Origin of the sequence: Halomonas caseinilytica, assembly GCF_001662285.1 — a bacterium.
GTDB lineage: Bacteria > Pseudomonadota > Gammaproteobacteria > Pseudomonadales > Halomonadaceae > Halomonas > Halomonas caseinilytica.
The window spans coordinates 54,530-110,320 of sequence record NZ_BDEO01000010.1; the positions used below are offsets into that span (position 1 = coordinate 54,530).

Annotated in this window: 48 protein-coding genes and 1 tRNA gene (1 of these 49 running past the window's edge); 31 read left to right on the forward strand and 18 right to left on the reverse strand. The window is 64.1% G+C overall.

Features of this window, described 5'->3' with window-relative positions; genetic code table 11:
* From HSDC_RS11905 to HSDC_RS11915, 3 genes are all read right to left on the reverse strand, one after another.
* On the reverse strand, positions 1–794 hold the 5' portion of the coding sequence (locus tag HSDC_RS11905; protein WP_082920024.1) for an AraC family transcriptional regulator. The gene continues 37 nt to the left of window position 1, outside the view; only the first 794 of its 831 coding nucleotides appear in the window; the start codon lies at positions 792–794; its stop codon lies off the left edge, out of view.
* 142 nt (positions 795–936) lie between these two features.
* Positions 937–1,752: a 2,5-didehydrogluconate reductase DkgB gene (gene dkgB / locus HSDC_RS11910; RefSeq protein WP_064700170.1), complete on the reverse strand. Its 816-nt coding sequence runs from the start codon at positions 1,750–1,752 to the stop codon at positions 937–939.
* Between the two features lie 226 nt (positions 1,753–1,978).
* Positions 1,979–2,923: a LysR family transcriptional regulator gene (locus HSDC_RS11915; protein WP_064700171.1), complete on the reverse strand. Its 945-nt coding sequence runs from the start codon at positions 2,921–2,923 to the stop codon at positions 1,979–1,981.
* Between the two features lie 167 nt (positions 2,924–3,090).
* Here HSDC_RS11915 and aptA point away from each other — a divergent pair, with 167 nt between their 5' ends.
* The 5 genes from aptA (at position 3,091) to HSDC_RS11935 (ending at position 8,516) form a co-directional block, all read left to right on the forward strand.
* On the forward strand, positions 3,091–4,434 hold the full coding sequence (aptA, locus tag HSDC_RS11920) for an omega-aminotransferase AptA (protein WP_064700172.1): 1,344 nt from the start codon (positions 3,091–3,093) through the stop codon (positions 4,432–4,434).
* A gap of 266 nt (positions 4,435–4,700) precedes the next feature.
* On the forward strand, positions 4,701–6,191 hold the full coding sequence (locus HSDC_RS11925) for a CoA-acylating methylmalonate-semialdehyde dehydrogenase (protein WP_064700173.1): 1,491 nt from the start codon (positions 4,701–4,703) through the stop codon (positions 6,189–6,191).
* Positions 6,192–6,267: 76 nt separating this feature from the next.
* On the forward strand, positions 6,268–6,399 hold the full coding sequence (locus HSDC_RS17035) for a hypothetical protein (RefSeq protein WP_258027406.1): 132 nt from the start codon (positions 6,268–6,270) through the stop codon (positions 6,397–6,399).
* A gap of 45 nt (positions 6,400–6,444) precedes the next feature.
* Entirely contained in the window at positions 6,445–8,007 is a 1,563-nt protein-coding gene (locus HSDC_RS11930) for a sodium/proline symporter (protein ID WP_211612821.1), read from the forward strand.
* A complete protein-coding gene (locus HSDC_RS11935) occupies positions 8,004–8,516 on the forward strand; it encodes a hypothetical protein (protein ID WP_064700174.1) in 513 nt (170 codons plus the stop codon). Before HSDC_RS11930 ends, HSDC_RS11935 begins: the two co-directional genes overlap by 4 nt.
* Before the next feature lie 31 nt (positions 8,517–8,547).
* On the opposite strand, the gene HSDC_RS11940 is transcribed toward HSDC_RS11935, so the two are convergent.
* The 5 genes from HSDC_RS11940 to speB form a co-directional block, all read right to left on the reverse strand.
* The gene (locus HSDC_RS11940; RefSeq protein ID WP_064700175.1) at positions 8,548–9,993 is read right to left on the reverse strand and encodes an aldehyde dehydrogenase family protein; all 1,446 of its coding nucleotides are present in this window, start codon (positions 9,991–9,993) and stop codon (positions 8,548–8,550) included.
* Between the two features lie 120 nt (positions 9,994–10,113).
* A complete protein-coding gene (locus HSDC_RS11945) occupies positions 10,114–11,430 on the reverse strand; it encodes a purine-cytosine permease family protein (protein ID WP_064700176.1) in 1,317 nt (438 codons plus the stop codon).
* A gap of 88 nt (positions 11,431–11,518) precedes the next feature.
* Positions 11,519–13,150, reverse strand: coding sequence for a 5-guanidino-2-oxopentanoate decarboxylase (locus tag HSDC_RS11950; protein ID WP_082920025.1), 1,632 nt, complete (start codon positions 13,148–13,150; stop codon positions 11,519–11,521).
* Positions 13,151–13,161: 11 nt separating this feature from the next.
* Complete coding sequence (locus HSDC_RS11955) at positions 13,162–14,541, reverse strand: YjiH family protein (RefSeq protein WP_064700177.1); 1,380 nt, start codon at positions 14,539–14,541, stop codon at positions 13,162–13,164.
* A 66-nt stretch (positions 14,542–14,607) separates the two neighbouring features.
* Positions 14,608–15,558 carry an agmatinase gene (gene speB / locus HSDC_RS11960; RefSeq protein ID WP_064700178.1) on the reverse strand — a complete coding sequence of 317 codons (951 nt, stop codon included), beginning with the start codon at positions 15,556–15,558 and terminating at the stop codon, positions 14,608–14,610.
* 172 nt (positions 15,559–15,730) lie between these two features.
* On the opposite strand from speB, the gene HSDC_RS11965 reads away from it, so the two are divergent.
* Positions 15,731–17,149, forward strand: coding sequence for a sigma-54 interaction domain-containing protein (locus HSDC_RS11965; RefSeq protein WP_064700179.1), 1,419 nt, complete (start codon positions 15,731–15,733; stop codon positions 17,147–17,149).
* Positions 17,150–17,329: 180 nt separating this feature from the next.
* Here HSDC_RS11965 and HSDC_RS11970 read toward each other — a convergent pair whose 3' ends face one another.
* From HSDC_RS11970 to HSDC_RS11980, 3 genes are all read right to left on the reverse strand, one after another.
* Complete coding sequence (locus HSDC_RS11970) at positions 17,330–18,907, reverse strand: sigma 54-interacting transcriptional regulator (RefSeq protein ID WP_244534498.1); 1,578 nt, start codon at positions 18,905–18,907, stop codon at positions 17,330–17,332.
* A 76-nt stretch (positions 18,908–18,983) separates the two neighbouring features.
* Entirely contained in the window at positions 18,984–20,432 is a 1,449-nt protein-coding gene (locus HSDC_RS11975; RefSeq protein WP_064700180.1) for a hypothetical protein, read from the reverse strand.
* Between the two features lie 43 nt (positions 20,433–20,475).
* A complete protein-coding gene (locus tag HSDC_RS11980; protein ID WP_064700181.1) occupies positions 20,476–21,624 on the reverse strand; it encodes an iron-containing alcohol dehydrogenase in 1,149 nt (382 codons plus the stop codon).
* Positions 21,625–22,043: 419 nt separating this feature from the next.
* On the opposite strand from HSDC_RS11980, the gene HSDC_RS11990 reads away from it, so the two are divergent.
* Positions 22,044–23,444, forward strand: a complete 1,401-nt coding sequence (locus HSDC_RS11990) for a sugar porter family MFS transporter (RefSeq protein ID WP_244534497.1) — start codon at positions 22,044–22,046, stop codon at positions 23,442–23,444.
* Between the two features lie 187 nt (positions 23,445–23,631).
* Here the strand turns inward: HSDC_RS11990 and HSDC_RS11995 are convergent.
* Both HSDC_RS11995 and ispB read right to left on the reverse strand, forming a co-directional pair.
* Positions 23,632–23,708, reverse strand: a tRNA-Pro gene (locus HSDC_RS11995).
* A gap of 93 nt (positions 23,709–23,801) precedes the next feature.
* Positions 23,802–24,803 carry an octaprenyl diphosphate synthase gene (gene ispB / locus HSDC_RS12000; protein ID WP_064700184.1) on the reverse strand — a complete coding sequence of 334 codons (1,002 nt, stop codon included), beginning with the start codon at positions 24,801–24,803 and terminating at the stop codon, positions 23,802–23,804.
* A gap of 272 nt (positions 24,804–25,075) precedes the next feature.
* On the opposite strand from ispB, the gene rplU reads away from it, so the two are divergent.
* From rplU to HSDC_RS12075, 15 genes are all read left to right on the forward strand, one after another.
* Positions 25,076–25,387, forward strand: a complete 312-nt coding sequence (rplU, locus tag HSDC_RS12005) for a 50S ribosomal protein L21 (protein ID WP_064700185.1) — start codon at positions 25,076–25,078, stop codon at positions 25,385–25,387.
* A 34-nt stretch (positions 25,388–25,421) separates the two neighbouring features.
* Positions 25,422–25,679, forward strand: a complete 258-nt coding sequence (rpmA, locus tag HSDC_RS12010) for a 50S ribosomal protein L27 (protein WP_064700186.1) — start codon at positions 25,422–25,424, stop codon at positions 25,677–25,679.
* An 85-nt stretch (positions 25,680–25,764) separates the two neighbouring features.
* Positions 25,765–26,952: an Obg family GTPase CgtA gene (gene cgtA / locus HSDC_RS12015; RefSeq protein WP_064700187.1), complete on the forward strand. Its 1,188-nt coding sequence runs from the start codon at positions 25,765–25,767 to the stop codon at positions 26,950–26,952.
* A 210-nt stretch (positions 26,953–27,162) separates the two neighbouring features.
* Entirely contained in the window at positions 27,163–28,302 is a 1,140-nt protein-coding gene (gene proB / locus HSDC_RS12020; RefSeq protein WP_064700188.1) for a glutamate 5-kinase, read from the forward strand.
* Between the two features lie 213 nt (positions 28,303–28,515).
* Positions 28,516–28,782 carry a 30S ribosomal protein S20 gene (rpsT, locus tag HSDC_RS12025; protein WP_064700189.1) on the forward strand — a complete coding sequence of 89 codons (267 nt, stop codon included), beginning with the start codon at positions 28,516–28,518 and terminating at the stop codon, positions 28,780–28,782.
* Positions 28,783–29,125: 343 nt separating this feature from the next.
* Entirely contained in the window at positions 29,126–30,649 is a 1,524-nt protein-coding gene (gene murJ, locus HSDC_RS12030) for a murein biosynthesis integral membrane protein MurJ (RefSeq protein WP_064700216.1), read from the forward strand.
* 82 nt (positions 30,650–30,731) lie between these two features.
* Positions 30,732–31,763, forward strand: a complete 1,032-nt coding sequence (gene ribF / locus HSDC_RS12035; RefSeq protein ID WP_064700190.1) for a bifunctional riboflavin kinase/FAD synthetase — start codon at positions 30,732–30,734, stop codon at positions 31,761–31,763.
* A 10-nt stretch (positions 31,764–31,773) separates the two neighbouring features.
* The gene (ileS, locus tag HSDC_RS12040; RefSeq protein WP_170862799.1) at positions 31,774–34,608 is read left to right on the forward strand and encodes an isoleucine--tRNA ligase; all 2,835 of its coding nucleotides are present in this window, start codon (positions 31,774–31,776) and stop codon (positions 34,606–34,608) included.
* Between the two features lie 10 nt (positions 34,609–34,618).
* Positions 34,619–35,149, forward strand: coding sequence for a signal peptidase II (gene lspA, locus HSDC_RS12045; RefSeq protein ID WP_064700217.1), 531 nt, complete (start codon positions 34,619–34,621; stop codon positions 35,147–35,149).
* 23 nt (positions 35,150–35,172) lie between these two features.
* On the forward strand, positions 35,173–35,634 hold the full coding sequence (gene fkpB / locus HSDC_RS12050) for an FKBP-type peptidyl-prolyl cis-trans isomerase (RefSeq protein WP_064700192.1): 462 nt from the start codon (positions 35,173–35,175) through the stop codon (positions 35,632–35,634).
* Positions 35,635–35,657: 23 nt separating this feature from the next.
* Positions 35,658–36,611, forward strand: a complete 954-nt coding sequence (gene ispH, locus HSDC_RS12055; protein ID WP_064700193.1) for a 4-hydroxy-3-methylbut-2-enyl diphosphate reductase — start codon at positions 35,658–35,660, stop codon at positions 36,609–36,611.
* A gap of 143 nt (positions 36,612–36,754) precedes the next feature.
* The gene (locus HSDC_RS17040; protein WP_064700194.1) at positions 36,755–37,162 is read left to right on the forward strand and encodes a type IV pilin protein; all 408 of its coding nucleotides are present in this window, start codon (positions 36,755–36,757) and stop codon (positions 37,160–37,162) included.
* Positions 37,163–37,189: 27 nt separating this feature from the next.
* Positions 37,190–37,591 carry a prepilin-type N-terminal cleavage/methylation domain-containing protein gene (locus HSDC_RS12065; protein ID WP_064700195.1) on the forward strand — a complete coding sequence of 134 codons (402 nt, stop codon included), beginning with the start codon at positions 37,190–37,192 and terminating at the stop codon, positions 37,589–37,591.
* Positions 37,588–38,076 (forward strand): PilW family protein, encoded by a 489-nt coding sequence (locus HSDC_RS16880; protein WP_064700196.1) that lies wholly within the window; start codon positions 37,588–37,590, stop codon positions 38,074–38,076. Before HSDC_RS12065 ends, HSDC_RS16880 begins: the two co-directional genes overlap by 4 nt.
* Positions 38,073–39,107 (forward strand): pilus assembly PilX family protein, encoded by a 1,035-nt coding sequence (locus HSDC_RS12075; RefSeq protein WP_170862798.1) that lies wholly within the window; start codon positions 38,073–38,075, stop codon positions 39,105–39,107. Before HSDC_RS16880 ends, HSDC_RS12075 begins: the two co-directional genes overlap by 4 nt.
* An 18-nt stretch (positions 39,108–39,125) precedes the next feature.
* Here the strand turns inward: HSDC_RS12075 and HSDC_RS12080 are convergent, their stop codons facing one another.
* Positions 39,126–39,680, reverse strand: a complete 555-nt coding sequence (locus tag HSDC_RS12080; RefSeq protein ID WP_064700198.1) for a GspH/FimT family pseudopilin — start codon at positions 39,678–39,680, stop codon at positions 39,126–39,128.
* A 97-nt stretch (positions 39,681–39,777) separates the two neighbouring features.
* On the opposite strand from HSDC_RS12080, the gene thiO reads away from it, so the two are divergent.
* Positions 39,778–40,902: a glycine oxidase ThiO gene (thiO, locus tag HSDC_RS12085; protein ID WP_064700199.1), complete on the forward strand. Its 1,125-nt coding sequence runs from the start codon at positions 39,778–39,780 to the stop codon at positions 40,900–40,902.
* Position 40,903: 1 nt separating this feature from the next.
* Here the strand turns inward: thiO and HSDC_RS12090 are convergent, their stop codons facing one another.
* Positions 40,904–41,161, reverse strand: coding sequence for a PP0621 family protein (locus HSDC_RS12090; protein WP_064700200.1), 258 nt, complete (start codon positions 41,159–41,161; stop codon positions 40,904–40,906).
* A 110-nt stretch (positions 41,162–41,271) separates the two neighbouring features.
* On the opposite strand from HSDC_RS12090, the gene HSDC_RS12095 reads away from it, so the two are divergent.
* A complete protein-coding gene (locus HSDC_RS12095; RefSeq protein ID WP_064700201.1) occupies positions 41,272–42,903 on the forward strand; it encodes an NAD+ synthase in 1,632 nt (543 codons plus the stop codon).
* A 140-nt stretch (positions 42,904–43,043) separates the two neighbouring features.
* Here HSDC_RS12095 and HSDC_RS12100 read toward each other — a convergent pair whose 3' ends face one another.
* Positions 43,044–43,856: an outer membrane protein assembly factor BamD gene (locus tag HSDC_RS12100; protein ID WP_064700202.1), complete on the reverse strand. Its 813-nt coding sequence runs from the start codon at positions 43,854–43,856 to the stop codon at positions 43,044–43,046.
* A gap of 161 nt (positions 43,857–44,017) precedes the next feature.
* On the opposite strand from HSDC_RS12100, the gene rluD reads away from it, so the two are divergent.
* The 5 genes from rluD (at position 44,018) to ilvN (ending at position 51,292) form a co-directional block, all read left to right on the forward strand.
* A complete protein-coding gene (rluD, locus tag HSDC_RS12105) occupies positions 44,018–44,977 on the forward strand; it encodes a 23S rRNA pseudouridine(1911/1915/1917) synthase RluD (protein WP_064700203.1) in 960 nt (319 codons plus the stop codon).
* Complete coding sequence (pgeF, locus tag HSDC_RS12110) at positions 44,974–45,729, forward strand: peptidoglycan editing factor PgeF (protein ID WP_064700204.1); 756 nt, start codon at positions 44,974–44,976, stop codon at positions 45,727–45,729. The genes rluD and pgeF overlap by 4 nt, the downstream gene beginning before the upstream one ends.
* A gap of 231 nt (positions 45,730–45,960) precedes the next feature.
* Positions 45,961–48,543, forward strand: a complete 2,583-nt coding sequence (gene clpB, locus HSDC_RS12115; RefSeq protein ID WP_064700205.1) for an ATP-dependent chaperone ClpB — start codon at positions 45,961–45,963, stop codon at positions 48,541–48,543.
* A gap of 533 nt (positions 48,544–49,076) precedes the next feature.
* The gene (locus tag HSDC_RS12120; RefSeq protein WP_064700206.1) at positions 49,077–50,801 is read left to right on the forward strand and encodes an acetolactate synthase 3 large subunit; all 1,725 of its coding nucleotides are present in this window, start codon (positions 49,077–49,079) and stop codon (positions 50,799–50,801) included.
* Entirely contained in the window at positions 50,801–51,292 is a 492-nt protein-coding gene (gene ilvN / locus HSDC_RS12125) for an acetolactate synthase small subunit (RefSeq protein WP_064700207.1), read from the forward strand. Before HSDC_RS12120 ends, ilvN begins: the two co-directional genes overlap by 1 nt.
* 79 nt (positions 51,293–51,371) lie before the next feature.
* Here the strand turns inward: ilvN and HSDC_RS12130 are convergent, their stop codons facing one another.
* Together HSDC_RS12130 and ilvY are read right to left on the reverse strand one after the other, a co-directional pair.
* Entirely contained in the window at positions 51,372–52,379 is a 1,008-nt protein-coding gene (locus HSDC_RS12130) for a zinc-dependent alcohol dehydrogenase family protein (RefSeq protein ID WP_064700208.1), read from the reverse strand.
* Between the two features lie 87 nt (positions 52,380–52,466).
* Complete coding sequence (gene ilvY / locus HSDC_RS12135) at positions 52,467–53,357, reverse strand: HTH-type transcriptional activator IlvY (protein ID WP_064700209.1); 891 nt, start codon at positions 53,355–53,357, stop codon at positions 52,467–52,469.
* 190 nt (positions 53,358–53,547) lie between these two features.
* On the opposite strand from ilvY, the gene ilvC reads away from it, so the two are divergent.
* Together ilvC and pssA are read left to right on the forward strand one after the other, a co-directional pair.
* Positions 53,548–54,564 carry a ketol-acid reductoisomerase gene (gene ilvC / locus HSDC_RS12140; protein ID WP_064700210.1) on the forward strand — a complete coding sequence of 339 codons (1,017 nt, stop codon included), beginning with the start codon at positions 53,548–53,550 and terminating at the stop codon, positions 54,562–54,564.
* A gap of 138 nt (positions 54,565–54,702) precedes the next feature.
* Positions 54,703–55,539, forward strand: a complete 837-nt coding sequence (gene pssA / locus HSDC_RS12145; RefSeq protein ID WP_064700211.1) for a CDP-diacylglycerol--serine O-phosphatidyltransferase — start codon at positions 54,703–54,705, stop codon at positions 55,537–55,539.
* Positions 55,540–55,791 lie beyond the last annotated feature (252 nt).

Genomic DNA, 55,791 nt, shown 5'->3' on the forward strand with positions numbered 1-55,791 from the left:
ATGCCGTAGATGCGCTTGAAGCGGCGGTTGAAGTGACTCAGGTCGGCGAAACCGTAGCGGCCGACCACGTCGTTGAGCTCTTGGCCCGCATCAAGGGCCGAGCGGGCGGCGTTGATGCGGCAGTTGAGCACGTACTGGTGCGGGGTGATGCCGAACTGGCGACGGAACAACCGCAGGAAGTGATACTTGGAGAGATGGGCCGCCTGACTGATCTCCTCGAGGGAAAGGTCGTGCTCGGCGTGGGCATGGATGAATGCCTTTGCCCGCTCCAGCAGCTTGTCGGTGCGCCCCGTCGACACTTCCTCATCCAGGTTGCCGCTCCGTTGGATCAGCCGAGCGGCGATCCGATAGAGCGCGTACTCCTGATCGATGCGGCTGCCCGTGTCGGTATCGATTCGCCGCGCGAGGTCGAGGATCTCGCCACGCAGGGTGTCGTCGTGGAGCAATGTCTCGGTGGCGCGAAACTGGCTGGCGCTCTCCCGGCCTGCCGCACTGGCGAACAGCGGCGCGAGCTGCGCCGGGTCCACATAGAGCATCACATAGTCGAGGGTAGCGTCGCTGCCTGCCTGGCCGTCATGGACCTCGTCCGGATTGAGCTCGATGACGGTGCCGGGGCGGCTGCAGTGGTATTCGCCGCTGCTGAAGAAGTCCTGGCGTCCGGCCAGGGTCACGCCGAAGGCATACTCCTCGTGGGCGTGGCGATCATAGCGGAAGTCGCTCATGGCGGCGCGCAGCATGGTGAGCCCCGGCACATGCCGGCTTCTGGTGAAGCGAAACTGGCTCTGTTGCATCACGGTCGCACCTCCTCGGGCGGCGTCTGTGCCCTGTACGCCACCACTGTAGCGTCACTCGGCCGCCGGGGCTTGGACAGAATTGCGCAGTTCACCGGGCAGCTCCGCTGTCGGAAGCTGCCGAGTCGAGGAGGTGCAGGCCGGTTTATTGGTCCCAGTCGGGGGCGATCTCGGGGTTGGCGATGCGTTCGCCGCGATCGAGGGTGGCGATCTCGGCCATTTCCTCGTCGCTCAGGGTGATGTCCAGGGCCTCGATATTGCGCTTGAGGTTGGTCTCCTTGGTGGAGGACGGGAAGGTGACGATGTCCAGCTGGTTCAGCCAGGCGATGGCCACCTGTGCCGGCGTGGCGTCATGGGCCTCGGCGATGCGCTGCAGGGTGGCATCCTCCATCACCTTGCCCACCGCTAGCGGCATGAAGGCGGTCACGGTGATGTCGTGGCTCTTGCAATGGGCGACCAGATCCCGGTTCTGCAGGAAGGGGTGGACTTCGATCTGGTTGGTCAGCAAGGCTCCGGGGCCGAGGATGTCCATGGCCTGGTCGATCTGCGCCCGGGTGAAGTTGGAAACACCGATATGGCGGGTCTTGCCGGCCTGCTGCACTTCGCTCAGGGCCGTCAGGTAGTCGGCCATCGGGACCTCGTCGCCGGGCGAGGGCCAGTGGATCAGCAGTAGGTCGACATACTCGGTGCCGAGCTTCTCTAGGCTCTCGTCGACGCTGGCCTTGAGGTCGGCCGGTTGCAATCGGTCGAACCAGACCTTGGTGGTCAGAAAGATTTCCTCGCGGGGGACCTCGCTGGCAGCGATGGCGGCGCCGACATCGGCCTCGTTGTCGTAGAACTGCGCCGTGTCGATATGGCGATAACCCAGCTTCAGGGCAGTATCGATGACGCGCCTCACCGTGTCGCCTTCCAGGCGATAGGTGCCGAGACCGGGGTTGGGCAGGGTCTGTTGGGTGCTCATGTTCGCTCCGTGTCGTGGGATGTCGCCTTGGGCGGTGGGCCCGCGCCAGGATTGATCGGTTAAAAGATTAGAAGATTCATGATGTGTTTGCGTACTTTTACCTATATGGGGCGGGGTCCCGGCACATCAAGGGGCGAAAGACGTAGTTTTCATACATTGAGGGGCATGTCCTTCGCGCTCGTGTCTCCAGCATGCCCGATCCGCGTTCAGACTCAGGAGGACGTCATCATGTCTCGTTTGACCTCGTCGTTGCAGGGCGCGACAGGCGCTCCAGTTCTTCGAGGTAGCTTTCCAGTACCAGGTTGGGCGGTGCCCCCTTCCGGGTGATGGCACTGTAGTGTGTGAGGTAGTGGCAATCGCTGGGATTCAGGGCACGCATTCGGCCGTCGCGTACCCAGCGCTCGGCATAGTGGGTCGGCAGGTAGCCGAGGTAACGACCGGAGAGGATCAGAAAGGCGATGCCTTCCCGGTCGGTGGCCGAGGCGGCGGCCTTGAGCGGTTCGTGAAGCGCCTTGATCTCCGGTGTCTGCGCATAGGCAGGCACGACGGCATCGCACTGTGCCAACTGCTGCCCGGTCACGCGCTCGGCATCGAAGAGAGGGTGTCCCGGGGCGCAGTAAAGCTGCGAGGCTTCCTGGTATAGCGCACGATACTGCAGCCCGGGCAGGGGCTTGAGTGTCGGAATCACGCCGGTATGCAGGCGCCCGTCCAGCACGGCCAGCTCGATGTCGTTGGGCGGTATCATGCGGATGTTGATGCGCACATCCGGGCCGCGCTCCTTGAGCGCGCTCAGGGCATCGGTGATCAGCATCTCGGGCATGGTCACCAGGTTATCGGTGATGCCGATGTTGAGCTCGCCCTTGAGCCGGGCATGCAGGCCATTGACCCGGGTGCGGAAACCTTCCACCGAGGCCAGCAGTTGCAGGGCGGCATCGAACACTTCGGTGCCTTCGTCGGTCAGGGCAAAGCCGCTGCGCCCGCGCTGGCACAGGCGCAGGCCGAGGCGCGTTTCCAGGTCGTTCATGGCCATGCTGATGGCGGCCCGGCTGATGTTCAGCTCCACCTCCGCCGCGGAAAATCCGCCACACTCCACGACCTTGCGATAGATTCTCAGCAGGCGAAGGTCGGCATCGCTGACCTGGCCGCCCAGGGCCTCTTTTCGGCGTGACATCGCACCGCACTCCTCGATGGCATCCCATGGCCAGGCTATCACGGAGGTGTTGAAAGTTAACCCATGGCTTACAGAAGAATAAATATATCGATATTTAATTGAACATGGGGCAGGGCTAGCTTTCTTGTCAGAACCTCCATCACGGTGACTCACGAGAGGGTGCTGCCATGTCAGTTCGAAATGCGTCCCCGGCCGCCGGGTTGAGCCCCGAGCAGCTGGATGCCTATTGGATGCCCTATACGGGCAATCGCCAGTTCAAGCGCGATCCACGCATCATCGTCGGCGCCGAGGGTAGTTATCTGACGGATGCCGAGGGGCGACGCATCTTCGATGGCCTCTCCGGCCTCTGGACCTGCGGTGCCGGCCACTGTCGCCCGGAAATCACCGAGGCGGTCAGCCGCCAGCTCGGCGAGCTGGACTATTCGCCAGCCTTCCAGTTCGGTCATCCCAAGGCCTTCGAGCTGGCCCATCGTCTTCGTGAGCTGATGCCCGAGGGGCTGGATTACGCCTTCTTCACCGGCTCCGGTTCCGAGAGCGCGGACACCTCCCTGAAGATCGCACGGGCCTACTGGCGCAAGAAGGGCAAACCGGCCAAGACCAAGTTGATCGGTCGCTCCAAGAGCTATCATGGCGTCAACTTCGGCGGTATCAGCCTGGGCGGCATCGGAGCCAACCGCGTGCTCTTCGGCCAAGGGGTCGATGCTGACCATCTTCCTCATACGCTGCTGAAGGAAAACGCCTTCACGCGGGGTATGCCCGAGCGCGGTGCTGAAAAGGCTGATGAATTGCTGGAGCTGATCGCCCTGCACGATGCCTCCAACATCGCGGCGGTGATCGTCGAGCCGCTGGCCGGCTCGGCCGGGGTGATCCCGCCACCCAAGGGCTATCTCAAGCGCCTGCGCGAGATCTGCGACCAGCACGACATCCTGTTGATCTTCGACGAGGTCATCACCGGGTTCGGCCGCATGGGAGCGATGACCGGCGCCGACGCGTTCGGCGTGGTGCCGGATATGCTCAATGTTGCCAAGCAGTTGACCAATGGTGCCGTGCCCATGGGCGGGGTCATCGTGCGTGACGAGATCTACCAGACCTTCATGGAGCAGGGCGGCCCCGACTACATGCTCGAGCTGCCCCATGGTTACACCTATTCGGGCCATCCGGTGGCCTGTGCTGCGGCCCTGGCCGCGCTGGATGTGCTCGAGAACGATCGCCTGATCGAGCGCGTTCGCGAGATGAGCCCGGTCTTCGAGGAAGCCCTGCACGGTCTCAAGGGGGCGCGTCATGTCAGCGACATCCGCAACTACGGTCTTGCCGGCGCCCTGCAGATCGAGCCCTATCCCGGCGAACCGGCACGACGCCCCTTCGAGATCGCCATGAAGTGCTGGGAGAAAGGCTTCTATGTGCGCTATGGCGGCGACACCATCCAGCTCGGCCTGCCGTTCATCGTCGAGCGCGAGGAAATCGACCGGCTCATCAACGCATTGGGCGACGCGCTCGGTGAGCTGGAATAAATCAGGCGACGCCTGTCGAGATGCGCGCCGGGGACAGGGCGAAGCGAGGGTCATCCGCCATGGGTGAGGCGCATGCCACCGAACGGGCTGGCTATGGAAGGCCAGCCCAGGTCCTGCAAGCGGAGCAGGAGGCGAGAGCGCCGCAGGGCGGATGTAGCGCCCAGGGAAGGGTTTACAGCGCCCTCGCGGAGGCTTGTCGACGGAACAGCGCATCGGACCGTCAGCACCAAGTTATTCTCCTAGCAGCTGCATTAAAGAGGTAATACATGACCACACTCGGCCATCTGATCAACGGCTCACGCGTCGCCGGTGAAGGGCGCACCCAGGACATCTTCAACCCTTCCTCCGGCGAGGTCGGCGGACAGGTGAGTCTGGCCAGCAAGGCTACCGTCGAGGATGCCATCGCCGCCGCCGAGGCCGCCTATCCGGCCTGGAGCAGTACGCCGCCCGCCAAGCGCGCTCGCGTGATGTTCAACTTCAAACAGCTGCTGGAGCAGAACGCCGACGAGATCGCCCGGCTGATCGGCCAGGAGCACGGCAAGATCGTCCACGATGCCAAGGGTGAATTGCAGCGCGGCATCGAGAACGTGGAGTACGCTTGCGGCGCACCGGAGCTGCTCAAGGGCGAGCACAGCAAGAACACCGGCCCGGGCATCGATTCCTGGAGCGAGTTTCAGCCGCTGGGTGTGGTCGCCGGCATCACGCCGTTCAACTTCCCGGCCATGGTGCCGCTGTGGATGTATCCGATGGCCATCGCCTGCGGCAACACCTTCGTGCTCAAGCCCTCCGAGCGCGACCCGACCTCGGCGCTCTATATCGCCGAGCTGGCGCTGGAGGCGGGACTGCCTGCCGGCGTGCTCAATGTCGTCAACGGTGACAAGGAAGCCGTCGACACCCTGCTCGACGATGCCCGCGTGCAGGCCGTCAGCTTCGTCGGCTCCACGCCGATCGCCGAAACCATCTACCAGCGTGCCAGCGCCAACGGCAAGCGCTGCCAGGCCCTGGGCGGTGCCAAGAACCATGCCATCGTGATGCCCGATGCCGACATGGACAATGTGGTCGACTCCCTGACCGGGGCCGCCTTCGGTTCTTCCGGCGAGCGTTGCATGGCGCTTTCCGTGGCGGTCGCGGTAGGCGACGAGGCGGCCGACGCCATGATCGACAAGATGCAGGGGCGGATGAAGACTCTCAAGGTCGGCCCCTTCCATGACCCCGAGAACGACTTCGGTCCGGTGATCACCAAGGCCCACCAGGAGAAGGTCTGCGGCTATATCGACAGCGCCGAGCAGCAAGGGGCCAGAGTCGTAGTCGATGGCCGCGGCGTACAGGTGCCGGGCCACGAGAACGGCTTCTATGTCGGCGGCACCCTGATCGACCGCGTGACGCCCGACATGACTTGTTATCTCGAGGAGATCTTCGGCCCGGTGCTGCTGGTGGTGCGCGTCAACTCCATGGAAGAGGCCATGCAGCTGATCGACGATCACGAGTACGGCAACGGCACCTGTATCTATACCCGCGACGGCGAGGCGGCGCGTTACTTCAGCGACCGTATCCAGGTGGGGATGGTCGGCATCAACGTGCCGCTGCCGGTGCCGGTTGCCTACCACAGTTTCGGTGGCTGGAAGCGCTCGCTGTTCGGCGACCTGGCTGCCTACGGCCCGGATGCCGTGCGCTTCTACACCAAGCGCAAGACTGTCACCCAACGCTGGCCATCGGCCGGGGTGCGCGAGGGCGCACAGTTCTCGTTTCCGTCCTGAAACACGTGCCCGTCCCCGTCTTTGGGGGCGGTGCTGTTATCAGTGGCAGTTTGTTCCACAGCAACCAGGAGGCGCGATGTTCGGATTACCTGCTTCGACCACCTGGCTCGTCATTGGCGTGCCGGTGTTCTGGATTCTCTACACCCTGGGGTTCTTGTGGGTGACGCGAGGCTGGCCGGGACTCAAGCAGTCGGGGCGCGAGGAGTAGCCCCATCCGGCGAATGAACGACATGACAATAACAAGGAGGCATGAGTGAATTCGACGGTACTACTTTTTCTCGCGCTGTACTTTCTGGCCATGCTGGCCGTGGGCATCGTTGCCATGCGCCGGGGTGGGTCGAGCAGCATGGAAGGCTATTACCTGAGTGGTCGCAATGTCGGTCCTCTGGTGACGGCGATGACCATGCAGTCGACGTCGATGAGCGGTTACATGTTCCTCGGCGCCGGCTCGCTGGGTTACACCCAAGGCTACTATGGCTTCTGGTATGCAGCAGGCGACATCGGTGGCGGTGTCGTCAACCTCTCCGTGCTGGGCAGGCGCATGCGCAAGCTGTCCCAGATCATGGGTGCCCTGACCTCGATCGAATATCTCGAGAAACGCTATCCCAGCAAGTGGGTGCGCCTCATCTCGGCCGTGCTTTCTGTCTTTCTGCTGGGGGCCTATGTGCTGGCGCAGTTCATCGCGGGCGGCAAAGGTCTGGAAATGGTAACGGGCTTGCCCTACGAGGCTTCCTTGCTGATCGCCGTGGCCGTGATTCTCGCCTATACCCTGATGGGCGGGTACGGTGCGGTGGCCTATACGGACTTGCTGCAGAGCCTGGTCATGCTGGTCGGCATCGTCTGGATTCTGTTCGCCACACTCCAGGAAGTGGGCGGACTGACGGCCGCCAACGAGGCCCTTGCCGCCCTTGATCCGACGTTGCTCAGCGTCTGGGGGCGGGATCTTGCCTACGAGGGGCAGTGGGGCATCGTGCTTGGCGCATTGCTGATCTTCTCGATCGGTTACATGGGCTGGCCCCATGTGGTGACGCGCCACATGGCGATGCGCAACCCTTTCCATGCCCGGCGTGCCGGGGTCTATTCGACGCTCTGGAACCTGGTGTTCGTGAGCGCCCCCTATATTCTGGGCACGCTGGCGATTCTGGTGCTGCCGGATCTCGATGACCCAGAACAGGCCATCTTCGCCCTGGCACAGAACCTGCTGCCAGCGGCCGTCGTCGGCATCGTGATGGCGGCGATCATGGCGGCCATCATGTCCACGGCGGACTCCATCCTGCTGCAGACGGGCAGTATCGCGGCGCGTGACCTCTATGAGCGCTTCATCAATCCGCGGATGGAAGAGAAGCAGATGGTGCGGGTATCGCAGCTTATCGTGCTGCTGCTCGGCATGGCGTGTGCCGTGATTGCCCTGTTCGAGCCGCCTGCCGTGTTCTCGATCGTGGTCTTCACCACCTCGGTGCTGGGGAGCGCTTTCCTGCCGGCCTATGTGGCAGCGGTGTGGTGGAAGAAGGCCAACACGCCGGGGGCTCTGGCATCGATCATCGTCGGTGCTGTCGTGGCCTTCCTGTGGAAGTACCTCGGCCTGGAGGCGGCGACCGAGATCCATCCCATGCTGGCCGGCCTGGTGCTGTCGAGCGTCACCATGGTCGCCGTCAGCCTGGCGACACAGCGGCAATACCCCGTGCCGGAGCACATCCTGAGGGCCATGCAGGAAACGGAAGAGCTGCGTCCCCTGCCGAGGTCGTTGGCCTCTCGGCAGAGCTTCGAAATGGCCCATGAGGCCTTGACGCTCAAATCCGCCGAGCGACCGACATGAAGGAGGAAGCGCTGAACGCGGTCGTCGATACAGAGGAGGCCTGGCTGTCTGCCCGGCTTTCTCTGGACGACGTGGCGAGACGGATCGCGGGAATCGATACTGCCCTGGAGGCTCGGGACGTCCAGGCCGTGGGATTTCCTTACCTGCTGTTCACCTTCCGGTGGGAATCTCGGCGCTGGGGGCGAACGCGCCAGGAACTGATGAGCTGCCTGGTCGATCGCTGCCAGGGCGTCAGCACGACGCTGGAGCGCATCGAGTTCGGCTCGCCTCCGGCTTCGCCGGTGTTGCTACAGCCCGAACTCGACACTCCACCCCTCGAGCGCAAGGCACGCCAGCACGTGATGCAGGTGCGACGCCATCGCTTGAAAAGACGCGCGGCCTCGGGACTGGAACGGGTCGAGCGGCAGTGGGTGCGAAAGCCCTTGTGGCGGGTTGCGGCCCGCCACAAGCGGTATGGCGACATCGAGTTGTTGCTGGATGGCGTGACGGGTGGTTACTACGTGATGTAATGGGCACCGCGCCTACTCGCTGCCGTGGCGTTCATTCCGGCCCGATCAGGTGTTTCACCTCCAGGTAGGCAGCCAGCCCCCAGGGGCCGAGTTCGCGGCCGATGCCGCTGTGCTTGAAACCGCCCCAGCCGGCCTCTGGCATCACCAACTGTTCGCTGTTGACCCAGATGCTGCCGGCGCGCAGGGCTCGGCCAACACGTCGGGCGCGTTCGGTGTCGCCGGAAATCACGGTGGCGGCAAGGCCGAAATCGGAGTCGTTGGCCAGCTCGATGGCTTCTGCTTCGCTTGCGACGCTGCGCGCGCAGAGCACCGGGCCGAAGATCTCCTCGCGCCACAGCCGGCTGCTGGTAGGCACGTCCCGGAACAACGTCGGCGCGATGAACTCGCCCTGCTTCGGCAGAGTGCGATGTCGGGCGTCGCGTACCGCGACCAACCCCTCTTCAGCGGCAATGGCCAGATAGTCTTCGACGCTCTGGCGCTGGCGTGCGCTGGTCATGGGCCCCATGTCGGTGTCGTCGGCCAGCGGGTCACCCAGGCGAATGGCGTCGATGCGCCGACCCAGAGCATCGTAGAGGGCGTCAGCCAGCGAGTGGTGGACGAGCAGGCGCGAGGTGGCCGAGCAGATCTGGCCGCTGTTGAAGTAGATCCCGGCCATCACCCAGTCGGCGGCCTGTTCCACCTCGGCGTCGTCGAGCACCAGGATCGGCGACTTGCCGCCGAGCTCCAGGGAAACGCCGCGAATGCCCTCGGCGGCGGCACGCATCACTTTCGCGCCTACCGCATTGCTGCCAGTGAACGAAAGCTTGTCGATACCAGGATGCGCGGTGAGCGGGGCGCCGATGCCCTCACCGTCGCCGTGCACCAGGTTGAGCACGCCGGCGGGCAGGTCGATGGCCTCGGCGATCTCGGCCAGGGCCTGTTCCGGCAGCGGGGTGACTTCCGAGGGCTTGAAGACCACCGTGCAGCCGGCGGCCAGTGCCGGGGCGATCTTCCAGGCGCTGGTCACCAGCGGAAAATTCCAGGGCGTGATCAGCCCGACCACACCGGCCGGGTCCTCGTAGGTACGTGCCGAGACACCCTCCATGCCATGTTCCACCAGGCGCCCCTGGCGGGCCTCCAGGGCTCGGGCCTGACCGGCATAGTAACGATAGCAGGCGATGGCGTCGTCGAGGTCGATCGCGGCCTCGGCCAGCGCCTTGCCGTTATTGGTGGACGAGAGCCGCATCAGCGACTCGCGGCGTTGCTCGAGGTGCGTGGCAAAGGCCTCGAGATAGGGCGCTCGGCCATCGCCGCCGAGTGCCTGCCAGGCTGGCTGGGACCGCCGGGCAGCGGTCACCGCGGCGTCGACGTCGGCCGGATCACCGGTGGTGACCTTGGCGATCTGCCGTTGGTGATAAGGATCGGTCACCGCCAGGCGGCGTTGGCCCTGGCTCTCGACCCAATGATTGTCGATGAACTGCTTGGTCAGGTGTTGCATATCAGGCTCCGGGGAAGAAGGAGATTCGGTCGGCGCAGCCCGTCGTTGCTCAGGGTGATGTCATCGCTCGGAAGACGCATACGGTACCAGTGATGCGCTGTCGTGCGTTCGGGCTCTGTCTCATGTTCGGACCTTTCGCTGGCATCCGGCCATCTGGCTGGTGACGTAGTAGAGCGCGCCGGTGAGCACGAAGACCGGGAGCGATGCACCGAAACTCAGCGGGGCGACCCAGTTCCAGTAGTAGGCCAGTAGCGCGCCGACCAAGTAGCAGCCGAGGGCTCGCAGGTTGACCGCTGGAAGATGCTCGGCACGCGCGATCAGCCGTTGGGGGGTGTAGCCTTCGCGCCCGATGAGGAAGTAGTCGACGATCATCAGCGAGAAGGCCGGAATGAAGATGCTGCCGATGATCAACAAGAAGTTTTGGAAGCTGTCGAGAATGCCCGGAATCAGGGACCCCAGCACGGAGGCTATACCGATGATCAGGGCGGGTTTCCAGAACGTCGTGCGTGGACGAATGCTCATGTAGGAGAGCGTGGCGCTGTAGACGCACATCACGTTGGTGGTCAGCACGGAGAAGAAGATCACCAGCGAGGCGGGCAGTCCGAAGCCGAATCCGCTGAGCAGTTCGGTGGGATCGTAGGTTTGCGGGAATCCGATCGACACCGACAGTGCCGAGACGGTGGCGCCGAGTCCCATGGCGATCAGGGTGGCGGTGACATAGCCGCTCCAGGTGCCGAGTACGGCGGCTCGCGATGAACGGCAGTGCCGGTTGTAGTCGGCGGCCAGTGGAATCCAGGAAAAGGCGGTGGTGATGACGATATCGAAGGCTACGCCGGCACCCAGGGCACCGGTGGCATCCAGCTCGGTGATGCCGGGCAGGTCATAGTTGTGGGCCAGGGCGAACACCACCACCCCGGACAGGCCCAACATCAAGACGGCGGCGAGTTTTTCCGCTTTCTCGATGCCCAGGTGGCCGCGCAGGGCAATCAACACGACCAGGCTTTCGCAGAGGACCGTGAACAGGGCCACGTTGGAATAACCAGTCAGGGTGGACACGGCATGATCGAGGCTCATGCCGGCCAGCAAGGCCTGGATCCAGCTCCAGGCCACCAGTGCCAGCAGGTTGACCCAGGCGGGGAACATCGCACCCCGGCGCCCGAAGGTGCCGCGAGCCAGGACCATGGTGGTCATGCCGGTCTGTTGGCCCATCAGACCTATGAGCACCAGCGGCATGATACCGATGGCCGAGCCGACGAACACCAGTAGCATGGCGTGACCGAAGGTCAGGCTGGGCACCAGCAGCATTCCCGTCAGAATGGTGGTGACGACCACGTTGGCGCCCAGCCAGAGGGCGAAAGTGCCGGGCAAGCCCAGGCTATGTTCGACGTGCTCTGTAGCCAGGGTGTCCTGGCCCAGGAAGGGGGATGTATCGTTCATCTTCGCGTCCTTGATTGTTTTACGTAGAGACGGACTGGCGTTTTTGGTATCTCGTTGTTATGTGTGGAACGGCAGGGTGGTCACGCCCTCAAGCGCGAGCGACGGCATCGGCCCAGGCGGCGGCGTCGATCTCGATCAACATCGGCCCGCCGGAGGGGCGATGCGTCAGTGCGCGTATCAGGCCGTCGCGGTCGCCGACTCGCGTGGCGGCGCAGCCGAAGCCCGCTGCCAGTGCCTGGAAGTCCGGCGCTCGAATGTCCACGCCCAGCCGCTCGACGCCGGCAGCGTCCATGAAGCGGCGAATCTCCTCGTAGCCCTGGTTATGCCAGAGCAGGATCACCAGCGGCAGTCGCTCCTCGACGGCACAGGCCAGCTCGGGAAGGGTGAACATGATGCCGCCGTCGCCGACCAGCGAGACGACCGGCAGGTCGGGACGGGCGATCTGCGCGCCCATCGCCGCCGGCAGGCCGTAGCCGAGGGTGCCGTAGCCGGTGGAGGCGTTGAAGAAGCGCCGGGGCGCGGGCTGTGAAACCAGATGGTTGGCGGCATAGGTCGTGGCGCAGGAGTCTCCGACCAGGATGGCCTCGGGCAGTACCTCGGCCAATGTCGCGAACAGCGGCACATACTCGGTGAAGGCGGGGTCCTGCTTCAGGCCGAGAGCATCCAGAGCGGCGCGGGTGCGTTCGGCGCCTCGGCGCTCGCGCTTCTCGGGGAAGTGAGCCATCAGGGCGTTCAAGGCCTGGCTGGCATCGGCGCAGATGGCCAGGGCTGCATGATGGTTGCGGGCCAGTTGCTCGGGGTCGATGTCGATGCGGATCAAGCGGCCGGTGAGTGCGAAGCCGCCGTCGAAGACCACGTCGTAGTCGGTTTCACCGAGTTCGGTGCCGACGGCGAGGATCACATCGGCCTCGTTGGCCAGGCGGCGTACCGCCGGCAGCGAGGCATTGGCGCCGAGGTCCAGAGGATGATCGCGGCCCAGCAGTCCCTTGGCGTTGATGGTGGTGACGGTGGGCGCATCGAGGCCCTCGACCAGGCGACGGGCCGCGACGGGAGCGTCTACGCAGCCGCCACCCAGCAGTACCAGCGGGCGCTCGGCCGTGCGCAGCCAGGTGGCGGCTTCCTGGATGGCGGTGGCATCGGGCGCCGGAGGCGTCAAGCGCGGACGCTGCCAATGCGTGGGTGGCGCAACCGGAGCATCGAACAGGTCGATGGGAATCTCGATGTGCACCGGTCCGGGCCGACGGCTTTCGAACACCGCGAAGGCCCGTGCCAGGGCTTCCGGCAGCCCAGCGGGGTCGAGCAGGGTATGGCTGAAGCGCGAGACACCGGCCAGCAGCTGTTGCTGGCTGGGCAGCTCATGGAGCCGCCCCTGGCCACGCCCCAGGGTGTCGCGGCGATTGACGCTGGAGATCACCAGCATGGGCACGGAGTCGGCCAGCGCCTGGCCCATGGCGGTGGCAATGTTGGTCATGCCCGGCCCGGTGATGATGAAGCAGACGCCGGGCCGGCCGGTGGCCCGGGCATAGCCGTCGGCCATGAAACCGGCGCCCTGCTCGTGGCGCGGCGTGATGTGGCGCAGGCCGCTGTCGTGCAGGCCACGATAGAGCTCCACGGTGTGCACGCCCGGGATGCCGAAGATGGTGTCCACCTGGTAGGTATCGCGCAGCAGGCGGATCAGCAGGTCGGCGCAGGTCATGTCGGGATGGTTGGTGTCACGCATGTCGAGCCTCCTCAGCCGACCAGCCAGTGGCCCATGATCACGATGATCGGCAGGGTGATGGCGGTGCGCAGCAGGAAGATGACCACCAGCTCCCAGAGCTTGAGCGGAATCTTGGACTTCAGCAGCAGAGCACCGATCTCGGACATGTAGATCAACTGGGTCAGCGACAGGCAGGCGATGACGAAGCGCGTCAGTTCGCTCTCGATGTCGCTGGCCAGCACCGCCGGCAAAAACATGTCGGCAAAACCCACCAGGGTGGCCGGCGCGGCGGCCGCGGCCTCGGGCACACGCATCCACTCGAGGATCGGCACCATGGGGTACGACAGCCAGGTGAACAGCGGCGTGAACTCGGCGAACACCAGGGCGATCGTGCCGATGGCAATCACCAGCGGTAGCAGGCCGAAGAAGATGTCGGCGACGTTGAACAGGGCCCGGCGCAGCAGTTCGTGGGGGCCCGGTGCCTTCTCGGCCCGCGCCACGGCCATGCCGAGGCTGTAGCGCAACAGGCCGGTGGAGCCGGTGCGTTCCTCGGCGATGCGGCAGCCGACGGGTTCATAGTAGGTATTCGGCTTGCGCGACAGCGGCGGCAGGCGCGGCACGATCACCGCGGCGATGAGCCCCGCCACCACGACCGTCAGGTAGAAGGGAATGAAGAGGTGGTTGATGCCGATGAAGCTGGTCACCAGCAGGGCGAAGGCGATGGAGACGATTGAGAAGTTGGTGGCAATGGCCGAGGCTTCACGACGGTTGTAGTAGCCCTGTTCGTATTGCTGGGTGGTGATCAGCACGCCCACGGTGCCCGAGCCCATCCAGGAGGCAGTGGCATCGATGGCGCTGCGTCCCGGCAGACCGAAGATCCGTCGGAAGGGCGTGCGCACCAGACTGCCGATGAACTCCATGAAGCCGAAATCGACCAGGAAAGGCAGCAGGAGGGCGGCGAAGAAGAAGAAGGTCAACAGCACCGGCGCCAGGTCATTGAGCATCACCCCGCCGGTGAAGGAGGCGGTGATCACGTCCGGCCCGACCTGGAAGAAGGTCATCAGGGCAAAGGCGGCGCCCAGCAGGCGCATCACCAGCCACAGTGGCGCGACGCCGAACAGCTCGCCCAGGGCATTGTCGCGGGCCCAGGCGGGGTTGGTGAACTTGACGAGCAGGGTCAGCAGTACCGAGAGGCACAGCACGACCACGGCAATGGCCGGCAGGGCGTCGCCGAGCAGGGCCTTGAGGCCATCGGCGAGCAATCCCATGCCGATGTTGATGGTGTCGCCCGTCGAGAAGGGCACCAGGAACATGCCGATACCGATCAAGGACGGCACGATGAACTTGAGCAGCCCGGATTTTCCCAAGGGGCCGCCGGTCGCGGTAGATGTTGTGGAGTCGAGGGAGGACATGATGAAACCCTGTTTGGCGTTGTAATGGGGATGCCCGACCGATGGGCCGGGACAGCTATTCGGGTGTCAGTCGCGGTATTGGACGCCGGGCAGCACGCACAGCATCTCGTAGAGCAGGGTGGCGCCCATCAGGGCGGTGTTGCCGCTGGTGTCGTAGGGCGGAGCGACCTCGACGAGATCACCGCCGACCACGTTGAGTCCCCGGGCGCCACGCACGATCTCGAGCCCCTGTTGGGCGGTCAGGCCGCCCATCTCCACGGTGCCGGTGCCCGGTGCCACCGAGGGGTCCAGGCCGTCGATGTCGAAGGAGATGTAGACCGGGCCGGCGCCCATCTGCTCGCGGACCTCGGCCATCAGGGGCGCCAGCGACTTGTACCAGCATTCCTCGGCGGTGACGACGCGAAAGCCTTGCTTCCGGCACCAGTCGAAGTCGTCGGCCGCATAGCCGGTGCCGCGCAGGCCGATCTGAACGACGCGCTGGCTGTCCAGCAGGCCTTCTTCTTGGGCGCGGCGGAAGGGGCAGCCATGGGCGACCTCTTCGCCGAACATCTGGTCGTTTATGTCGGCGTGGGCGTCGATATGAATCAACCCGACCGGGCCGTGCTTCTTGGCGATGGCGCGCAGCACGGGCCAGGTCAGGGTGTGGTCGCCGCCCAGGGTCAGCGGCACGCAATCCTGCGCAAGCACGGCATCATAGTGGCGCGTGATGATGTCGAGGTTCTTGGGCAGGTTGAAGGTGTTGATCGGCACATCGCCGATGTCGGCCACCTGCAGGCTGTCGAAGGGCGCGGCGCGGGTGGCCATGTTGTAGGGGCGCAGCATGCGCGACTCATCGCGGATCTGGCGCGGCCCGAGGCGAGTGCCCGGACGGTTCGAGGTGCCGATGTCCATGGGGATGCCAAGGAAGGCGGCATCGAGGCCGGTGGCGTCGTCCTGGGTGGGCAGGCGCATCATGGTGGAGGGGCCGCCGAAACGGGGCATCTCGTTACCGCCGAGGGGCTGGTTGAAATCGCTCATGGTGGGCTTCCCGAGTCGTGGTGATTGTCTCTCTGGTTCTAGCAGGAAATGTGCCAGGATTTTATTTTCTTGTTTTTCAGTAAGTTATCGGGATGAGTGATCCATTTTTGAATCGCCTGACAGGCTTGGATGATACACTTGTGGATCAATGATCCATGAATGAATCGATGCCATGAGCGATCTCGACTCCCTGACCCTGCGCACCATTATCGAAACCGCCCACGACCACTTCTTCGTGGTCGAGGCCGATGGACGAATACGCGATGTCAGCCCGGCAGCGGCGGCGGTGTACGGCATGTCCCGTGAGGCTCTGTGTCGTACCACGGTTCAGGCGCTGGAAGCCGAGGGGGTGCTGCGACCCTCGGTCAGCCTGGAAGTGATGCGTACCGGCGAGCCGGCTCAGGTGGCCCAGGTGACCAGCACGGGGCGTCGTGTCATCGCCCAGGCACATCCGGTGTTCGATGCCGGCAAGCTGGTTGCCGTGGTCAGCCGCTCGATGGATCTCACCGATCTGCAGTTGCTGCAGGAGGAATACGCCCTGCTGCAGCGGCGCTTCAACGAGCATTTGAGACGGGGTGGCGGCGAAGAGGCCGGCAGCGAGATCGAACTGGCGGACCTGGAGGCTCGCAGCGGGTTGATGCGCGAGGTCGCGCTGCTGCTCAAGCGAGTGGCACCGACGGATGCCACGGTGTTGATGCTCGGTGAGTCGGGGGTCGGCAAGACCGCCTTCGCCCGACAGTTGCACCGCTGGAGTCCTCGGCACAAGGGCCCCTTCGTCGACGTCAATTGCGGGGCGATTCCCGAGAGCCTGTTCGAATCCGAGATGTTCGGCTATCGGCAGGGGGCCTTCAGTGGCGCCGCGCCGGGCGGCAAGGCGGGGCTGATGGAGCAGGCCGAGGGTGGCACGCTGTTTCTGGACGAGGTCGGCGAGCTGCCGCTGCCGATGCAGGCCAAGCTGCTCAAGGTGATCCAGGATGGCTGCATCACGCGGCTCGGCGATACCCGCGCGAGGCGTGTCGATTTCCGCCTGGTGGTGGCCACCAACCAGGACCTGGCGCGCAGTGTCGAGGCCGGTCGCTTCCGGTTGGATCTCTATTATCGTCTCAACGTCATCCCCGTGACCCTGCCGCCGCTGCGGGAGCGCCGCGAGGATATTCCCGGCCTGGTCGAGCGCCACCTGCAGCGTCTCAACACGCGTTATGGTCGCGACAAGATCATCGCCCGCGATGCCTGGCAGACGCTGATGGGCTGGGAGTGGCCCGGCAACGTGCGCGAGCTCGAGAACTGGCTGGAGCGTGCCTGGCTCTCGGCGAGCGAAGACGTGATTCGGCCCCGGCAGGTGCCCGGGCAGCCGGAAGGTCCCGAGCGAGCCGCGACCACGACGCGGGAGGCGGCGCCGTCCGGATGCCGCGGCCTGGCCGAAGGCGAGACGCTCCAGAGCGCGCTGGCCCGCACCGAACGCGACATCCTGGCCGCGCTGTGTCGCGAAGCGAACTCGACCTACGCCATCGCCGAGCGCCTCGGCATCAGCCAGCCCAGCGTGGTGAGGAAGTTGCGACGACACGGGTTGCGTATCGAGCGCTCGCGTTAGGAGATCGTGCCGGACGACATCGGTGGTAGCGGTCAGCACTTGGTGTAGGGATGTTCCACGGCCCCGAAAGAGTGGGTTCTTGGCCATGACATCACAAACTTCGTCATCGAGACGGAGTGATATGTCGGGTCCATCAAGCTGGGAGACATGGTGTCGAATCTGCCTGACACGAAGCCGGGCTCAGGCAGAGCGTGAGCAGCGCCAGCGCCGGGTCTTCTTGACCAGCGTCGACTGGTCGATGCCGAGGGCTGCGGCAGCCGCACGAGTCGTGCCATGGGTGGCTAGCGCCGTCTCGATCAACTGGCGTTCCAGTTCTGTGACCTGTTCTCGCAGGGAACCGCCGCCGATGGCCGGTGAATCGGGTCTCTCGCGCGAAGCGGGAACATGGGGCAAGCCGTGCGGCGTGATTTCCTGCTCGGTGGCGCTGACCACCAGGCGTTCCGTGAGATTGATCAACTCTCTGATATTGCCGGGCCAGTCATGGCCGGCGAGAAGTTCGAGGCTCTCGGGGTGCCAGCATCGATCTTGATGGTGGCGCTGGTTGAAGTGCTCCAGGTAATGATTGAGCAGGGGAATGATTTCTTCTCGGCGTTCGCGCAAGGGAGGTAGTGTCAGGGGCACGACGCTGAGACGATAATAGAGGTCCTCGCGGAACTGGCCCAGATGGACCTGTTGTTGCAGGTCGCGGTGGGTCGCACAGATCAGTCGGATGTTGGCATGGCGAAATTCGGTGCCGCCGACCGGCAGGAAGCGGTTTTCCTCGACGACCTTGAGCAACTTGGCCTGCAAGGCCAGGGGGAGGTCGCCGATCTCGTCGAGCAGCAGGGTGCCGCCGTGGGCAACATCCAATAGGCCCTGCTTGCCGCGAGGCGCGGCCCCGGTGAAGGCGCCCGGGCTATAGCCGAAGAGCTCGGCTTCGAGCAGCCCCTCTGGCATGGCAGTGCAGTTAAGCTCGAGAAACGGTCCCTCGGCACGTTCGCTATGCTGATGGATATAGCGAGCCAGTAGTGTCTTGCCCGTGCCCGTTTCTCCCTGGATCAATACCTTGACCTGCGTGGGGGCGATACGCCTGGCCAGTGCATAGCACGCTCGGGATTGGGGGCTGACGATCAACCACGGTGGCTGGTCGTCGATCCTGACATCCACATCATAGGCCTCGCGCATGCGGCGAATCTGTGCGAGCTGTTCCTGGGCATGCTTGGCGCGCAGTAGTTCGGTGACGTCGCGGACGCTGGTGATCACATAGCGTAGTGCCCCCTCGTTATCGAGCAAGGGCATGCCACTGACGAGGATCTTGTCGTGGTCGCGGATACTCTGCACCAGGGTGATGGGGCGACGTTCCCGAATCACTTCCAGCGACACGGATTTCGAGATGTAGCCGGCCTTGACCAGGTCGGCCATGTGTCGGCCCACCACGTCATCGCGCCGAATTCCGGTGAGACGCTCATAGGCCGTGTTGACGGTGACCGTGATCCCTCGAGCGTCGGTGATGTAGACCCCGTCGTGCAAGGCATTCAGCACCGAGCGCAATGGTTCGTGATCGAAGCCGTGGCTCGAGACATCGGCGATGTCGAGCGAGGGGGAATCGCCGGTAACGCGATAGCGCAGGCATTCACCAACCTGGTTCTCGAGCCTGGCCTCCCGAACGGCGGCGTCGACATCGGTCTGGGTCAGCACGCCAATGGCCTGGCCGACGTCGTCGAATACTTCGACAGCGCCGACGTCCTGCTGCTCGAAGAGTGGCCGGACTTCCGCCATGCTCTGAGTTTCCCTGATGTGCCGCATGTCCTGCCTCCGGTAAAGGCGCCCGTCGGGAGGGCCGACGGGCGTTGCCTCAATGTACGTCAAGCGAGGCATCGGACTCATGTAGACTCTTGGTTGAGTCGGAGACGGGACGTTGGGGCGTGGTGTCTCTGGTCAGATCCTTGGCGAAGGTGCCATCGTTTTCTCCCGAGAAGAAACGGCGACCGTAGATCAGCAGGCACAGCAATACGCCAACCGCAAAGGCCCAGGTGGCTCCCTTGATGACCAGCACGGCGGCAATCACGCCGGCGATCCCCAGGTCGCGTTGGCTGCGCGCTTCCATGATGCCGATGCGCACGCTGACATAGCCCTGGATCAACAGGGTAAGTGCCAGCGCAATGCCGAGAATCGGCTGTACCAGGCTGACGATGGGGAGCAGCAGCAGGCCGGTATTGGTGCCCCAGCGGAACGAGCCCGAACCGCCGAAGATCGAGTCCATGGCGGCCTTGCCCTCCTTGTAGCGTTCGGTGACCACTACCTGCATGGCAGCCCAGAGCGGGCCACACATCACCACATCAGGGCCAAGCACGCTCATGCCGAGATTGCGTCCACCGAAGATCATGTGAGCGCGGTCGGGGTTGTAATCGACTTTCTCATCGCGTCGCATGTCGTCGGCTTCGTCGAGTAGGGCCTTGCTTTGCAGTACATCGCCGAACAGTACGATATAGGCAGCAAGAACAGTGGGAATGGCAGTGACGTACATCGACAGCGGCGGGAGTCCGACACCGAAGACGGTGTACTCGCTGAACATCAGCGCGAAGTCGGGTTGGCTGAACCCCCACTCCACGTTGGGCCAGGGCGCTTCACCGAAGAGTGGTGCGATGATGATGGCCAGGACGATGATGGGGAAAATGCCGAGCTTGCCGAGCGTGGCCCAAACTCCGCCACTTGCTTTCAGTTGGGCGAAGTGGCGAGAGAAGATCAGGTAGAAGGCCAGGCCTACGGCGATGCTGATGGTGAAGGGATATTGCGAGAAACGCCCTCCCTCGTCGAAGACCACCACGATGGCGGCCAGACCGGCGCCCATGATCACACCGGCCTTGATGGCGGAGGGGATGAGACTCACTACCCTGGCTGCCAGTCCTGTTCGCCCGAGGAAAAGGGCCAGGATCCCCAGCATCATCTGGAAGGCGATCAATGCATGGACCCGGGCTTCACCTTCGGGAAACGTCGATACGTAAGCCATCAGCAAAGGGATGGCTGGCGTGATCCAGCCGGGGACGACAGGATCGCCAAACAGGTGGTGCAGGAGATATAGCACCCCGTTCAGCATCACGATGGCAAGTGCCGCCTCGAAGGGCATGCCCAGCAGTTCCGTCATCAAGGGGATGGCAGCCAGGTCCACCGCACACATCAATAGCCCCTGAAGATAGTCGGGCAACTCGAAGCGATAATGAAGGAAGGGAAGGCGGAGCTTGAAAGGCCCCAGAGCGATATAAGGGGTTTCCGCGCCTTCGGCACGCTGTTTCCATTGATTCATGGCGTATCTCCACTATTGGTGTTGTTATCAAGGCAGGAAATGCCTAATAGGCAGCGCGGTAGATCTGCTCGATATCGTCACGACTCAGGACGCGAGGATTGTTGCGCAGAAGGCGCTCGACCTGGCTGGCTGCTTCGGCCAGTTCGGGAAGGGCGGATTCAGGGATATCGAATGCCCGCAGTTGTGCTGGAATCTCGACGTCACGGCACAATCGGTGCAATCGCGCGATGACGTTATCGGCGATCTGGGTGGCAGACAGGCCTCGGCACGGTTCGTCGAAGGCATGAGCGATATCGTGGAAGCGTTCGACGCAGGCCAGCTTGTTCCAGGCCATGACATGCGGCAATAGCAAGGCGTTACTCACGCCGTGGGCCAGGTGGTAACGGCCACCCAGGGGGTAGGCCAGGGCATGTACGGCACCGACGCCGGCATTGCCGAAGGCCAGCCCTGCCATCAGACTGCCGGTGGCCATGTCTTCGCGTGCGGCGAGGTTGTTCGGGTTGGCGAATGCCTTGGGCAGGGCCCTGACGATCAGCGTCATGGCCTTGAGCGCCAATGCATCGGTCAAGGGGCTGGCGAAGTTCGAAAGATAAGCCTCGATGGCGTGAACGAGGGCGTCTACACCACTGGCGGCGGTCACCGAGCGCGGGCAGCTCACTGTCATTTCCGGGGCCACCAGGGCAACGTCGGGCAGCAAGTCGTCGCTGACGATACCGCGCTTCGTGCCTTGCTGGTTGTCGGCGAGGATGGCGATGTTGGTGACTTCGGAGCCCGTGCCGGCAGTTGTAGGAAGGGCGATCAGAGGCACTCGCGATGATTCGACCTTGTCCTCGCCGAACAAGGTTTCCAGGGCATTGTTGTGCCGGGCATAAACGGACACGCTTTTTGCGATATCCATGGCGCTTCCGCCACCGACGGCGATCAAGCCGTCATGTCCCCCATGTCGAAAGACCTGGGTGCATTCCTCGACGATCTCGATTTCCGGTTCAGGCGGCACGCGATCGTAGATGGCGTAATCCAGATCCTTCATTCGGGACGTCACGAGATCCAGGGTGCCCGACTCGCGTACGCCACGGTCGGTGACGAGCAGTGGCTTTTGCATGCCAAGCTTGCTGGCCTGAGAGGGAAGTTCGTGCAAGGCCTGTTGGCCGGTAATCAGGCGATGGGCGGTCTTGAAGCTACTGACGTGCATGGGCGCTATCTCTTGTTGGTATCGAAGGCCAGTTTCCGGCGCATTGATAAGCGCCAGTCCCTGGAGCGATGTAGCAAGAGATGTGCCACTTCGGTGTGTTTTATAACTTGTTGAAACTTAGTGTTAATGTCGCCTATTGGTGGTTGATGGCGGAACTGTTGATGAATTTCGTCATCGTTTTGCTGGTTGTTGATGCCAAATATCATCAGAGCTGTATCCAGCCGCCTGGCGACAGGCGGCGTTCATGTTCCTGCATGCTTCTCATACCAAAGTTCGAGCGCACTTCGCGGCCGGGGCTGCTGTAATGGCCTTCAGCTGACACGATTCACCTATTGGCTTGGTTCAATGCCTGTTGGATTTTTCAGTTATTAGATGAATCGATTCACTTAGATCGCCAATGCCTTGAGAAGAAGAGGACAATGACAATGACGCGTATCGTGCAATGGTCGATCACCGTGGCCCTGGCCGGTTTCCTGTTCGGCTTCGACACGGCGGTGATCTCGGGCGCCGACAAGCCCATCCAGGCGCTCTGGGGACTCAGTGATCTCCAGCATGGCCTGCTGATCATGTCCATGGCCCTGTGGGGCACCGTGCTGGGCGCCATCTTCGGCAACTGGCCCACCGACACCTTTGGCCGTCGCGCCACCCTGCTCATCATCGGTGTGTTCTACCTGGTCTCCGCCGTGGGCTCCGCGGTAGTGTCGGATCCGGTGCTGTTCGCCCTATTCCGACTGCTCGGCGGCATCGGTGTGGGTATCTCCTCGGTGGCTGCCCCCACCTACATCTCCGAGATCGCTCCACCGAAGCATCGCGGCCTGCTGGTCGCCATGTATCAGTTCAATATCGTCTTCGGCATCCTGATGGCGTTCATCTCGAACTACATTATCGGCAGTCTGGTCGCCGAGGATGCCTGGCGCTGGATGCTTGGCATCGAGGCAGTGCCGGCCCTGCTCTATACGTTGATGATCACGCGAGTGCCGCGTAGCCCGCGCTGGCTGATTCTCAAGCGCAACGATGTCGCGGAGGCGACTCGCGTGCTGCGCCTGATCAATCCCGAGGCGGATACTGACGCGGAGATTGCCACGATTCGTGCTGCCGAGGACGAGGAGCGCAGCGCGCATGCCAGGTTCTTCTCGCGCCGTTATCGCTTGCCGATCCTGCTGGCTTTCCTGATTGCCTTCTTCAATCAACTCTCCGGCATCAACTTCATCATCTATTATGCGCCTCGAGTGCTCGAGGCCGCTGAGCTGGAGAGTCAGGCGGCGCTGCTGTCGACGGCCGGTATTGGTCTGGTCAACCTGGTCTTCACCATGGTCGGCATGTCCTTGATCGACAGGTTCGGGCGGCGCACCCTGCTTTTCATCGGCTCTGCCGGTTATTTGCTGTCCCTGGTACTGATTTCGAGAGCCTTCTTCACCGATGCGCTGGGTGGCATCGAAGTACCGCTGTTGCTCGGCCTGTTCATTGCCGCTCATGCCATCAGCCAGGGCGCGGTGATCTGGGTGTTCATTGCCGAGGTCTTCCCCAACCATGTGCGTGCTCGTGGTCAATCCTTCGGCAGCTCGATTCACTGGATCTTTGCGGCCCTGATCACGCTGGTCATGCCCTGGGTGCTGGGTACCTTCAGCGGCGGCCCGGTGTTCGCCTTCTTCGCCGTCATGATGCTGCTGCAGCTGGTGTTCGTGCTGTTCCTGATGCCGGAAACGCGCAATGTCTCGCTTGAGGAGCTGCAGCGACACCTGGTCGGTGACAACGTCAAGCTGCGCCGTGTGCATCTTTCCAGTGCTCGGGCACATGCGGCGCCAGTTGCCGGTAAGTGAGCGTGCGGGGAGGTGAGCGATTTCGGGCTTGCCTCCCTGTCCCTGTCATGAGGAGGCATAGAACGACGCCAGGCACTTCGAGGCGCCTTTGGGGAGAGTAAAGCAGGGGGCGTGAGTGAGAAAACAGCGAGCAATAAAAAACGGCCACCGCTCTGATGAGGCAAGTGGCCGTTTTTACGGATGTTCTTGGTCGGAGTAGCAGGATTCGAACCTACGACCTCTGCCTCCCGAAGGCAGCGCTCTACCAAGCTGAGCTATACTCCGATGTCGAGCCCTGCGGGCGACAACGGATGCGTATTATACGTAAACGAGCGGGGCGTGCAAGCCCCATGAGCATGCCAGCTGTCGTGCCGATGGTCAGGTACGGCGGTCCACAGCGCGGTGTGCCAGTTGCTCCATGCTGTCGCGGAAGACGGAGGGCGGCAGGGCCGCGAGCTGGGCCAGGGCCTTGGTCGACATTTCCTCCGCGCGGCGTTGGGTGTAGTCCAGCGCGCCGGTGTCGTGGACGATGGCCAGAACCTCGTCGAGCCGTTCGAGGCCACCTTGGCGAATGGCCTGGCGGATCACCTTGGCCTGTTCGGTTGTGCCGACGGCCATGGCCTGGATCAGCGGCAGGGTGGGTTTGCCCTCGGCCAGGTCGTCACCGACGTTCTTGCCCATGGTGTCGGCGTCGCCCTGGTAGTCGAGAAGGTCGTCGACTAGTTGAAAGGCAAGGCCGAGATAGCGGCCGTAGGCCTGCAGGGCGGCTTCCTGCTCCGGGGTGGCGTCGGCGACGATGGCGCCGCAGTGCGAGGCCGCCTCGAACAGCATGGCGGTCTTGCCCTGGATGGTCTCGAAGTAGGCCGCTTCATCGACATCCGGGTTGCCGACGTTGGTCAACTGCTGGACTTCGCCTTCGGCGATGGTGCAGGTGGCCGCCGAGAGAACTTCCATGATGCGCATGGAGCCGACCCCGACCATCATCTGGAAGGAGCGCGAATAGAGGAAGTCGCCCACCAGTACCGAGGGGGCGTTGCCCCAGGCGTCGTTGGCGGTGGCCCGGCCTCGGCGCATGTGCGATTCGTCGACCACGTCGTCATGCAGCAGCGTCGAGGTGTGCATGAACTCGATCAGGGTGGCCAGCGTAACGTGCTGGTTGCCCTCGTAGCCCAGGGAGCGCGCGGCCAGTAGCACCAGCAGAGGGCGCATGCGCTTGCCGCCACTGTCGACGATGTACTGGCCGATGGCTTCCACCAGTGGGATGCGCGAGGCAAGCTGGGTCTGGATGGTGCGGTTGACGGCGGCAAAGTCTTCGGCCACCACCGCGTGGATCGGCGTGTCGGGGGTGGTGAGCTGTGTCGGCGCGGTGGTGGCTGGCATGAAGGCGATATCGATGAGACGTAGTGGGTGGTCGAGGTTTGACCGAATTGTCGGCCATGCTATGGGCCCCCCTGAGGGGCGTCAAGCGTGCCAGCGCCTCTTTGGGCCGGGGCGTGGCGATGGCGAGGCGCAGGTGTTGTTGAATGTTGGCAGCTTCGCCGCTATAATCCGCGACCCACTCATCTCGCTCCCTGTCAGATGGTGCCAAGAGGGGTGCCACTCGAAGCAGGTCGACGAAGAGCCAACTCCCGATGAGTCCTGGAGAGAGAAACATGTACGCAGTTATCAAGAGCGGTGGCAAGCAATACCGCGTTCAGGAAGGCCAGACGCTCAAGCTCGAGAAGCTGGAAGTGCCGACCGGCGACACCGTCGAGTTCGACGAAGTGCTGCTGGTGGGCAACGATGACGACGTCACGGTTGGCGCGCCGAACGTCGAGGGTGCCAAGGTGTCTGCCGAGGTCGTGTCTCACGGCCGTGGCGAGAAGGTGAAGATCATCAAGTTCCGTCGCCGCAAGCACAGCATGACGCGCAAGGGCCACCGTCAGTGGTTCACCGAAGTCAAGATCACCGGGATCTCCGCGTAAGCGGTCAGTCCCCTGAACGAGCGAGGTATTTGCAATGGCTCACAAGAAGGCAGCGGGCTCTACCCGTAACGGTCGCGACAGCGAATCCAAGCGCCTCGGCGTCAAGCTGTTCGGCGGCCAGGCCGTTTCCCCGGGTAACATCATCGTCCGTCAGCGTGGCACCAAGTTCCATGCCGGCGCCGGTGTCGGGATCGGCAAGGACTACACCCTGTTCGCTCTGGACGAGGGCGTGGTCAAGTTCGAGACCAAGGGTCCGAAGAATCGCAAGTTCGTGAGCGTCGTCTCCGCCTGAGACCGCCCCGAACTGTCGCGAGAAGGCCCCGCCATGGCGGGGCCTTCTTGTATCATGGCGATATGGATCGCCGGGAGAATGACCAATGCAGTTCGTCGACGAAGCCTCGATCATCGTGGAAGCCGGCAAGGGCGGCAATGGCTGTCTGAGCTTTCGCCGCGAGAAGTATGTGCCCAAGGGCGGCCCCGATGGCGGCGATGGTGGCCATGGTGGCAGTGTCTACCTGATCGGTGACGACGCCCTGAATACCCTCATCGACTTCAAGTACCAGCGCTTCTACAAGGCTCAGAACGGCCAGCCGGGGCAGGGCCGGCAGATGAGCGGGCGCGCCGGCGAGGACCTGCACGTCAAGGTGCCGGTGGGCACCACGGTGATCGACGAGGACACCCTCGAGGTGATTGCCGATGTGACCGAGGCTGGGCAGGTGGTGCTCGTCGCCCAGGGCGGTCGTCGCGGGCTCGGCAACATTCACTTCAAGTCCTCGACCAACCGGGCGCCGCGGCGTACCACGCCGGGTACCGAGGGCGAGCGTCGCAACCTGCGCTTCGAGATGAAGGTGATGGCGGATGTCGGTCTGCTGGGCATGCCCAATGCCGGCAAGTCGACCCTGATCCGCTCGGTCTCGGCGGCCAAGCCCAAGGTGGCCAATTACCCGTTCACCACCCTGGTGCCCAACCTCGGTGTGGTGAAGCTCGGCCAGCATGAGCATTTCGTCATGGCCGACGTGCCGGGCCTGATCGAGGGGGCGTCGGATGGCGCGGGCCTGGGGTTGCGTTTCCTCAAGCACCTGACGCGCACGCGACTGCTGCTGCATGTGGTCGATGTCGCGCCCTTCGATGAGAGCGATCCGGTGGCGGCCGCCCAGGCCATTGCTCACGAACTGGGGCAGTTCTCGCCGGCGCTCGCCGAACGTCCGCGCTGGCTGGTCCTCAACAAGCTCGACCTGCTGCCGGCGGAAGAGCGCGATGCCGCGGTCGACGACATCGTGACGCGCCTGGCGTGGCAGGGGCCTGTCTTCCGGCTGTCAGCGATCAGCGGCGAGGGGACCGATGCCCTGGTGCAGGCCGTGCATCGTTGGCTCACCGAGCAGCGTCGGCTGGAGAACGAGGACGAGGAGGCCGCCGAGCACGAACGCGAGATGCGCCGTCGCATGGACGACGAGGCCGTGGCGCGTGCCGAGTCTCGTCTGGGTCGTAAGCGCAAGCGAGCCGACGAGGACGACGATGACTTCGATGATGATGATTATGATGTCGAGGTCGAATACGCGCCCTGAGGGGTAAGGAACTGGCTGCGCTCGACCATGTGGGGTTAAAGGCAGGCTCAAGATGCTCATGTGCAATAGCGGACTCCGCTCTTCGAGCGGCAGAGCAGCCCAAATCGGCTCCTGCCGGTTTGTCGCCAGCTTTTGCCTCGTCTGGTCGTTGCTTGCTCAGTTTTCCAGCTCGAGGGGGAAAGAAGGTTGAGCCGAGGAGCCAAGGAGCCGATGGACGATCTCGAACAAGTACCCGGTCGCGAGGCGCTGAAGCGCATGCGACGTGTGGTGGTGAAGATCGGCAGCGCCCTGTTGACCAACGACGGGCGGGGGCTCGACGAGCCGGCCATCGGCGGCTGGGTCGACGAGATCGCCGAGCTGCATCGTCGTGGTATCGAAGTGGTGCTGGTGTCTTCCGGCGCCGTGGCGGCAGGCATGGTGCGCCTCGGTTGGCAGGTCCGTCCCTCCGAGGTGCACGCCCTGCAGGCCGCCGCCGCTGTGGGGCAGAACGGCCTGACCGAGTGCTACGAGGGCCATTTCGCCCGCCACGGGCTGACCACCGCCCAGGTCCTGCTGACTCATGACGACCTTTCCAATCGCAAGCGTTACCTCAATGCGCGCTCCGCGCTGCGCACCCTGGTCGAGCTGGGGGTGGTGCCGGTGGTCAACGAGAACGATACCGTTGTCACCGACGAGATCCGCTTCGGTGACAACGACACCCTAGGGGCCTTGGTGGCCAACCTGCTGGAAGCCGACGCCCTGGTCATTCTGACCGACCAGGAAGGCCTCTTCGATGCCGATCCTCGCCATGACCCGAATGCTCGCCTGATTGCCGAGGGGCGCGCCGACGACCCTCGGCTGGCCGAAGTGGCCGGGGGCAGCGGTGCCCTGGGGCGGGGCGGCATGTCGACCAAGGTGCGAGCAGCGCGTCTGGCGGCGCGTTCCGGGGCGGTCACGGTGATTGCCAGCGGCCGTCAGCGCGAGGTGTTGAGCCGACTCGTCGAAGGCGAACGGCTGGGGACCCTGCTCATGCCCGAGCGTGCGCCCATGGCGGCGCGCAAGCGCTGGTTGGCGGGCCAGCTCCAGGTGCGCGGCAATCTGACCCTGGACGATGGCGCGGTGAAGAAGCTGCGAGACAGCGGCTCCAGCCTGTTGCCGGTGGGGGTGAAAGGCGTGTCGGGCAACTTTGTGCGTGGCGACATGGTGTTGTGCGTCGACGAGCAGGGGCAGCGGGTGGCCAAGGGGCTGGTCAATTACGGTGTCGATGAAGTCCGTCGCCTGCTTGGTCAGCCCAGCCACCGCATCGAGGCGATTCTTGGCTACATGGAATCGCCGGAGTTGATTCACCGCGACAACCTGGTGGTGATTTGAGGGTGGGTGCTCCCCCTTGACGAGCCTGGCAAGATGTCGCGCGGCATGATAGTATGCGCCATCCTCTCAGACACGGCCCGTAAGCGACTGCGCCACCTTGCGCGGTCGGCCGGATGGCCAGGCCGACGGGGATTTTTTATTTCCCTGTTGGATCAAAATGTTATTGAACACCGTCGAGTGCGGCGGTAACAACTTTCTCCAAGGAGACAGTCAGTGGCTAACACTAAGCAAGCCCGCAAGCGCGCCCGTCAGGCAGAAGGCCGTCGTGTCCTGAAAGCCAGCCAGCGCAGCATGGTTCGCACCTACGTCAAGAACGTCATCAAGGCCGTCAATGGCGGTGATCACGCCAAGGCGATGGATGCCTTCAAGCAGGCCCAGCCGGTCATCGACCGCATCGCCGACAAGGACGTGATCTCCAAGAAGAAGGCCGCTCGCCTGAAGAGCCGTCTCAACAAGCGTATCAAGGCCCTGGCAGCGTAAGCGCGCCGGACGCCCATGGGGCTTTGCGAACCATTTCGCGAATGCCCCATCGAAGAACCGGCTGCGGCCGGTTTTTTTGTGGCTACCCGTTGGGCCGTCGTGTTGCGGCCTCAAGCATAGCGCCTGACGGTCTCTTGTGCTGGCACTTCCCGGCAGGTGCCCCGAGGATCGTTGCCGTGCGACGTCCACAACCGTTCCCGGCGGCTTCTGGTGTCCGCTTTACCTGGCCTGGCAAGGAATCACCGTGACCGATCGACAGGAATATCCCGAGCAAACATCCGATGCCACGACAGCGGTCACTGAGGGGGCTTCGCACCAGGTGGCGCCTCGTCGAAGCGGGCTGATGCGTTCGGGCATGGTCGTCAGCAGCATGACCATGCTGTCGCGGGTGATGGGGCTGGCCCGGGACATGGTGATCGCCACGCTGTTCGGCGCGGGGCAGGGAGCGGATGCCTTCTTCGTTGCCTTCAAGGTGCCCAATTTCCTGCGCCGGCTGTTCGCCGAGGGAGCGTTCAACCAGGCCTTCGTGCCGGTACTGTCGGAGTACGCCACCCAGCGTACCCGGGAGGAGGTGCGCGAGCTGCTCGACGCCGTGGCCGGCAGTCTGGCGGCGGTGCTGGTGCTGATCACCGCTCTGGCCATGCTGGCTGCCCCCTGGCTGGCCTGGGCCTTCGCGCCAGGGTTTGCGCGTGACCCCGAGAAGCTGGCGCTCACCGCCGACATGCTGCGCCTGACCTTTCCGTACTTGTTGCTGATCTCGCTGACGGCCTTCTCGGGCAGCGTACTCAATACCTGGGGGCGATTCGCCGTGCCGGCCTTCACCCCGGTGCTGCTCAACCTGTCGCTGATCGGCGCGGCGGTGTTGCTGACGCCCCTGGTGAGCGAGCCCGCGATGGCGCTGGCCTGGGGCGTGCTGATCGCCGGGGCGATGCAACTGATCTTTCAGGTGCCGTTCCTGGCCCGTCTCGGCGTGCTGCCGCGCCCCTGGCCTCATTTTGCCCACGATGGCGTGCGCCGCATTCTCAAGCTGATGGCGCCGGCGATGTTCGGCGTCTCGGTGGCGCAGATCAACCTGCTGCTGGATACCGTGCTGGCGTCGTTGCTGACGGCCGGCAGCGTGTCCTGGCTGTACTATTCCGATCGTCTCGTGGAGCTGCCGCTGGGCGTGTTCGGGGTGGCCATCGGCACGGTGATCCTGCCGGCGCTGTCCAAGCGGCATGCCGAGCAGTCCCGGGAGCACTTTGCGCGCATGCTCGACTGGGCGATTCGTGCCGTGCTCTTGCTGGGGTTGCCGGCGGCTCTGGCGCTGGTGGTGTTGGCCGAGCCATTGCTGATCACCCTGTTCCATTATGGCGCCATGACCGATCACGACATCGACATGGCGGCCATGAGTCTGCGTGCCTATGCCGTGGGCCTAGTGGCCTTCATGCTGATCAAGGTGCTGGCGCCGGGGTTCTTTGCCCGCCAGGATACCAAGACGCCGGTCACGATCGGAATGATCGCCATGGCTGCCAACATGGTCCTCAACCTGATCCTGATCTGGCCGCTGGCGCATGCGGGGCTGGCGTTGGCCACGGCGCTTTCGGCGTTTCTCAATGCCGGGCTGCTGGGTGGCTTGCTGTATCGTCGAGGCATCCTGGTCTTCCAGGCGGGCTGGGGACGCTATGCGGTGCAGTTGCTGGGTGGCTGTGTGGCGATGGGAGTGGCGCTTGCCTGGCTGTCGCCGGACTGGCACCAGTGGCTCGGCTGGTCGCTGATGACGCGAGTGGGCTGGATGGGGCTCCTGGTGGTGAGTGGCGCGGCGGTGTATTTCGCCTGGCTGGCGGCGACGGGGGTGCGGCTCCGGCATTTCCGGATGAAAAGTTGAGGACGGGGCCACGTTCAGCGCGGCTGTCAAGGGGCGCTCGGTCCGTTATAATCGACCACTTTACTTTCTGCGCGAATAGCCCATGCAAGTGATTCGAGGATTGCACAATCTGCGTGACGAGCATCATGGCTGCGTGGCGACCATCGGCAATTTCGATGGTGTGCATCGCGGCCATCAGGCGATCCTCGATCAACTGCTCGAGCGCGCGCGCTCGTTGTCGCTGCCGGCCACGGTAGTGGTCTTCGAGCCCCAGCCCAGGGAATTCTTTGCCGGAGACCAGGCCCCGCCCCGGCTGACGCGACTGCGCGACAAGGTCCGGCTGCTGGCCGAGCACGGCGCCGATCGCGTGCTGTGCCTGCCCTTCAACGATGCCCTGCGCAGCCTGACCGCCCGAGCCTTCATCGAGCAGGTGCTGGTGCAGGGGCTGGGCGTGCGTCACTTGGTAGTGGGCGATGATTTTCGGTTCGGCTGTGACCGGCGGGGCGATTTCGAGCTGCTGCAGACGGTCGGTAGCGGGTCGGGCTTCGATGTCGAGCATACCCGGACCTTCCTGCTGGATGGCGAGCGTGTCTCCAGCACGCGGGTGCGCACCATGCTGGCTTCCGGCAACTTCGATCAGGCTGCCCGCATGATGGGGCGGCCGTATCGGCTCGGTGGCCGGGTGGTGCGCGATCGCCAGCTCGGGCGGACCATCGGCGTGCCCACCGCCAACCTGCCGCAGCCACCGCATCCGCTGGCCTTGCAGGGCGTGTATGCGGTCAAGGCCGAATTGCCGGGAGGGCGCCATGCCGAGGGCGTGGCCAATATCGGCTGGCGTCCTACCGTGGGGAGCTCGCGCCCGGTGCTTGAAGTGCACCTGTTTGATTTCGACGACGACCTGTACGGCGAGCGATTGACGGTACTGCCCTGCGCCAAGTTGCGCGGCGAGATGAAATTCGATGGCCTCGAGGCCCTCAAGGCCCAGATCCGCGCCGACCAGGCTCGCGCGCGACGCTTCTTCGCCGAGACGGCGGCGACCGGAGATTCCCTACCTCTGGCATCGGCGCCGCTGGCGCGCGAGGCCGTGTTTTCCGACTCCTCGGCGGGACTGCCCGCCGACCATGATGACGGCTGACCCCCAGGATATGAGCGACTACAAGCACACTCTGAATCTGCCAGAAACCGAATTCCCGATGCGCGGCATGCTGCCCAAGCGCGAGCCGGCTCGGGTGGCCCAGTGGCAGGAGATGGATCTCTACCATCGCCTGCGCGAGGCGCGTCGGGGGCGCGAGTCCTTCGTGCTGCACGATGGCCCTCCCTATGCCAATGGCAGCATTCACATCGGCCACGCGCTCAACAAGATCCTCAAGGACATCATCGTCAAGTCCAAGAACCTGGCGGGGTTCGACGCCCCCTATGTGCCGGGCTGGGACTGTCATGGCCTGCCCATCGAGCACAAGGTCGAGACGACCCATGGCAAGCATCTGGCGCCGGAGCAGGCCCGGGCGCTGTGCCGCGAGTACGCCGCCGAGCAGATCGACGGGCAGCGCGAGAGTTTCATCCGCCTGGGGGTGATCGGTGATTGGGAACGTCCCTATCGCACCATGGATTTCGTCAACGAAGCCGGCGAGATCCGTGCCCTGGCCGATCTGGTCGAGGGGGGCTACGTCTTCAAGGGGCTCAAACCGGTCAACTGGTGCTTCGATTGCGGCTCGGCCCTGGCCGAGGCGGAAGTCGAGTATGCCGACAAGCAGTCCGATGCCATCGATGTGGCCTTTCCCTGCGCCGAGGACGACAAGCTGGCCGCCGCCTTCGGGCTGACCGAACTGCCCAAGCCCACCGCTGTGGTGATCTGGACGACCACGCCCTGGACCATCCCTGCCAACCAGGCGCTGAATGTACATCCCGAGTTCACCTATGCCCTGGTCGACGTGGGCGAGCGGTTGCTGCTGCTGGCCGAGGAGCTGGTGGAAAGTTGTCTGGAGCGGTTCGGGCTCGAGGGCAACATCATCGCCACCGCCGCCGGCGAGCGGCTGGAGCTGATCGAGTTCGCCCATCCGTTCTATGAGCGTCGTGCGCCGGTGTTCCTGGCGGACTACGTGGAAGTCGAAGAGGGCAGTACCGGCATCGTCCACTCGGCGCCGGTGCACGGGGTCGACGACTTCGAGTCCTGCCGTCGCTACGGCATCGAATTCGATGACTTCATCAGCGTCGTCAAGGGCGATGGCGTCTATGTGGACGATCTGCCGTTCTTCAGTGGGCAGTCGATCTGGAAGGCCAACCTGCAGATCGTCGCCAAGCTTGATGAAGTCGATGCCCTGCTGGCCCACCACACCATCACCCACAGCTACATGCATTGCTGGCGCCACAAGACGCCGGTGATCTACCGGGCCACGGCCCAGTGGTTCGTGGGCATGGACATGATCGGTCAGGACGGTCTCAGCCTGCGTGACAAGGCCCTGGCCGGCGTCGAGTCGACCGCCTTCACGCCCGCCTGGGGCAAGGCGCGCCTGCATGCGATGATCGCCAACCGTCCGGACTGGTGCATCTCGCGCCAGCGCAACTGGGGGGTGCCGATTCCCTTCTTCCTGCACCAGCGGACCGGCGAGCTGCATCCGCGCACCGTCGAGCTGATGGAAGAGGTCGCCAAGCGCGTCGAGCGCGAGGGCATCGACGCCTGGTTCCGCCTCGATCCGGCCGAGCTGCTGGGCGAGGAGGCCGGCGAGTACGAGAAGGTCACCGATACCCTGGACGTCTGGTTCGATTCCGGCACCACGCATCGTCATGTGATGCGCGGCTCGCACCCGATGGGGCACGATCAGGGGCCGCGCGCTGATCTGTACCTCGAGGGGTCGGATCAGCACCGCGGCTGGTTCCACTCTTCGCTGCTCACCGGATCGGCCATCGACGGCCATCCGCCGTACCGCCAGCTTCTCACCCATGGCTTCACCGTGGACGAAAAGGGGCGCAAGCAGTCCAAGTCGCTGGGCAATGTGGTGGCGCCTCAGGATGTGATGGACAAGCTCGGGGCCGATATCCTGCGGTTGTGGGTCGCCTCGACCGACTATTCCGGCGAGATGGCCGTGTCCGACCAGATCCTCAAGCGTACCGCCGATGTCTATCGACGCATCCGCAACACCTCACGCTTCCTGCTGGCCAACCTCAACGGCTTCGACCCCGAGCGCGATGCCCTGGCCTTCGATGACATGCTGGCGCTGGATCGCTGGGTGGTGGATCGCGCCGGCCAGTTGCAGGCGCGCATCCAGCGTGCCTACGAGGAATACCGCTTCCTCGACGTCTATCAGCAGGTGCATGGCTTCTGTGCCCGGGAACTGGGCGGTTTCTATCTGGATGTGATCAAGGATCGCCAGTACACCACCCAGGTGGACTCGGTGGCCCGACGCAGCGCCCAGACGGCGCTGTACCACGTCGTCCAGGCGCTGGTCCGCTGGATTGCGCCGATCCTCAGCTTCACCGCCGAGGAGATCTACGAGCATATCCCTGGCCAGCGGGGCGACAGCGTCCTGCTCGAGGAATATTACGATGGCCTGGGCACCCTGGAAGAGAGCGCCGAGCTGGGACGTGAGTTCTGGGAGCGGGTGCTCAACGTCAAGCAGGCCGTCAACAAGTGCCTGGAAGATGCCCGCAACGCCAAGGTCATCAAGGGCAACCTGGCCGCCGAAGTGACGCTTTACGTGGACGACGAGCTCCGGGAGACGCTGAGCCGTCTCGGCGACGAGCTGCGCTTCGTGATGCTGACCAGCGAGGTGCACCTGGCCCCGCTGGCTGATGGCGGCGACGCCGAGGCGACCGAGCTTGAGGGGCTCAAGGTAGCCGTTGCGGCCAGCGAATACCGCAAGTGCGAGCGCTGCTGGCACCACCGCGAGGATGTCGGCCAGCATGCCGGTCACGAAGACCTGTGCGGTCGCTGCATCAGCAACCTGCCGGAAGGCCCCGGCGAGACCCGTCATTATGCGTGAGGTGGGCAGCATGCCAGAGCATGACACCCGGCAGGGAGCCAAGGTGGCTCCCATGCGACAGCCGTTGCGTTGGCTGTGGCTCGCCGTGGCGGTGATCGTCGTCGACCTGGGCACCAAGGCTTTGGCGTCCAGCCTGCTGGAATACGCCAGGCCGCTCGAGGTCCTGCCGTTCTTCAACCTGACGCTGCTGCACAATACCGGCGCGGCGTTCAGCTTCCTGGCCGATCATCCCGGCTGGCAGCGATGGTTCTTTGCGGCCATTGCCGTGGCGGCGAGCGTAGGGCTGACCATCTGGATGCGGCGCCTGCGCGCCGACGAAAAGATGCTCGGCGCCTCGCTTGCCCTGGTCATCGGCGGGGCGCTGGGCAACCTGTATGATCGGCTGGTGCATGGTTATGTGGTGGATTTTCTGTCCTTTCACCTCGCCGGCTGGTACTACCCGGCCTTCAATGTGGCGGACATCGGCATCACCCTGGGCGCCATCGGGCTGATCGTCGAGTCGCTGTTCGGCGAACGTCGCCGCGCCAGACGACGGCGTTGAACATCATCTGCAAGAGAGCATCCATGAGCGATCAACAAGCGAACGGCCATCGCATCGACGAGGGTATGCAGGTTACCCTGCATTTTACCCTCAAGCTGGAGGATGGCACCGTGGTCGATTCCACCCGGGACAAGCAGCCGGCCACCTTCCAGGTCGGTGACGGCAACCTGCCGCCTGGCTTCGAGCGCCCTCTCAAGGGACTCGGCGCCGGCGAGAACGGCAGCTACGAGATTGCGCCCGAGAATGCCTTCGGCCAGCACAATCCCCAGAATGTCCAGATGATCGCCCGGGACGACTTCGGCGACGAGGCGCCCGAAACGGGCATGGTGATGTCCTTCGCCGATGTCGGCGGCGGTGAGTTGCCGGGGGTCATCAAGCAGGTCGGCGACAAGCAGGTCGAGGTGGATTTCAATCACCCCCTGGCCGGGCGTACCCTGACCTTCGAAGTAGAGGTGCTGGACGTGCAGCCCGCTACCACCCACTAGGCAAGCACCGAGGCTAGGCAACCATGCAAATCAAGCTGGCCAATCCCCGCGGTTTCTGCGCCGGTGTCGATCGTGCCATCGAGATCGTCAACCGGGCGCTGGACGTGTTCGGCCCGCCGATCTACGTGCGCCATGAAGTGGTACACAACCGTTTCGTGGTCGACAGCCTGCGCGAACGCGGCGCGATCTTCGTCGAGGAACTGCATGAGGTGCCCGACGACGTGATCGTCATCTTTTCGGCGCACGGCGTCTCCCGTGCCGTGCAGCAGGAAGCCGAGCGTCGTGGCTTGCGGGTCTTCGACGCGACCTGCCCGCTGGTCACCAAGGTGCACATGGAGGTACTGCGCTATGCCCGTCGTGGGCAGGAGTGCGTTCTCATCGGCCACCAGGGGCATCCCGAGGTGGAAGGCACCATGGGGCGCTACGACACCTCCCAGGGAGGCCAGATCTACCTGGTGGAGGATGAGCAGGACGTGGCGCGTCTCGAGGTGCGGGACCCGAGCCAGCTGGCCTTCGTGACCCAGACGACCCTGTCGATGGACGACACCGCTCGCGTGATCGACGCCCTGCGCGACCGCTTCCCGGAGATCCAGGGCCCGCGCAAGGATGACATCTGCTATGCCACCCAGAATCGTCAGGATGCCGTGAGGGAACTGGCCGCCGGGAGCGATCTGCTGCTGGTGGTGGGCAGTCCCAACAGCTCGAACTCCAATCGCTTGCGCGAGCTTTCCGAGCGGGTCGGCACGCCGGCCTACCTGATCGACAACGCCGAGCAGATCGACGCTGCCTGGCTGGAAAATGTCGAGACGGTGGGCGTGACCGCCGGCGCCAGTGCACCGGAAGTGCTGGTACAGGGCGTGATCGAGCGCCTGCGCGCCCTGGGGGCCGAGATGCCGGAAGAACTCGAGGGACGTGCCGAGACGATCACCTTTTCCATGCCCACCGAGCTTCGCGAGCGAGTGATCGCCAGCGAATAGACCTCGCTCGGTCGAGTGTCATGTTCCCTTCGTGAAGCCGGGCCTGTCGCCCGGCTTTTTCGTGGCAAGATGCTTCGGACGCTACCGGACACCGTCATCCTGGTCCATATTGAGGGCAGGACATCACGCCGAGGCCAAGGGATATGTGCCACTCGACGGCGCGCGGTCTACGCCGCTCCGAGGCCTGTCGCGAACAGGCCGGCTTCACGTTGCTCGAATTGATGCTCGTGGTGGCGATCATCGCCATACTCGCCGGGATCGCCTATCCACGCTATCAGGATGCGCTGGGCGAAGCGCGGGTCGCGGATGGGCGGTCGGCGCTCATGGCGCTGGCGGGGCGTCTGGAGCGCTGCCGCACCCGTACGCATTCCTATGATGCCTGCACGGACCTGCCGAGCCGTTCGCAGGCAGGGCATTATCGTCTCGCGACCACGTTATCTTCGACGCACTATCGCCTGACGGCCACGCATGAGGGCGAGGCCGTCAGGACGGATTGTCGTGTGCTGGTGCTCGACGCGACGGGACGGACGTTGCCCGAGGCGTGCTGGTAAGCCAGGGAGCGGGAGGAGGCGTGGATCATGACGATAGCGAGATCCCAGCGAGCGTTTACGCTGCTGGAGGCCTTGGTGGCGCTGCTGGTGCTTTCGGTTGGGCTGCTGGGCATGGCCACGGTCCAGCTTGAATCCCTGCGTGGCGCACATGCTGGTTATCAGCGTGGACTGGCCTCTCTGGCGGCACAGGACGCCGTCGAGCTGCTGTGGTCGCGTCTCGAGGCCGGCAGGTGTCCTGACCTGGGGGGCGAAGCCGCGCGCTGGGAGGCTCGCTGGCGTGCCTGGATTCCCGGTTTGCGGGGCCGCGTCGAGCCGGATGGCGATGACTGCACCTATGTGGTGACTCTCGAATGGGAGGCATCACGCCTGGTGGATGAGAGCGAGACATCCTTCGTCTATACCACCCGGCTGCCCGGTGAATCCCCATGATGGCGGGGCGTGTCGTCGAGAGTGGGGTGTCGCTGGTCGAGCTGCTGGTGGCCCTGGCGGTCGGCATGCTTGTTTTGCTGGGAGCCGGGCGCCTGTACTTGGATGGGGTCGAGAACCTGATTCGCGTGGACGAGCTTGGCGAGCGCCAGGAAGCCGTGACCCTCGGGGCATTGTTCCTGCTGCGCGATATCCGGCGCGGTGGCGTGGAGCCGGGGCGATACGAGCTGCGCGACGCCACCGATGGTAAAGGATGTGCCCTCCACGACAGGGTGGCGGGAGAACCCTTGGTGGAAGGCCTGGCCGCGACGGCCGGAAGTTGTGCGGCGAGCGAGCCGATTCGGGCGGACGTGGAGGGCAGGGCCGGTCTGTATCGGATCACCTTGAGGCCGCTCGGTGGTGTGAATCCGCTGGTGCTCCATGCCATGGACCGCGAAGCGGCGGTGCGGCATGCCGGGTCGTCGTCGCCAGGAGAACGGGGATCATGAGGGAAAGCGCGATGCCGCAGGCGGGGATGGCATTGCCCATCGTTCTGGTATTGCTGGCCATGGCCGCGATGCTGGGGACGGCCGGGCTGCGTTCGTCGCTGACCGCGGAGCGCCTGGCGGGCAACCTCAAGGCATCGGTGCAGGCCGGGATGGCGGCGGAGGTTGCCGCCTCGCGGGGTTGGGCGGCCTTGAGCGGGCCCGGCGACATCACCGTCGAGTCGTCTCAAGAAATGTCCGAATCGATGACCTGGCACGAGTTTCTCGATCCCTCGCATTTCCAGGGCGAGCCGGCCAGGCTCGCTGACTGTGCCGCTCCACGGCGCTGCGCCTATCGCTATGTCGAAGAGGCATCCCGGCGTCATCTCGTCGTGGCCATGGGGGCCGTGATGGAGGGCGGCGGCCGTGTCCTGGCGTCGAGCGAGCCGGTACGAGTCGCGGTGGTCTTTTCGCGCCTTGCCGAACTGTTTTCCCGCTATGTCCTGCTGGCCGGTGGCGAGGTCGCGACCGGGGAAGGGAGGGCATCGGCGAGCCGGATACATGGCAATGCGGCTCAGGATGAGGGCGAGCGCGTCAGGATTCCCTATACCGATACCTCGCCACCGGAGGGCGCCGTGTCGTTGGCGGTGGGCTCCGATGAGGACGGTCTACCGTACTGTCGTTTCGAGGAAAGCGGTGATCTCGGCGGGCGCGTCTACCATTGTGAGGGCCGGCTGGAAATTGGGGCGGCGGCCCGCTTCCACAATGCCGCCTTCGTCGCTCGGGACGATGCCCACCTGTCCGGCGAGATCGGGCGAGCGTCAGCCGTGGATGTGGCTGTGCTCTCGGGGGGCGACATTCGTCTCGAGGCGCCGGGAATCGTCCGAGGCTGGCTCATGTCGGCGGGCGATGCAGAACTGGCGCCGGGAACGACACTGGAGGGGGCCATCATAGCACATGGCGATATCCAGGCGAGTGGGGCACTGGCGCATCTTGTGGGTGATCCGGTACTGCCTCATGCGCCCCGTGAGAAACGTCTGTTGAGCTGGGAGTGACACGGTCGACATCCGGCACTAGCACGTCGGCGGGGTGGTATCGACCACCCGGACTCTGCCGAAGTTGCTGACGATGACCGAGGCCCCTTCGCCGCGTCGGCCACAGAGGCGAAAGGTGCCGTTGTGTCCCGTGGCGTGCCCGGTAGGCTGGTAGCGGACGGGGCGATGATCGAGTCGGTAGGCGATGGCCGGCACCTGGCTGGCATTTCGCCGGCCGAGGAGAGTGCGTTGGCTCGGTGGCAGGTCGACCTCTCCCTGCAGGATGCTCAGCGGCATGGTCCAGTCATCGCTGCAGCGTCGACCGTCCCGGCTGGGGCAGACGGTGATGACCGTGCGCCTGACGATGGCGGCATTGCGGGCGGTCGCCAGGACTTCCTTGAGTCGCATGACATCCGAGGTCACTTCGTTGCGTGCCATGAAGCCGTCCAGCCTGGGCGCCGTCCAGGCGACGGTGAAGGCCAGGAGGCCCGTCACCACGCAGAGTTCGAGAAGTGTCAGGCCGGCCTGGCGCGGCTTTGCCAGGCTATCCGGTATGCCGGTATGGTAAGTCTCCGTGATGCGCTTCGGTCGCATGTGATCTCCCGCCTCGTGTTTCCCCGAGCCAGGTTGTGGGTGCTATCAAGTTAGCCGGATGTCGCATTCTTTCCGTAGGCGAACTCGGACAAGTCTCGTGAGTGATTTTCTCGTTGTTGGCGGGGGCGTCATTGGCATGATGACCACCCTGCACCTGGCCGATGCCGGTCATTCGGTCACCCTCGTCGAACGTGGCCAGTGCGGTCGTGAAGCTTCCTGGGCGGGCGGTGGCATCGTCTCCCCTCTTTATCCGTGGCGCCACGGTGCGCCGATCTCGCGTCTTTCCGCCTGGTCGGAGGGGCGTTATCCGGAACTCTCGCTACGCCTGCTGGAAGAGACGGGCGTGGACCCCGAGTATCGTCAGAAGGGCCTTGTGTATCTGCGTGTCGACGATGAGCAGGCTGCCATGAGCTGGGCGAGGGAGGTCGGCAAGCCTCTCGAGCGGGTGTCCGACACGTTTCTGTACGACAAGGAACCCGAGGCGGCGCCCGGTTTTTCGGACGCGTTGTGGATGCCGACCCTTGGCAGCATCCGTAATCCGCGACTGGCCCAGGCGCTTCGCGCGCGCCTGGATGACATGCCGCGAGTCACGCTGCGCGAGCATTGCGAAGTCACGAACCTGCGCGAGCGGGGCGGTCGTGTCGTTGCGGTCGAGACGCCAGCGGGCGAGCTGCATGGTGACCAGGTCATCGTATGTGGCGGTGCCTGGGCCGCCGAAGTGATGGCGACGGTCGGTGTGACACTCCCGATACGGCCAGTGAAGGGGCAGATGATTCTGTTCAAGGCGCCGCCCGGGCTGGTACGGCGTGTGGTGCTGATGGACGGGCGTTATGTCATCCCTCGAGCCGATGGTCGGGTGCTGGCGGGCTCGACTCTGGAAGAAACCGGGTTCGACAAATCGCTCTGTGCGTCGGCGAAAGACTCGCTATGGACGTCGGCGACACGTATCGTACCGGCACTGGCCGACTGCGAGGTGGAGCATCACTGGGCAGGATTGCGACCGGGGTCGCCAGATGGTGTGCCCTTCATCGGCGCGGTGCCGGGCATTGACAACCTGCACGTGAACGCCGGCCACTATCGCAATGGGCTGGTACTGGCTCCAGCCTCGACGCATCTGCTGGTCGACGAACTGCTGGGCCGGGAGCCCATTCTGGACCCGACACCCTATCGGTTGACGGGTGGTCGCTTGAAAGGCGCGCGAACGGGAGCTTCCCGGAGCTGAATCATTTCTCCGAGGTATCCTCGGCGAGATACTTGTCGCGGTGGTCCGAGGAGCAGAACCATTCACCCTTTTCGCGCAGGGCATCGCTCTCCGGTAGATGCACCTTGCACCAGGCACAGCGCACCATCGGGTTGCCCGCCGTAGTGTCCTGTTCGTCGGCATCCCGATCACGCTTCCACTCGCGGTACATGCGATAGAGTTTGAGGCCGGCGAAGAACAGCACGGCGAAAATGATCAGGCGGATCAGCAAGAGGTTCATCCTGTGGACGGCTCCCTGAAAGAGGGCGTTCGAGGCGGCCGGCTTTGCGAGTGGGCCGCCCTTGCGGGACAATGTCGGTATCGATGGATTCTCGAGAGATTTCTACGCCCATGCAAGACCTGACGTTGGTGATGGCCCAGTTGGACCCGCTGGTGGGGGATATCCCCGGCAATACCGAGCGGGCCATCGAGACGGTACGCGAGGCACGCATCGAGCATGGTGCCGACATCGTGGTGCTGCCCGAACTCTTCCTGACCGGTTATCCGCCGGAAGATCTGCTGCTGCGCCCTTCCATGGAGACGCGACTGCGCCATGCTCGGGCGCGCATGGCCGAGAAGGTGGCGCGCGACGTGATGGTGATCGTCGGCTATCCGGGACGACGCGAGGGAGGCAACTGGAACCTGGCCGGCGTGCTCTATAACGGCGAGTGGATTGGTGAATATGCCAAGCAGGCGTTGCCCAACTATGAGGTCTTCGATGAGCAGCGCTATTTTGCGGTGGGCGATGCGCCCCTGGTGATCGAGCACAAGGGGGCCAAGCTTGGTGTGCTGATCTGCGAGGACATCTGGGAAGAATCGCCCGTCCGACAAGCCCGCGAGGCCGGGGCGGATATCCTGGTGACGCTCAATGCGTCACCCTTCCACCAGGACAAGCCCACCGAGCGCCTGGCGCTGCTCGAGCAACGCGCGCGCGACGTGGGCCTGCCGATCGTCTATGTCAACCAGATCGGTGGCCAGGACGAGCTGGTGTTCGATGGGGGCTCGGCTTGTGTCGGTGCCGATGGCGAGCTGCGCGTGCAGGCGCCGCATTGGGCAGTCGGCTTGATGCCGGTCCAGTTCGTGCGCGAGCAGGGCAGCTGGGTGCCGAGTGCAGGAGAGATCGATGAGGAGGTCTGCGCCGAGGAGAACCTGTATTGCGCGCTGGTCACCGGGTTGCGCGATTACGTCAACAAGAGTGGCTTTCAGGGCGTGGTGCTGGGCCTTTCCGGGGGGATCGACTCGGCCCTGTCGCTGGCCATCGCGGTGGATGCCCTGGGGCCGCAGCGCGTCCATGCGGTGATGATGCCGTATCACTACACTGCCGATATCTCGAAGGAAGATGCCGCCGAGCAGGCCCGGATGCTGGGCGTCGACTACGAGGTGCTGCCCATCGAGTCGATGGTCGATGCCTTCATGGACACGCTGGCCGACAGTTTCGCCGGCACCGAGCGTGATACCACCGAGGAGAACCTGCAATCGCGCTGCCGTGGCGTGTTGTTGATGGCGCTCTCCAACAAGAAAGGCCTCATGGTGCTCTCGACCGGCAACAAGAGCGAGATGGCGGTGGGGTATGCCACGCTCTATGGCGACATGGTGGGCGGCTACAATGCCATCAAGGATGTCTACAAGACTTGGGTCTATCGTCTGGCCCGCTGGCGCAATACCCAGGACCCGGCGATCCCCGAGCGCGTCATCGAACGGCCGCCTTCCGCCGAGCTGGCACCGGATCAGCAGGATTCCGACTCCTTGCCCGACTACGACACCCTGGATGCCATTCTGGTGCGCTACATCGAAGGGGACATGAGTGCCGAGGCGATCATCGCCGCCGGCTTCGACCATGACGATGTCTACAAGGTGGTGCGCCTGGTCGACCGCTGTGAGTACAAGCGCCGTCAGGCACCGGTGGGGGTTCGCGTGACTCGTCGAGGCTTCGGCCGCGACCGGCGTTATCCCATCGTCAACGGCTGGCAGCCGGGGGAGTGAGGCCGGAAGCTTGAAGAGCGCGGCTTCGCCGCTGGAAGCTGGAAGAAAAAGCTTGATCCTGCAATTGTCGGACTAATGCTGCCTTCCAGCTTCCAGCTTCCAGCTTCCAGCTTCCAGCTTCCAGCTTCCAGCTTCCAGCTTTAGACCGAAATCGGGTCGGCCTTGACGTAGCGCGGGTCGAAGGTGCGGCCGTCGAGACGCTCGTGATCCGGAGCGTTCTTGATCAGCACGCGGAGACTTTCCTTGGCACGTTCCGGCATGTCCAGGCCGAGATAGCCCTCGACCATCACGGCCAGCGCGTCGCGGGTACTCTGTGCCTCGGGGTAGTTCTCGATGACCCAGCGGCCGCGCTTCACGGCGGCCAGGTAGGCGCCCTTGCGCAGGTAGAAGTCGGCCACCTCGAGCTCGTGCCGGGCCAGGAGGTTGCGCAGATAGACGATGCGCTGGCGCGCATCCGGCGCGTACTGGCTGTTCGGGTAACGCTGGATCAGGTCGCGGAAGTCGGAATAGGCATCACGGCTGGCCCCGAGGTCACGCTTGGAGAGGTCGATCAGACGCAGCGACTCGAGACTGAACCGGCCGGCCTCCCAGGCGGCGAGGCCACGCATGTAGTAGGCGTAGTCGACCTGAGGGTGATCGGGGTGCAGGCGGATGAAGCGGCTGGCGGCAGCACGGGCGGCTTCCCAATCGCTCGTCTCATAATAGGCATAGATCAGCTCGAGCTGGGCCTGTTCGGCGTGATCGCCGAAGGGATAGCGAGTATCGATGGCCTCCAGTCGATTGACGGCGGTGACATAGTTGCCTTCCTCCAGTGCGGCGCGACCTTCCTGATACAACTGGTCCTCCGCGACATCCGGAGCCTGTTCTTCTTCCTTGGTGCTGGCACAGCCGGCCAGAAGGGCGGTCGCCAACAGCATGGCGGCCAGGCGAGTACCGGTCGTGATAACGCGCATCGTGATCCTCGTGTCAAACAACCCTGGGCGGCCGTGCTAGAATCGGCCTGAATCCGCCCACTATAAAGCACCTTGCGGCAAAACGCAGTCATCAGGCGCCGTGATGCACCAACGCTTTTCGGGTAGCGCTCCACTCCCCCAGACGGACCCTTGACGATCTCATGTCACAGACCCTCGATGCCCATCAACGCATTCCCGACAGCATGGCGGGCCTACGCCTCGATCAGGCAGCCGCCGAGTTGTTCAGCGATTTCTCCCGGGAACGGCTCAAGGCCTGGATCAAGGAGGGGGCGCTGACCGTCGACGGCGGGCCTGCCAGGCCCAGGGACAAGGTGCATGGCGGCGAGGCGCTGGCACTCGTGGCCGAGCTCGAAGACGATGCCCGTTTCGAACCCGAAGACATTCCCCTGGAAGTGGTCTTCGAGGATGACGACGTTCTGGTCATCGACAAGCCACCCGGCCTGGTGGTTCACCCGGCTGCCGGAAATCCCGACGGTACCCTGCTCAATGGCTTGCTGAATCACTGCGCCTCGCTTGCCGCGGTGCCGAGGGCCGGCATCGTGCATCGGCTCGACAAGGACACCAGTGGCCTGATGGTGGTGGCCAAGACGCTGGTCGCCCAGACCGCTCTGGTCGAGCAACTCCAGGCGCGGACCGTGTCCCGGGAATACGACGCCGTGGTCGTCGGCACGATGACATCGGGGGGCACCCTGGATGCGCCGATCGGCCGCCATCCGCGTGATCGCAAGCGCCAGGCGGTCAATGCTTCCGGCAAGCCTGCGGTGACACACTACCGAGTGATCGAGCGGTTCAGGGCACATACGCATGTGCGTTGTCGACTGGAAACCGGGCGGACGCACCAGATTCGGGTGCACATGGCGCACCTGCGATACCCCTTGGTCGGTGACCCGGTCTACGGGGGACGCTTGAAGCTGCCCGCCGGGGCCGGGGAGTCGCTCAAGGAGGTGCTGCGCGAGTTCCCGCGCCAGGCGCTGCATGCTCGCAAGCTGGCCTTCGTGCATCCGACGACCGGCGCTACCATGACCTTCCGGGCGCCACTCCCGGACGACTTGCTGATGTTGCTCGATTTCCTCCGTGACGACCGGGAGACGATGCGATGAGTGACGCCCTCGACCTCCACCCGACGCTGGTGCGCCCCGACTGGCCGGCGCCCGACTCGGTGGCTGCCTGTGTCACGACGCGGGAGACCGGTCCGAGCCAGGACGCCTTTGCCGCCTTCAATCCGGCCCAGCATGTCGGCGACAATCCGAATCATGTGTCGCTATGTCGTCGTCAGTTGAACAAGGTGATCGGCGATGATCGTCCCTTGCTGTGGCTGACGCAGGTGCATGGCGGGCGCGTGCAACAGCACTTCGCCGATGATGCGCCGGAAGCGGATGCGGCCGTCGCCTGGAATCGAGACTATGCCTGCGTGGTACTCACCGCCGATTGTCTGCCGGTGTTCTTCTGTGATCGTGAGGGGCAGCGGGTAGCGGTGGCCCATGCCGGCTGGCGTGGCCTCGCCGGCGGCGTGCTCGAGGCCACCGTGGCGGCGTTGGGCGTGCCGGCCGAGGCGCAGATGGCCTGGCTGGGGCCGGCGATCTCCAACGCCCAGTTCGAGGTCGGCCCGGAAGTCCGCCAGGCCTTCGTCGCCGTGCAACCGGAGGCGCTGGAGGCGTTCGATCCCAGCCCTTACCGCCTCGGCCACTACATGGCCGATCTCTACAAGCTGGCGCGCCTGCGACTCGAACGGCTCGGCGTTTCTCATATCAGCGGCGGGCACTTCTGCACGGCTTGTGAATCCCGTTTCTACTCCCATCGTCGTGACGACGGCGTGACCGGCCGCATGGCCAGCATGATCTGGCTTCGCTAGCCCGGCTTCGCCGGGAGATGGAAGATCGTCCGCTTAGCGGACGTAAGCTGGAAGCTTGAAGAAAAACCTTGGCCCAGGGACTGCGGGTTTCATGTTGCCTTCCAGCTTCCAGCTTCCAGCTTCCAGCTGACTTGAAAACCGTCCGATCAGACTCCATCTCTTGTGTCAAGATACATTGACAGGGTCAAGTGGCGCGTCCGACCGCGCCGTTACCCCGATGGAGGAAAGCGAATGCGTTTCGACAAGTTCACCGCCAAGTTGCAGAACGCCGTGGCGGATGCCCAGTCCCTGGCCGTGGGGCATGGGCACAACCAGCTCGAGCCCGGCCATCTGCTGCTGGCGCTGCTGGATGCCAGCGATACTGGCGTCAAATCGCTGATACAGAAGGCCGGGGGCGATGCCGCCCGGTTGCGTGATGGCCTGGTGGGGCACCTCGAGGACCTGCCGCGCGTGGCCGAGTTCGATGGCGAGGTACAGCCGTCCCGGGATCTGGTCAAGCTGTTCAATCTGACCGACCGCGAGGCCCAGAAGCGTGGCGATCAGTATATCGCCAGCGAGCTGGTACTACTGGCGGCCCTCGAGATGCGCCACGCCGTGAGCAAGGTGCTGACCCAGGCCGGGCTGTCGCGCCAGGCGCTGGAAACCGCCGTCGATGGCGTGCGGGGCGGCGCCAAGGTCGACGATCCCAATGCCGAGGATCAGCGCGAGGCGCTGGGCAAGTACACCCTGGACCTCACCGAGCGCGCGACCAATGGCAAGCTCGATCCGGTGATCGGTCGCGATGACGAGATCCGCCGGACCATTCAGGTGCTGCAGCGTCGTACCAAGAACAACCCGGTGCTGATCGGCGAGCCGGGCGTGGGCAAGACGGCCATCGTCGAAGGGCTGGCACAGCGCATCGTCGATGGCGAGGTGCCGGAAGGTCTCAAGGACAAGCGCGTGCTGTCTCTGGACATGGGCGCCCTGCTGGCCGGTGCCAAGTTCCGCGGCGAGTTCGAGGAGCGCCTGAAGGCGGTGCTCAAGGAACTGGCCGAGGAAGAGGGCCGGGTCATCCTGTTCATCGACGAGTTGCACACCATGGTGGGTGCCGGCAAGGCCGAGGGCGCCATGGATGCCGGCAACATGCTCAAGCCGGCGCTGGCGCGCGGCGAGTTGCATTGCGTGGGGGCCACGACGCTCGACGAGTACCGTCAGCACATCGAGAAGGACGCCGCCCTGGAGCGCCGTTTCCAGAAGGTGCTGGTCGACGAGCCGACCGAGGAGGACACCATCGCCATCCTGCGTGGCCTCAAGGAGCGCTACGAGGTGCATCATGGCGTCGATATCACGGATGGTGCCATCATCGCCGCCGCCAAGCTGTCCACGCGCTACATCACCGACCGCCAGCTGCCCGACAAGGCCATCGACCTGGTCGACGAGGCCTCTTCCCGGATTCGCATGGAGCTCGACTCCAAGCCGGAGGAGATGGATCGTCTCGACCGTCGCTTGATTCAGCTCAAGATGGAGCGCGAGCACCTCAAGAAGGAAACCGACGAGGCGTCGCGCAAGCGCCTCGAGAGCCTCGAGGAGCAGATTGGCGAGCTCGAGCGGGAATACGCCGACCTGGACGAGATCTGGAAGGCCGAGAAGGCCAGCATCCAGGGGGCCGCCCAGTTCAAGGACGAGCTCGACCGGGCGCGGATCGACCTCGAGCAGGCGCGCCGGCAAGGCGACCTGGGGCGGATGTCCGAACTGCAGTACGGCGTGATTCCGGAACTCGAGCGCAAGATCGCCGAGACCAGCGACGAGGAGGCCGATACCTCGGAGCATCGTCTGCTGCGTTCCAACGTCACCGAGGAGGAGATCGCCGAGGTGGTCTCGCGCTGGACGGGCATCCCGGTGGCCAAGATGCTCGAGGGCGAGCGTGACAAGCTGCTGCGCATGGAAGAGGCGCTGCACGAGCGGGTGATCGGCCAGGATGAGGCGGTCAACGCGGTATCCAATGCCGTGCGGCGTTCCAGGGCTGGCCTGGCCGACCCCAACCGGCCCAATGGCTCCTTCCTGTTCCTCGGGCCCACCGGGGTGGGCAAGACGGAGCTGTGCAAGTCGCTGGCCGGCTTCCTCTTCGATACCGAAGAGGCCATGGTGCGCATCGACATGTCCGAGTTCATGGAGAAGCACTCGGTGGCGCGCCTGATCGGGGCGCCTCCCGGCTATGTCGGCTACGAGGAAGGCGGATACCTGACCGAGGCTGTACGCCGCAAGCCCTACTCCGTGCTGCTGCTCGATGAGGTGGAAAAAGCGCACGCCGATGTCTTCAACATTCTGTTGCAGGTGCTCGAGGACGGTCGACTCACGGATGGACAGGGACGCACCGTGGATTTCCGCAACACGGTGATCGTGATGACCTCCAACCTGGGGTCGGACATCATCCAGCGCATGGGCGGCGACGACAGCGACTATGAGCAGATGAAGTCCATGGTGATGGAAGTGGTGGGCAATCACTTCCGTCCGGAGCTGATCAACCGCATCGATGAGGTCGTGGTCTTCCATGCTCTCAAGCAGGAGCAGATCCGGGCCATCGCCGATATCCAGCTCGACCGCCTGCGTGGTCGCCTGGCCGAGCACGACCTCGCGCTCGAGGTGTCGGACGACGCCATGGCGCAGCTGGCCACGGCCGGCTTCGATCCGGTCTTCGGTGCCCGGCCGCTCAAGCGGGCGATCCAGAGTCGCATCGAGAATCCGCTGGCCCAGGACCTGCTGGCCGGCCACTTCTCGCCCGGCGAGACGATCCATGTCGAGGCCGAGGGAGAGCGACTGGTCTTCCGGCACTGAGGGGGAACGCTGCCGGCTCGCCCGGTGTCGACTACCTTGATGATGAAGGTCGTGTCCTGACCTTGTACGCCCGTCCGATCCATGTGATCGGGCGGGCGTTTTTTTCATGGTGTTGCGGGGAATCTCAGGCGGTGATGGCCAGAGGCGGGGAGGTCCAAGGTTGACACTCCGCGACCGCTATTGGAATCTTGACGGTTCCTGATACGGGCGCGGACTCCAGCGGGCGATCCCCCATTCCCGCGCGAAGGGTAGGCCAAGGGCCTCTACCCGCCGAAGGACTTCCGGGTCCGGGCCAACCGCCCGACCTGGCCAATGCCCCGACGCGGTGATCCGCCGCGAGAGGGAATGGCTGATTCATGTCGCAGCGCAGCAGTGAATCGGCGTTCCCGAGAGAGTGCTGGCCCTAACCGGGCCTCAATACGCCAGGGTTTGGCATCAGGTGCCGGCGCGTCCGGCAGCGGCATACCGCCGCACTCGAACTCGTGCCCCGACAGGCACGAATTGCACTCGAGACCTCCAGGGGAGAAACATCTGTGGAATTGCTTTCCGGCGCGGACATGATCGCCCGCTTCCTGCAGGATGAGGGCGTCGAATATATCTATGGCTATCCGGGCGGCGCGGCGTTGCATATCTATGACGCCCTGTTTCGCCAGGATAAGGTCAAGCACATCCTGGTGCGCCATGAACAGGCCGCCACCCATGCTGCCGATGGTTATGCCCGGGCTTCGGGCAAGCCTGGTACGGTATTGGTCACTTCGGGCCCCGGCGCCACCAATGCCGTCACCGGTATCGCCACCGCCTACATGGACTCGATTCCGATGGTGGTGCTGTGCGGTCAGGTGATGAGCCACCTGATCGGCGATGATGCCTTCCAGGAAACCGACATCATCGGCGTGACACGGCCGATCGTGAAGCACAGCTTCTCGATCCGGCATCCGTCCGAGATCCCGGAAGTCCTCAAGAAGGCCTACTATCTGGCCTCGACCGGTCGCCCCGGTCCGGTGGTGGTGGACATTCCCAAGGACATGACCACGCCCACCGAGCGGCACGAATACGTCTATCCGAAGAAGGTCAAGCTGCGCTCCTACAATCCGGTAGCGCGCGGCCATACCGGCCAGATCAAGAAAGCCGTGGAGCTGATGCTCAAGGCGCGCCGCCCGGTGTTCTACACCGGGGGCGGCGTGGTCACCGGGCGTGCCTGCGAAGGCCTGACCGACCTGGTCAAGCGGCTGGGGCATCCCATCACCACCACCCTGATGGGCATCGGCGCCTTCCCGCAGAGCGATGATCAATGCCTCGGCTGGCTGGGCATGCACGGCTCCTATGAGTCGAACATGGCGATGCACCATGCCGACCTGATCATCGCCATCGGGGCGCGCTTCGACGACCGGGTGACCAACAACACCTCGAAGTTCTGTCCCACGGCCAAGATCATCCATGTCGATATCGATCCTAGCTCGGTCTCCAAGACCGTGCGTGCGGACGTGCCCATCGTCGGTCCCGCGCAGAGCGTGATCAACGAGATGATCAGCCTGCTGCAGGGTCGGGAAATCGCCGACCCCGAGGCGCTGAATGAGTGGTGGCAGACCATCGAGGGCTGGCGCGAGGAGCGACGTGGCAAGCTCTACGAGCCGTCGAAACCCGGCGAGCCGATCAAGCCTCAGGAAGTCATCGAGGCGGTCTGCCGGCAGACCCGGGGCGAGGCCTATGTCACGACCGACGTTGGCCAGCACCAGATGTTCGCGGCCCAGTATTACAAGTTCGACAAGCCCAATCGCTTCATTACCTCGGGTGGGCTCGGGACGATGGGCTTTGGCTTTCCGGCCGCCATGGGCATCAAGCAGAACTTCCCCGATGAGCAGGTGGTCTGCGTGACCGGCGAGGGCAGCTTCCAGATGATGATGCAGGAGCTGTCGACCTGTAAGCAGTTCGGCGGCGGCGTGAAGATCATCAACCTGAACAATGCGTCGCTCGGCATGGTGCGCCAGTGGCAGGACCTCAACTACAAGTCCCGTCACGCGCATTCCTACATGGAGTCACTGCCGAATTTCCAGCAACTCATCGAGTCGTATGGCTTCACCGCGCTGCGGGTGGAGACGATGGAGGAACTCGAGCCGGCACTGGAGAAGACCTTTGCCGACAAGCACGAGCTGGTGTTCCTCGACGTCATGGTCGACCCGCACGAGCACGTCTATCCGATGCAGGTGCCCCTGGGCTCCATGCGTGACATGCTTCTTTCGAAGACGGAGCGGAGCTGATGCGCCATATCATCTCGATTCTGATGGAAAACGAACCGGGCGCCTTGTCTCGCGTTGTGGGGCTGTTTTCCCAACGTAACTTCAATATCGAAACCCTCAACGTCGCTCCCACCGAGGACGAGACCCTGTCCCGGCTGACCGTGACCACGGTGGGCGATGATCGGGTCATCGAGCAGATCACCAAGCATCTCAACAAGCTGATCGACGTGGTCAAGCTGGTGGACCTCACCGAAGGCAGCCATATCGAGCGCGAGTTGATGCTGGTCAAGGTGAAGGCGCTGGGGGCGGCGCGTGACGAGGTCAAGCGCACCGTGGACATCTTCCGTGCGCAGATCGTCGACGTGACGCCAAGCCTGTACACCGTGCAGATCACCGGCGATGCCGACAAGCTGGATGCCTTTCTGCAGGCCATGGCGCCGGTGGGCATTCATGAAGTGGCGCGTACCGGCGTCTCGGGCATTGCCCGAGGCGACAAGGTCCTGTCGCTCTGATCGTCGCTGGCATACGACAGCCATCATGCAAGCCGCCCCTTTCGGGCGGCTTTTTCGTTCTCGGTGTCGTGAGGCGGGCTCAGATGTCCAGGCAGATCTTGCCGACGTGCTGCTGGGATTCCTGGTGGCGGAAGGCTTCGGCGATATCATCGAGCGCGAAGTGTCGATCGATGACCGGTTCGATGCCGAGGGCTTCGATGCCGCGAATCATGTCCTGCTGGTGGGCCCGGCTGCCCACGATGACGCCTTGCAGGCGGGCTTGCTTTGCCATCAGCTTGGCCGTGGGGACGTCGCCGCCGCGGCCGGTCAGCACGCCGATCAGCGAGATATGGCCGCCGATGCGCACGGCCTCGATGGACTGGGCGAGGGTGCCGGGGCCGCCGACCTCGATGATGTGGTCCACGCCGCGTCCGGCGGTGAGCTCCTTCACCCGGCTTCCCCACTCGGGGCATGTGCGGTAATTGATGGTGTGATCGGCGCCCAGCGATTCGAGCCTTTCCCGCTTGTCGTCCGATGAGGAGGTGGCGATGACGGTGGCCCCCATGGCCTTGGCGAATTGCAGCGCGAAGATCGAGACGCCGCCCGTTCCCAGCACCAGCACGGTATCGCCGGCCTTGAGGCCGCCTTCCACCACAAGGGCGCGCCAGGCGGTCAAGCCGGCCGTGGTCAGCGTCGCCGCCTGAGCATGACTGTAGCCTCGGGGTGCATGCGTGAAGCAGGTCTGGGGGCAGACCACTAGCTCTCGAGCGTAACCGTCGACGCCATCACCCGGCACTGTCTTGAAGTCGCCGACCTCGGCGGGCCCGGTCAGCCAGTCAGGAAAGAAGGTGGATACCACCGAATCGCCCACGGCAAAGGCATCGACGCCTTCGCCGATGGCGTCGACCACGCCGGCGCCGTCCGACATCGGAATTCGCCCGTCGGCGGTCGGCATGGCGCCGCTGACCACGCCATAGTCATGGAAGTTGAGCGAACTGGCGTGAAGCCTGACACGTATCTCGCCGGGCCCCGGCTCTCCGGGGGCGTCGTGTTCTTGCAGGCGGAGTCGATCCAGTCCGCCGGGACTGGCCAGGGAAATGACCTTCATGGGAGCCTCCATTTCGGGGTAGTGGTTAGCTCACTAACGGTAACAGTCTGGAGTCCTTTGCCGGTAGCGGCAAGCTGGCCGGCGCGTTCAACCCCGTTCCGCGACCTCATCCCAGAGCGCTTGGATGAGCGGACTGCGCAGGCGCCGGTTGAGCACGCAGAGACCGACATCATAGTGCGGGAGCTCCGGCTTGACCGGCAGGATCCGCACGCGCTCCGACAGTGGGCTGGCCTCCAGCACGATGCGGGGCACCACGCCGACACCGAATCCCAGGCCAACCATGCTGACGATCGCTTCGTGGCCGGCCACCTGGGCGTAGATCCGGGGCGAGATGCCCAGTGCCTTGAACCAGGTGTTGCTGACTTCCCGTGACAGCCCGGACTCGGAGAGCACCATCGGCACATTGCGCCACTGTTCTGCGCTGGGGGTGCGCGGGTCGGCCGGTACCCACTCATGCGCATCGTGTGGCGCGATGAATACCAGTGGCGAACGGGTCAGCGACTTGAAGGCGAGGCCCTCGGGCAGTTGCCGGGGACGCGAGGTGATGGCCATGTCCTCGTTGCCGGCCAGCACCCGAGGCATGGCCTGAGCGGGATCGCCCGTGTGCAGCTTCAGCTCGATGCCCGGATAACGGGTGCGAAACTCGCTGAGCAGGTCATAGAGGAAGCTGTAGCTGGCGGTGACCGAGCAGTAGATGCTGATCTCGCCGGTCAGCACATGGGCGTCGCGCATCAGCGACTGGCGCAGTTGCTCCCACTGCTCCAGGGTGTCCCGGGCGTAGGCGTGAAAGCTGTGTCCCTGGCGGGTCAGGGCCACATGGCGGTTGTCGCGCTCGAACAGCCTGACACCCAGGCTCTCCTCCAGTTGCTGGATGGAGCGCGAGAGCGTCGAGGGGCTGACGTGGCACGCTTCGCTGGCGCGGCCGAAATGCAGAGTGTCGGCAAGCGTCAGGAAATGTTTCAGGGGGCGCATGTCCATGTGTCTATTATTTCACATATCGGGATGTGGTATTGCAAATATAGCGTTTTACGCAACGCAGGCCCCTGACGTAAAGTCGACCCATCGACGGGGCCGAGAGCCCGACGAACTCTCCCAGTGCCGCACAAGACGGCGCGGGTGGCCATCGACGCTGACACAATCGCCTTTTTACGATCTCCAGGAGCCCGACATGCGCGTTTATTACGATAAGGACTGCGACCTCTCCCTCATCCAGGCCAAGCAGGTGGCCATCGTGGGCTATGGCTCGCAGGGCCACGCCCACGCCAACAATCTCAAGGAGTCCGGCGTCGACGTGACCGTCGCGCTGCGCCCGGGTTCATCCTCCGCCGCCAAGGCGGAAGCCGCCGGCCTGAAGGTCGCCACCGTGGAAGATGCCTGCCAGGCTGCCGACGTGGTGATGCTGCTGGCCCCCGATGAGTACCAGAAGGCCATCTATGAGCAGCAGATCGCGCCCAATCTGAAGGAAGGCGCGACCCTGGCCTTCGCTCATGGCTTCAACATCCATTACAACCAGATCGAGCCGCGTGCCGACCTGGACGTGATCATGATCGCGCCCAAGGCGCCGGGCCACACCGTGCGCTCCGAGTTCACCCGCGGCGGCGGGATTCCGGATTTGATCGCGATCCAGCAGGATGCCTCCGGCACCGCCAAGGAACTGGCCCTGTCCTATGCTGCAGCCATCGGCGGTGGCCGCAGTGGCATCATCGAGACGACCTTCAAGGACGAAACCGAGACCGACCTGTTCGGTGAGCAGGCGGTGCTGTGTGGCGGGGCCGTGGAGCTGGTCAAGGCCGGCTTCGAAACCCTGACCGAAGCGGGCTATGCCCCGGAGATGGCCTACTTCGAATGCCTGCATGAGCTCAAGCTGATCGTCGACCTGATGTACGAGGGCGGCATCGCTAACATGAACTACTCCATCTCCAACAACGCGGAGTATGGCGAGTACGTCACCGGTGGCGAGGTCATCAACGAGCAGTCTCGCCAGGCCATGCGCAATGCCCTCAAGCGCATCCAGACCGGCGAGTATGCCAAGATGTTCATCAACGAAGGCAACAGCAACTATCCTTCCATGACGGCGCGCCGTCGTCTGAACGCCGAGCATCCGATCGAGCAGGTCGGCGAGAAGCTGCGGGGCATGATGCCCTGGATTGCCGCCAACCAGCTGGTCGACAAGAGCAAGAACTGATCGATCCGTTCGAGTGGCAGCACAACGGGGGCGCGGTTATCCGCGCCCCCGTTGCGTTTTTGGATGCGATGAGTCGTGAGCCATCCCGGTTGCTGTGTGTAGAATGGGCGATACCTTCAGTCACAACGGAAGACACAGATGAGCCAGGACCCCAGCAACGGCGAGCGTGACAGACGTGAATCGAATGACGAGGATCTGGCCGCGACCTTCGTGCGCGAGTCGGAGGTGGTCGAGGAAGCGCTGGAGGATGGCAAGAAGGTGAAGCGCAGGGGGATCTACCTGCTGCCCAACCTGTTCACGACATCGGCGCTGTTTTCCGGCTTCTTTGCCGTGGTGGCCGCCATCAATGGCGACTTCACGTCCGCGGCGATCGCGATCTTCATTGCCATGGCGCTCGATGGCCTGGATGGTCGGGTCGCGAGGCTTACCAATACCCAGAGCGATTTCGGTGCCGAATACGACAGCCTCTCCGACATGGTGTCCTTCGGCGTCGCCCCCGGGCTCGTCGCCTTTATCTGGATTCTGCAAGACGTCGGCAAGACCGGCTGGGTGGTAGCCTTTCTCTATGTGGCCTGTGCGGCATTGCGGCTGGCGCGCTTCAATGTGCAGCTCGGCAGTGTCGACAAGAAATGGTTCATCGGCCTGCCCAGCCCCTCGGCTGCCGCCGTGGTGGCAGCGAGTGTCTGGACCTTCCATAGCTTCGATGCCGAGGCCTTTGGCTTCAAGCTCTGGATGTTGTTCCTCGTCGGGGCGGCCGGCGTGCTGATGGTCAGCAACATCCGCTACTACAGTTTCAAGGATATCGACCTCAAGGGGCCGGTGCCTTTCGTCATGCTGCTGGCCATCGTGCTGGGGTTCGTGGTCATCTCCATCGAACCTTCCCTGATGCTATTGTTGCTGTTTGGCACCTATGTTGCCTCGGGCCCTGTGCTGGCCGTACTGCGCAAGCTGCGTGAGCCACGCCGGAAGACCTGACGGAGCCTGCATGTCGAACCGAGACGCCCGCCGCGAGCGGGCGTTTTCGTCGCCGGCCCGGGGTTTGGGTTATCCACACCCGGCTTGTGCCGGCAGGGGTTGTGGATGAGCCTGTCATCGTCCTGCGATATTTTCGTCACAAAGGGCTTGCGTCCTCGGCGCTGTATCCGTAAAGTACGCATCCGCTGCCGGCGACGGGCAACGTCGCAAGCGGTGAAGGGTGGTGGAAGCGCCTGTTTTACTTAGGGTTTT

What these genes read in the sequence shown, in the direction of transcription:
- dkgB (WP_064700170.1), bottom strand. Translation starts at nt 1,752, where the DNA reads ATGAGCACCCAACAGACCCTGCCCAACCCCGGTCTCGGCACCTATCGC.
- HSDC_RS11915 (WP_064700171.1), bottom strand. Translation starts at nt 2,923, where the DNA reads ATGTCACGCCGAAAAGAGGCCCTGGGCGGCCAGGTCAGCGATGCCGAC.
- aptA (WP_064700172.1), top strand. Translation starts at nt 3,091, where the DNA reads ATGTCAGTTCGAAATGCGTCCCCGGCCGCCGGGTTGAGCCCCGAGCAG.
- HSDC_RS11925 (WP_064700173.1), top strand. Translation starts at nt 4,701, where the DNA reads ATGACCACACTCGGCCATCTGATCAACGGCTCACGCGTCGCCGGTGAA.
- HSDC_RS17035 (WP_258027406.1), top strand. Translation starts at nt 6,268, where the DNA reads ATGTTCGGATTACCTGCTTCGACCACCTGGCTCGTCATTGGCGTGCCG.
- HSDC_RS11935 (WP_064700174.1), top strand. Translation starts at nt 8,004, where the DNA reads ATGAAGGAGGAAGCGCTGAACGCGGTCGTCGATACAGAGGAGGCCTGG.
- HSDC_RS11940 (WP_064700175.1), bottom strand. Translation starts at nt 9,993, where the DNA reads ATGCAACACCTGACCAAGCAGTTCATCGACAATCATTGGGTCGAGAGC.
- HSDC_RS11945 (WP_064700176.1), bottom strand. Translation starts at nt 11,430, where the DNA reads ATGAACGATACATCCCCCTTCCTGGGCCAGGACACCCTGGCTACAGAG.
- HSDC_RS11950 (WP_082920025.1), bottom strand. Translation starts at nt 13,150, where the DNA reads ATGCGTGACACCAACCATCCCGACATGACCTGCGCCGACCTGCTGATC.
- HSDC_RS11955 (WP_064700177.1), bottom strand. Translation starts at nt 14,541, where the DNA reads ATGTCCTCCCTCGACTCCACAACATCTACCGCGACCGGCGGCCCCTTG.
- speB (WP_064700178.1), bottom strand. Translation starts at nt 15,558, where the DNA reads ATGAGCGATTTCAACCAGCCCCTCGGCGGTAACGAGATGCCCCGTTTC.
- HSDC_RS11965 (WP_064700179.1), top strand. Translation starts at nt 15,731, where the DNA reads ATGAGCGATCTCGACTCCCTGACCCTGCGCACCATTATCGAAACCGCC.
- HSDC_RS11970 (WP_244534498.1), bottom strand. Translation starts at nt 18,907, where the DNA reads ATGGCGGAAGTCCGGCCACTCTTCGAGCAGCAGGACGTCGGCGCTGTC.
- HSDC_RS11975 (WP_064700180.1), bottom strand. Translation starts at nt 20,432, where the DNA reads ATGAATCAATGGAAACAGCGTGCCGAAGGCGCGGAAACCCCTTATATC.
- HSDC_RS11980 (WP_064700181.1), bottom strand. Translation starts at nt 21,624, where the DNA reads ATGCACGTCAGTAGCTTCAAGACCGCCCATCGCCTGATTACCGGCCAA.
- HSDC_RS11990 (WP_244534497.1), top strand. Translation starts at nt 22,044, where the DNA reads ATGACAATGACGCGTATCGTGCAATGGTCGATCACCGTGGCCCTGGCC.
- ispB (WP_064700184.1), bottom strand. Translation starts at nt 24,803, where the DNA reads ATGCCAGCCACCACCGCGCCGACACAGCTCACCACCCCCGACACGCCG.
- rplU (WP_064700185.1), top strand. Translation starts at nt 25,076, where the DNA reads ATGTACGCAGTTATCAAGAGCGGTGGCAAGCAATACCGCGTTCAGGAA.
- rpmA (WP_064700186.1), top strand. Translation starts at nt 25,422, where the DNA reads ATGGCTCACAAGAAGGCAGCGGGCTCTACCCGTAACGGTCGCGACAGC.
- cgtA (WP_064700187.1), top strand. Translation starts at nt 25,765, where the DNA reads ATGCAGTTCGTCGACGAAGCCTCGATCATCGTGGAAGCCGGCAAGGGC.
- proB (WP_064700188.1), top strand. Translation starts at nt 27,163, where the DNA reads ATGGACGATCTCGAACAAGTACCCGGTCGCGAGGCGCTGAAGCGCATG.
- murJ (WP_064700216.1), top strand. Translation starts at nt 29,126, where the DNA reads ATGCGTTCGGGCATGGTCGTCAGCAGCATGACCATGCTGTCGCGGGTG.
- ribF (WP_064700190.1), top strand. Translation starts at nt 30,732, where the DNA reads ATGCAAGTGATTCGAGGATTGCACAATCTGCGTGACGAGCATCATGGC.
- ileS (WP_170862799.1), top strand. Translation starts at nt 31,774, where the DNA reads ATGAGCGACTACAAGCACACTCTGAATCTGCCAGAAACCGAATTCCCG.
- lspA (WP_064700217.1), top strand. Translation starts at nt 34,619, where the DNA reads ATGCCAGAGCATGACACCCGGCAGGGAGCCAAGGTGGCTCCCATGCGA.
- fkpB (WP_064700192.1), top strand. Translation starts at nt 35,173, where the DNA reads ATGAGCGATCAACAAGCGAACGGCCATCGCATCGACGAGGGTATGCAG.
- ispH (WP_064700193.1), top strand. Translation starts at nt 35,658, where the DNA reads ATGCAAATCAAGCTGGCCAATCCCCGCGGTTTCTGCGCCGGTGTCGAT.
- HSDC_RS17040 (WP_064700194.1), top strand. Translation starts at nt 36,755, where the DNA reads ATGTGCCACTCGACGGCGCGCGGTCTACGCCGCTCCGAGGCCTGTCGC.
- HSDC_RS12065 (WP_064700195.1), top strand. Translation starts at nt 37,190, where the DNA reads ATGACGATAGCGAGATCCCAGCGAGCGTTTACGCTGCTGGAGGCCTTG.
- HSDC_RS16880 (WP_064700196.1), top strand. Translation starts at nt 37,588, where the DNA reads ATGATGGCGGGGCGTGTCGTCGAGAGTGGGGTGTCGCTGGTCGAGCTG.
- HSDC_RS12075 (WP_170862798.1), top strand. Translation starts at nt 38,073, where the DNA reads ATGAGGGAAAGCGCGATGCCGCAGGCGGGGATGGCATTGCCCATCGTT.
- HSDC_RS12080 (WP_064700198.1), bottom strand. Translation starts at nt 39,680, where the DNA reads ATGCGACCGAAGCGCATCACGGAGACTTACCATACCGGCATACCGGAT.
- HSDC_RS12090 (WP_064700200.1), bottom strand. Translation starts at nt 41,161, where the DNA reads ATGAACCTCTTGCTGATCCGCCTGATCATTTTCGCCGTGCTGTTCTTC.
- HSDC_RS12095 (WP_064700201.1), top strand. Translation starts at nt 41,272, where the DNA reads ATGCAAGACCTGACGTTGGTGATGGCCCAGTTGGACCCGCTGGTGGGG.
- HSDC_RS12100 (WP_064700202.1), bottom strand. Translation starts at nt 43,856, where the DNA reads ATGCGCGTTATCACGACCGGTACTCGCCTGGCCGCCATGCTGTTGGCG.
- rluD (WP_064700203.1), top strand. Translation starts at nt 44,018, where the DNA reads ATGTCACAGACCCTCGATGCCCATCAACGCATTCCCGACAGCATGGCG.
- pgeF (WP_064700204.1), top strand. Translation starts at nt 44,974, where the DNA reads ATGAGTGACGCCCTCGACCTCCACCCGACGCTGGTGCGCCCCGACTGG.
- clpB (WP_064700205.1), top strand. Translation starts at nt 45,961, where the DNA reads ATGCGTTTCGACAAGTTCACCGCCAAGTTGCAGAACGCCGTGGCGGAT.
- ilvN (WP_064700207.1), top strand. Translation starts at nt 50,801, where the DNA reads ATGCGCCATATCATCTCGATTCTGATGGAAAACGAACCGGGCGCCTTG.
- HSDC_RS12130 (WP_064700208.1), bottom strand. Translation starts at nt 52,379, where the DNA reads ATGAAGGTCATTTCCCTGGCCAGTCCCGGCGGACTGGATCGACTCCGC.
- ilvY (WP_064700209.1), bottom strand. Translation starts at nt 53,357, where the DNA reads ATGGACATGCGCCCCCTGAAACATTTCCTGACGCTTGCCGACACTCTG.
- ilvC (WP_064700210.1), top strand. Translation starts at nt 53,548, where the DNA reads ATGCGCGTTTATTACGATAAGGACTGCGACCTCTCCCTCATCCAGGCC.
- pssA (WP_064700211.1), top strand. Translation starts at nt 54,703, where the DNA reads ATGAGCCAGGACCCCAGCAACGGCGAGCGTGACAGACGTGAATCGAAT.